Genomic DNA, 57671 nt, shown 5'->3' with positions numbered 1-57671 from the left:
CCTAGTTTATATAAGAAATCACTATGAAAGGGGGACAAAGCTCCAACAAACAGAATACGACAACGGGAGGTTGATAAAGCCTTTTCAGTAGGCCGTTTATCCGACAAATAATCAAATATGCCAAGCACCTCCATGTTAGCCTTTACACCATTATCTTGTAACCATTTTTTCATGCGTTCACTATGAACAATGATGCCGTCAGAATGATTTAACCTTGAAACTTCATGCGATACAGTTAAACGTTGACGCCGAAAGCTATCTAAATCATGAATTAGAGTAACTATCCTACAATGACGCAAATGTGCTATACGACAAACAAATGTATAGTATTTCTTCAATGGATATTGCAATATCAACACATCATTTCGATGCAAACAAAAGCCACATTTCAAAACACTTAATAGTGTCATAAAAAAAGCCGCGACAATATTCGTATAACGTGTCTGCTTCACTCCAACATTCCGAAAACTTTGAGTTGCCATAACAGATTCAATATCTGTTTTAGCTTTATTAGCGGCATTATTAATCCCTTTATAGTTTCTTGATAGATAACAAATCATAATTCAATTCTTTAATTCTTTTTTAGCTAATTTCAATGCAGTCTCTACAGTATCATCCATGTCAAGATAGGCATACTGCGCCAAACGCCCTCCAAATAAAGTATTCAACGAGCCATTCATCAATTCTTCATATTTCTTTAAAAGATTCATGTTTTTCTCGTCATTCACCGGATAATAAGGTTCATCACCGGGAGTGAACACAGAAGGGTATTCGCGAGTAATGACTGTGTACGGCTGCTTACCAAACTCAAAATGTTTATGTTCAATAACACGTGTATAAGGAACTCCGCTTTCACAATAATTAACAACTGCATTACCCTGATAATTATCTATTTCCAAACGCTCATGTTCAAAACGAAGACTTCGGTATTCCAAGTGTCCGAAACAAAAATCGTAATACTCATCAATACATCCGGTAAACAATACTTTATCTGCAAGTAAATCCAATTCTCCACGAGCAGAAAAATAGTTCGTATCCAAACGTAATTCAGCCCCTTCGAGCAAACTTTCAACCAATTTATTATACCCACCCTTGGGAATACCCTGATATTCGTCGTTAAAATAATTATTATCGTAAACGAAACGGAAAGGAAGTCTTTTTATAATAAAAGCAGGAAGTTCCGTAGCAGGGCGTCCCCACTGTTTTTCTGTATATCCTTTGATTAATTTCTGATAAATATCTTTTCCACAAAGCGTCAAAGCCTGTTCTTCCAAGTTGGCAGGAGTTTGAATATGTGCATATTCGCTACGCTGTTCCTCAATCTTTGCCTTAGCCTCTTGCGGAGTATTAACTCCCCATAACTTATTAAAAGTATTCATGTTAAAAGGCAAATTATATAATGTGCCTTTGTAATTAGCTAATGGAGAGTTCGTATAGCGATTAAATGACACAAAATGATTTACATAATCCCATATTTCCTTATTATCCGTATGAAATATATGTGCGCCATATTGATGTACATGAATACCATCTACAACTTCACAATAGATATTTCCGCCAATATGATTACGTTTATCAACAACAAGACACCGCTTCCCGGCATCGACCGCCTGACGGGCAAACACTGCCCCGAACAACCCTGCACCAACTACCAAATAATCATACTCTTTCATTAGCATTCAAAATCATTATAAATTAATCTATGATTCCTTCAATTTTCGCAATCACCTGCTCAGGCTTTATCTCCCTCAAACAAGCATAATCTCCCCGCCAACAAGGCTTCTGTCCATATACCGAGCAGGGACGGCATGACAAATCAAGTTGCACGGTATTAACCGGCAGTTGTTTCCATCCCATAAATCCTGCATAGGGATGAGTGGCGCCCCATATGGAGACAACTGGAATATTTACTAAAGATGCCAAATGCATATTAGCGGAATCCATTGAAAGCATCACATCCAAATGACTCATCAGATTCAATTCCGTACGCATATTCAGCTTACCTATCATGGAAACGACAGAAGGATATTTCGCAATCCATGCATCAAAAATTTCCTGTTCGTTTTTTCCACCACCAAACAGAAAGACCTTTACCCCAGGATTAGCCGCGAAATGGGCAACAACCTGTTCCTGTAATTCTAACGGATAAATTTTACCAGCATGTTTAGCAAAAGGAGCGATACCGATCCATTTCTGATTTTCTTTCGGACCGGTAACGGGTTCTATTTCCGCAAAATTTCCTCTCCCCTCTCCATAGATAGAAGAGAAGTTCAACAAAACCGGAAGACCGAGTTTTTCCAGCACATCAGCATAGCGGCGGAAAGAACTTTTTTGGCTTTCCATTACTTTATGACGCCGACGAACCAACTTCCTCTTACCCTCACGTCCTTTACAAATGTAGGCTACCGGTATGTTGGCAAACCGGAAGCGCAAGCACAAATATTTGGCACGAAGCACATGATGAAAATCCGCAACGTAGTCAAAGTTCATTGCTTTCAGTTCCGAATAAAGACTATTCAGTCCCCACAAGCCTTTATGTTTACCCGTTAAATCGGCTCCGATGAAATTTACATTGTCGGGCAGTTCCTGAAAAAGGGGCTGCCATACAGCACGACTTAACACAGTAATCTCGTGTTGAGGATATTGTACAGCAAGCGAATGTATGACCGGTATTGTCATTGCAACATCACCTAAAGCTGAAAAACGGATAATGAGAATACGCGCCATTCGTTATTTTTTTGCATAAAGCACCGGATTTAATGCCGGGTCGTTATACATCTTCATCTGTTTATATACTTTCATATACTTTCTACCAGCTTCAATATCAGCCAATAACTGGTCGATAGCAGAAGAAAGGTCTTTCTGCTGCTCCAACAGAATATTCAGTTTAACTTGGCACTGCGCACGGTGTTCCTCGGTAGTATCCGTACGCTTTACTTCTTGTTGCATGTGATAAATTTTCAATGCAAGAATAGAAAGACGATCGATTGCCCAAGCAGGACTCTCCGTATTGATGGTTGCATCAGAAAGCGGCTCAACAGCTTTGTATTTGTCCAAAAAGTAACTATCTATCAATTCAACCAAATCGGTACGGTCCTGATTGGATTTATCAATTCTCCTTTTTAAAGCCAATGCTTCTACAGGATCAATCTGGGGATCACGGATAATATCTTCAAAATGCCATTGAACGGCATCAATCCAATTCTTCAGGTACAAATAATACTCTATTGACTTCAACTCGTAAGGATTGTTCATCTGAGCATCCACACTATCCGTTATATGGTAATCATTGGTTGATTTCCAAAAAATCTCGTTGCAAAGGTTACTAAATGTCATAATCTTAACTAGCTTATAGGTATATAATAGGGCAAATCTATGTAATATTTTTCAGACAAGCAACCGTTTCTTACTTTTTTATTTGTTACCTTTGTGGGTATTAAAGATGAATTGTATATGAAAATTATTATAGATAATAAAATACCATCTATAAAAGAGGCGGTTCAGGGAATAGCCGATGAGGTAATCTATGCTCCGGGAAAGGATTTCACGCCGGAACTGGTACGGGATGCTGATGCACTTATTGTCCGTACCCGCACGCATTGTAATCGCAAATTATTGGAAGGTAGCCGGGTGAAGTTTATTGCTACGGCAACCATTGGTTTCGACCATATCGATACGGAGTATTGCAAGCAGGCAGGTATCGAATGGACGAATGCACCGGGATGCAATGCGGCTTCTGTCGCCCAATATATACAATCATCGCTTCTTGTATGGAAGTCTATCAGAAATAGGAAGTTGGATGAATTGACTATAGGAATCATAGGAGTAGGCAATGTAGGAAGCAAGGTGGCCAAAGTCGCACAGGACTTCGGCATGCGCGTTCTATTGAACGACCTACCACGGGAAGAGAAAGAAGGAAACAAATCTTTCACCTCTTTAAATAAAATAGCGGAAGAATGTGACATCATCACCTTTCACGTACCTTTATATAAGGAAGGGAAATATAAAACATTTCATTTGGCGGACGAGAACTTCTTTCATTCGCTAAAACGGAAACCTCTCATCATTAATACTTCCCGGGGAGAAGTTATCGAAACGGATGCCCTTTTAAATGCTTTAAACAGTCAGGCTATTTCGGATGCCATTATTGATGTATGGGAGCACGAACCGGAAATCAATCGAGAACTGCTGGAGAAAGTTATCATTGGTACCCCTCATATTGCCGGCTACTCCGCTGACGGGAAAGCCAACGCAACACGTATGTCACTGGACGCTATTTGCAACTTCTTTCATATAGATGGAAATTATGAAATCAAAGCACCGGCACCCGCTTCTCCTGTTATCCACGCAAAAAGTCACGAAGACGCACTCCTTCAAATGTATAATCCAGCCGAAGACAGCGACCGATTGAAAAGCCAACCGGAACTATTTGAGACTTTACGCGGAGATTATCCGTTAAGAAGAGAGGAGAAAGCATATACTATTAAATATAAGGAATAAGCAACACCTTATTCCTTATGCCTTTATTACCTTATTTTTATTTCCCGCTCAACAGCTTTTCTATAACTAAAGGAAAGTGTTCATACTCCAAAGCATGTACTTTCTTGGCGACATCATCAGGAGAGTCAGTCGGAAATACGGGACAAGTTGCCTGGAAGATTGTGTTCCCTTCATCATAATGCTCATTAATATAATGTATAGTGATACCGCTTTCTTTTTCACCGGCAGCTACTACTGCTTCATGAACACGATCACCATACATTCCTTTTCCGCCGTATTTAGGCAAAAGAGCCGGATGTATATTTATTATTTTATCGGGATAAGCATGCAAAAGCAGATCGGGCACACGAACCAGGAAGCCTGCCAGCACGATAAAATCAATGCGGGCCTCCTGCAAAACAGCCAGAATTTCGTCTCCGGCTATCCAATCTTCCTTTGGGAATACGTTACAGGGCACTCCAAGACGATGCGCACGCTCCAAGACATAGGCATCACTCTTATTAGAAAGTACCAACGAAACCTGAACGGAATCGTTTTTTTGGAAATACCGGATAATATTCTCGGCATTAGAGCCGGAACCGGAAGCGAAAATTGCGATGTTTTTCTTCATAACTCTCATATTCGATGCACAAAACAGTGAAAAATGTGCAAAAGTTTGCATTTATTTAGTCAAATATTTGCGCAAAACGATAAATATTCATTCCTTTGCACCGCAAATTTAAAGAAATAAAACTAATTATTAATTAAAAACTTAAAGTTATGTCTGAAATTGCATCAAGAGTAAAAGCGATTATCGTTGATAAATTAGGCGTTGAAGAATCAGAAGTTACAACCGAAGCAAGCTTCACTAACGACCTGGGAGCAGATTCTCTTGACACTGTAGAACTTATCATGGAATTCGAAAAAGAATTCGGTATCTCTATTCCTGATGACCAAGCAGAAAAGATTGGTACTGTAGGTGATGCTGTATCTTATATCGAAGAACACGCTAAGTAATTCGATTTCATCAATATGGAATTAAAAAGAGTGGTAGTAACAGGTCTTGGCGCCATTACTCCCGTTGGCAACAACGTTCCTGAATTTTGGGAAAACATTGTGAACGGGGTTAGTGGAGCAGGACCTATTACTCATTTTGATGCGTCGCAATTCAAGACCCAATTCGCATGCGAAGTGAAAGACTTCGATGCTACAAAATACATCGACCGCAAGGAAGCAAGAAAGATGGACCTGTACACTCAGTATGCCATCGCTGTTGCCAAAGAAGCGGTAGAAGATTCAGGGCTTGACACAGAAAAAGAAGACTTGAACAAAATCGGTGTTATTTTTGGCGCCGGTATTGGTGGTATACATACATTTGAAGAGGAAGTGGGCAACTACTATACTCGTCAGGAAATGGGCCCGAAGTTTAATCCGTTCTTCATTCCAAAGATGATTTCGGATATTGCTGCCGGACAGATTTCTATCATGTATGGCTTCCACGGTCCTAATTATGCGACTTGTTCGGCATGTGCTACTTCGACCAATGCCATTGCAGACGCTTTCAACCTGATTCGTTTAGGGAAAGCAAATGTAATCGTATCCGGTGGTTCGGAAGCAGCTATCTTCCCTGCAGGTGTGGGTGGCTTCAATGCTATGCACGCTCTGTCAACCCGCAATGACGAAGCTTCCAAAGCTTCACGTCCGTTCAGCGCAAGCCGTGACGGTTTCGTAATGGGTGAAGGCGGCGGTTGCCTGATTCTGGAAGAACTGGAACATGCTAAAGCACGTGGTGCAAAAATCTATGCAGAAGTTGCCGGTGTAGGTATGTCTGCGGATGCACATCACTTGACAGCTTCTCATCCGGAAGGTCTTGGAGCTAAACTGGTGATGAAAAATGCACTGGAAGATGCGGAAATGGATCCGAAAGAAGTAGATTATATCAATGTACACGGTACGTCTACTCCGGTGGGTGATATTTCAGAAGCAAAAGCGATCAAGGAAGTATTCGGCGATCATGCGTTCGAGTTGAATATCAGTTCAACCAAATCAATGACAGGTCATTTGCTGGGTGCTGCCGGTGCGGTAGAATCTATTGCAAGTATCCTTGCCATCAAGAACGGTATCGTTCCTCCGACTATCAACCATGAAGAAGGTGACAACGACGAGAACATCGACTATAACCTTAATTTCACGTTCAACAAAGCACAGAAACGCGAAGTTAATGTTGCCTTGTCCAATACATTCGGATTCGGCGGTCACAATGCGTGCGCTATCTTCAAGAAATACGTTGAGTAATATCGTGTTACGTAACCAAATAGATAAGATAAGGCTCTTGTTCCGCAAGGACAGAGAGTCTTATCTTTGTTTTTATCAGATACTCGGATTCTATCCGCGTAATATCCAGCTTTACGAGCAGGCTCTTCTGCACAAGTCAACTTCGCTCCGTTCGGAAAAAGGACGCCCTTTAAATAACGAACGCTTGGAGTTCTTGGGTGACGCCATCCTTGACGCCATCGTAGGAGATATTGTCTACAAGCGCTTTGAAGGGAAACGGGAAGGTTTTCTGACTAATACGCGTTCCAAGATCGTACAACGGGAGACTTTGAATAAGCTGGCCGTCGAGATTGGGTTGGACAAGCTCATAAAGTATTCTACCCGCTCTTCTTCTCACAACAGTTATATGTACGGAAATGCTTTTGAAGCATTTATCGGAGCTATTTACCTGGATCAGGGATATGAACGTTGCAAGCAGTTTATGGAGCAACGCATCATCAACCGGTATATTGACCTGGACAAAATATCCCGCAAAGAGGTCAACTTCAAATCCAAGTTAATCGAATGGAGTCAGAAAAGTAAGATGGAGGTTTCTTTTGAATTGATAGAGCAGTTCCTCGATCAGGACAGTAACCCTGTATTTCAGACAGAAGTACGCATAGAAGGTCTTCCTGCCGGAACAGGTACAGGGTATTCCAAGAAAGAGTCTCAACAAAATGCTGCCCAAATGGCCATCAAGAAAGTGAAAGATCCGACATTCATTACAACCATTAACGAGACTAAGGAACAGCAAACAGCAATAACTGATGAGCCTGAGACTGAACCGGATACAGCCCCCGAAATGGAAATTGAAAATATGTCAGAAGAGAACCAATCTGTCAACGGCGAAGTTGCTATAGCGGAAGTGTCCTCGGAATCTAACCAAAGCAAATTCCCATACGACGACCCTGAATCACCAGATCGTGTTCTTCTGTAACTAGTTTTAGTTTTCCGGCCACTTCTTCAAGGGGGATAGATGAAATGTCGTCTCCTCTTAGAGCTACCATTCGTCCGAATTCTCCATTTGCAATCAATTCTGTTGCGTGACCGCCCATACGGGTAGAAAGATTACGGTCGAAAGGAGTAGGCGAACCACCACGCTGAATATACCCCAATACAGTTTCACGAGTCTCTATTCCGGTTTCATATTCAATTTCCTGTGCAATATATTCTGCCGCACGTTTACGACCATCTGTCTGAATTCCTTCGGCTACTACTACAATGGAATAAGGTTTGCCTTTTTTCAGCCTATCCAGAATTGTATTGCCAATGTTCTTTATATTATAAGGGATTTCAGGGACAAGGATAACATCTCCCCCACCTGCCATACCGGAATACAAAGCAATCCATCCGGCTTTATGTCCCATCACTTCAATCACCATCACCCTTTTATGAGAGCTGGCAGTGGAATGCAGGCGGTCGATAGCGTCCGTGGCAATGCTTACCGCCGAATCAAATCCGAAAGAGATATCTGTTCCCCAGATGTCATTGTCAATGGTTTTCGGGACTGATACTATATTTATTCCCATTGCGGCAAATTTGGCCGCGGTCTTTTGTGTTCCATTTCCCCCGATGCAGACTACGCAATCCAAACCCATTTCCTGGATATTCTGAAGGATCAGTGCCGGCTTGTCAACATCCGAAATTACCCCCCCTTTTTTAAATGGCTTTTCGCGGGAAGTTCCCAGCATCGTTCCTCCAAGATTCAGCAGGCCGGACAGAGATTTATCTGTAAAGGGCTCGACATCCTTCGTCAGCAAACCTTGAAAGCCGCTGTGAATACCTATCACTTCCATCCCATAATAATTGATGGCTGTCTTGCACACGCCACGAATGGTGGCATTAATACCGGGGCAGTCCCCGCCTGAGGTTAAGATTCCAATTCTCATTGTCGCATTTTTTAGTCAAAAACTCGGGGATTCTATTAAACTCGTCAATTTTAACGATTATTTCCGTCGTAAAGATAGAAAAAAAAGATAAATAAGTTACTTTTGCACGACTAAACATTATTATGTTAAAGCAGAAATGAATATTACAAAAATTATTAGTAAGACTTTTGATTCCCGTTTAAAACAAATAGATCTATATGCTAATCAGGCTAGTGAGATTCAACACCGTGTATTGGATCGCTTGGTGCAGCAGGCTGCCCGGACTGAATGGGGTAAAAAGTACGACTATGCCTCTATCCGCAGCTATGAAGATTTCAGAAAACGCCTGCCCATCCAAACATACGAAGAGATAAAGCCTTACGTAGAGCGTTTACGGGCAGGAGAACAGAACCTGCTTTGGCCGTCGGAAATACGTTGGTTTGCCAAATCATCCGGTACGACTAATGATAAGAGCAAGTTTCTTCCTGTCAGCAAGGAAGCATTGGAGGATATTCATTACAGAGGGGGGAAAGATGCTGCGGCCCTTTATTTCCGTATCAATCCGGATAGTCATTTCTTTTCCGGAAAGGGGTTGATTATGGGTGGTAGCCACAGTCCGAATCTTAATTCTAATCACAGTCTGGTTGGGGACTTGTCGGCTATTTTAATTCAAAATGTAAATCCGCTTATTAATTTCATTCGTGTGCCAAGCAAGAAGATTGCATTGATGAACGAATGGGAAACTAAAATAGAAGCAATCGCTAACAGTACTATTCCGGTGAATGTAACGAGCTTGTCCGGTGTGCCGTCTTGGACGCTGGTGCTTATCAAACGGATTCTTGAGAAAACCGGAAAACATACATTGGAGGAAGTATGGCCTAATCTGGAAGTGTTCTTCCATGGTGGGGTGGCTTTCACTCCTTACCGCGAACAGTATAAGCAGGTGATTCAGTCGCCTAAAATGCATTATGTAGAGACTTATAATGCTTCTGAAGGGTATTTCGGTACACAGAATGATCTTTCTGATCCTGCTATGTTGTTGATGATTGACTACGGAATCTTCTACGAATTTATTCCACTGGAAGAAGTGGACAAGGAAAATCCGCGGGCATATTGCCTTGAAGAGGTGGAACTGAACAAGAATTATGCAATGGTGATTTCTACTTCCTGCGGTTTGTGGAGGTACATGATTGGTGATACGGTGAAGTTTACGAGCAAGAATCCCTATAAGTTTGTTATCACGGGAAGAACAAAGCATTTCATCAATGCCTTCGGTGAGGAATTAATTGTTGATAATGCGGAAAAGGGACTGGCCAAGGCTTGCGCAGAAACGGGAGCACAGGTTTGTGAGTATTCTGCGGCACCGGTCTTTATGGATGAGAACGCAAAATGCCGTCACCAATGGCTGATAGAGTTTGCCAAGATGCCGGATTCTGTTGAGAAGTTTGCAGCAATACTGGACGCTACTCTGAAAGAGGTCAATTCTGACTATGAGGCAAAACGGTGGAAAGACATTGCGCTGCAACCATTGGAGGTAATTGTTGCTCGCCAAGGGTTGTTCCATGATTGGATGGCGCAAAAAGGAAAATTAGGTGGGCAGCACAAAGTTCCCAGGTTAAGTAATACGAGGGAGTATATTGAGGGGATGTTGCCGTTGAATCGGTAATATTCTTTTTCTTTCGTCTTGATACGAAAGAAAAAGAACCAAAAAGAAAGAATCAAGGCTGCGTTTTTTCAGCTACTCCGGTGATTTCTCCAGCTAAAGGGCAGAAACTCGCTACGCTCAAACAGTCTGCCCTTCTTAACGCTGAAGAAAACACCTGCGCTTGACGCTGAAAAAACGAGGCCGGGAAACCATGCGGGGTGTTCGCTGCGGACACTGAGATGATTATCGGGATTCAATTATAATTCCGCCACCTAGTAGTAAACCGTCTTTATAGAATGCGGCGGCTTGCCCAGGCGCAATGGCGGTTAAGGGTTCATGAAGTTGTACATGGAGCTGGTTGTCAGGCGTAATAGTAATCGTGCAGTGGTTTTCTTGTTTGCGGTATCGTATCTTCACGATAATATCAGAATGTCCCAAGATACGTTCGCGGTTCACGATGTTCCAGTCTTTCAACCACATTTCTGTTTTTTCTAAGGCAGAGAGGGAGGATAATACCACTTCATTCTTTTCAGTGTTTATCTCCTTTACGAAAACAGGGCGGTTCAGATGAATGCCTAGTCCACGTCTCTGACCAATGGTGTAGAAGGGATATCCTTCATGCCAGGCTATAAAATCCCCCTTTTCATCGACAAATCTTCCTCGTCTGACTATTTCGGACCACGGCTGACCATTTCTGACCAGTGTCTGACCATTTCTGACTAACCAGTTTTTCAGGAAGCTTCGGTAGTCCATCGGGCAGAAACAAACTCCTATACTATCCTTTTTGGTAGCAACTTTTTGGAAGCCACGTTCGGCAGCCCAGGCACGGGCTTCAACTTTCGTAATCTCTCCCATTGGCAGAAGAATTCTGCTAAGTATATCTTGCTTCAAGCCCCATAGAAAAAAGGATTGGTCTTTGTCCGGGTCAACGGCGTGCGTAATATAGTAAGTATCCGCCAGCTTTATTTTTTGGGCATAATGACCGGTAGCGATGTAAAAAATGCCCATTTCATCAGCAATTTTGGCAAGCAAAGGCCACTTTAGATAGTTATTGCACAACGTACAAGGCACCGGAGTATGGCCTGCCATATACTCATGCACAAAATATTCGATGATTTGCTCGTTGAATATCTCACGGGCGTCATATGTTATATGCCGGATACCGAGACGTTTTGCCAAATTACGGGCATCTTCCAGATATTCGGTCGAGTCGTTCAGTTCATAAAAACGGAAAGTGACTCCGGTTACTTCATAACCGGCTTCCAGCAGTCGCATGGCGGCAACAGAGCTATCCGTTCCACCACTCATACCTAACAATACTCGTTTGTTTTCTTCTATCATGCTGCAAAATTAAGGATTTTCCCGTATCTTTGTCAGTTAAAGCCTAAAGAGAATGAAAGAGAAAATAACTAATGGACAAGTCATCATCGTTTTTACAGAACATCCGGTATTCGGCATATTGCTGATTCCTTACATAGCGGAAAGACTGAGCGACGACACGTTGCAATTAGTGGAACAGGCTTTTCATGCTTCTCCCGAAGCTATGGAACGGATGAGTGAGGCGGAAAGACAGGCCATTGATATTGCCTCTCATTATACAGAGAAATATCTGATGAGCAATTACTCCCGTGAAAAGACCGTTTCGCGTTTTCTACATAAGTTATCTGAGGATCCCGAACGGATCAAAAATAATATTCGCCCGTTTATTGAGAAGAAGTTGCAGGAGATGCTGATGTTGATACGTGAAAGTGGACTACCTTTTTACCAAAAACAGGCTGGTAGTAAGGTTCTATATGCTCATCATGCTTATCGGGTGCATGTTGATGATGTTGAGATTCGTGTAATCTTCCATGCCGACAGCAAAACATTTCGTTATCAGTTACAATGTTACGATAGAGGACAGCCATTCTCTTTGACCGAACTGAAGCCCGTTACCGTACTGACTTCCTCGCCCGCAATTCTGCTATTGGGTATGGAGTTATATTTCTTTCCGCACATTGAGAGTACGAGAGTCTTGCCTTTTACAAAGAAAAAATCAATTAGTGTGAATGCTTCCCAAATTGAGAAGTATATAGATAACATTGTGATTCCAATTGCACGCTATCATGAGATTGAAACTCACGGGCTGAATATTATTGAAGAGGAATGTAGCTGCGAGGCATTGTTATCTCTTGACACAATTCACAACGAGCAGGTGCTACAACTTAGTTTTCGTTATGGAGACCAGGTATTTACACCGGATAGTGCCACTGAAATGAAGAAAATCGTTTATCGGAAAGAGTCCGGTGGTGTTTTCTTCTTCCGGCGCAACGTTATCGAAGAAGAGAAAGCAATTCAACTTTTAATGCAGGCCGGATTACAACTATTTGATACTTCTTTCAAGCTATCGCCCGAAGCTACGGAAAAAACGATTGGGGAATGGATTAACAATCACCGGGAAATGTTACAGCTTTCATTTCAACTTATCAGCAGTATGGGAAATATGCCTTATTGCCTGGATGAGATACGTATCGAACAAAGCTGTGACGATGAAGTCGATTGGTTTGAATTGCATATCACGGTGGTTATAGGCACATTACGTATTCCTTTTTCCCGTTTTCGCAAACATATCCTGGAAGAAAAAAGAGAATATCAGTTGCCTGACGGCCGTATGATTCTCCTGCCTGAAGAATGGTTCAGCAAATATGTGAATCTATTGGAAATGGGGATACAGACGGAAAAAGGAATCCGTGTGAGACGTACGCTCTTAGGTGCTGTACAGACAGCTTTAGGAGAAAATGCGCTCAAACAGTTTCCGTCTCAAAAGCATATACACAACATTGCCGTGCCTAAAGCGCTCAAGGCAACATTGCGTCCTTACCAACAGAAAGGGTTCTCATGGATGGTACATCTGCACAAATTAGGGTTTGGCGCATGCCTGGCAGATGATATGGGACTTGGAAAAACACTGCAAACCCTTACCTTACTGCAATACATATATAAGCCGTATGGACCTAAGCAGGCTGCTACCCTGATTGTCGTCCCTACATCGCTACTTCACAACTGGCGACGGGAAACCAAACGCTTCACCGTACTTTCAATGGCAGAATACAATAATACTGTATCCATACCCAAAGAACACCCGGAGAAATTCTTCGATCAGTTTCATTTGGTTATTACTACGTATGGGATGATGCGGAACAATATCAATATACTCTCTTCCTACAATTTCGAATACATCGTACTCGACGAGAGCCAAAATATCAAGAATAGTGATTCACTCACTTTCCGTTCGGCTACCCAGTTGCGAAGTAATCACCGGCTTGTGCTGACTGGTACTCCGATCGAGAACTCCCTCAAAGACTTATGGGCACAATTCCACTTCATACAACCGGACTTACTGGGTACGGAGAGTGACTTCCAAAGACAATTCATGATTCCGCTCCGACAGGGAAACACCCGTGTAGAGACACAGTTGCAACAACTGACTGCCCCGTTTATCCTTCGCAGAAGCAAGAAAGAAGTCGCTCCGGAACTTCCCGCGCTTACTGAGGAAACGATTTACTGCGACATGACTGAAGAACAAAACACCTTGTATGAGCAAGAGAAGAATAGTCTGCGCAACACTTTGCTTCAACATCCACAAAGTACGGACAGATTTCATTCGTTCAGTGTACTGAACGGGATTCTGCGTTTACGCCAACTGGCTTGTCATCCGCAGCTTATCTTACCTGACTTCATCGGACTGTCCGGAAAAACGACACAGATAATCGAAACATTCGATACGCTGCGAAGCGAGGGGCATAAGGTTTTAATCTTCTCGTCATTCGTCAAGCACCTGGAAGTTCTAGCCGAAGCTTTTCGTGAACGAGGTTGGAAATATGCCCTGTTGACAGGAGCGACAAACAACCGTCCTTCCGAAATCGCCCATTTCACCGAACAAAAGGACGTACAAGCTTTTCTTATTTCCCTGAAAGCTGGTGGCGTGGGACTCAATCTCACTCAGGCGGATTATGTATTTATCATTGATCCCTGGTGGAATCCTGCTGCCGAGTCGCAAGCTATCGCCCGTGCCCATCGTATCGGCCAGGATAAGCAAGTGATTGCTTATCGTTTCATTACCCAAAACAGCATAGAGGAAAAGATTCTCTATCTGCAGGACGAAAAACGGAAACTGGCGGAAACGTTCGTCACAGAAAGCGAAGTATTGCCGACATTGAGCAATGAACAGTGGGTGGACCTGCTAAAATAACAGCTTACTTCCCCTGAAATCTTGCTAAAATACTTTTTTACTCTATCTTTGCACACAAAATGACACTGCATGAAATACAAACTTATCGTGCTCGACCTTGACGGCACACTTACCAACTCTAAAAAAGTAATCACTCCCCGCAACAGGGAAACACTGATACGTGTACAAGAACAAGGTATCCGCCTGGTACTGGCTTCCGGACGACCGACTTATGGTATTGTACCGCTGGCCAACGAATTGCGCATGAATGAATTCGGCGGATTCATCCTGTCCTACAACGGCGGGGAAATCATCAATTGGGAAACACAGGAAATGATTTACGAGAATGTACTTCCGAATGATGTAGTTCCTGTACTTTATGAGTGTGCGCGCACTCACCATCTAAGCATATTAACTTACGACGGAGCAGAGATTGTAACCGAGAACTCCCAAGACCTGTATGTACAAAAAGAAGCTTTCCTGAATAAAATGGCAGTCCGGGAAACAAACGACTTCTTGACGGACATCACGCTTCCCGTAGCCAAATGCCTGATTGTGGGAGATGCCGACAAGCTCATCCCCCTGGAAGCCGAACTCTCTCTCCGGTTGCAAGGACGTATTAATGTATTCCGCTCTGAGCCCTATTTTCTCGAACTAGTCCCGCAGGGAATTGACAAAGCTCTGTCTCTTGCCGTTTTATTAAAGGAGACAGGAGTAGAACGCGAAGAAGTCATAGCAATAGGCGATGGTTACAACGATTTGTCGATGATAAAATTTGCCGGACTAGGCATTGCCATGGGAAATGCACAAGAACCGGTGAAGAAAGCGGCGGATTATATCACTCTAAGCAATGAAGAAGACGGCGTAGCCGAAGCAATCAATAAATTTCTGCCTGCGGAACTTTAGTTTCAACCCGCTTTGAAACTTTTTGTTTCCCGGTGTGAAACGAAGTGTTTCTCGGTGAGAAACCAACCGTTTCACACCGAGAAACACTTCGTTCCAATAAGAGAAAATAAATTGAAACTAGAAATGAACCTATTAAAGATAGGGCGCATATTCAGATTTTATACTAACTTTGCGGTTCCAATAGAACAAATATAAAATGTTATGGAACATCAACTTACCATTTACAACACGTTAGATAGAAAGAAAGAGTTATTCGTACCGCTCCACGCACCTCATGTAGGTATGTATGTGTGCGGACCGACTGTTTACGGTGATGCTCATTTGGGACATGCCCGTCCGTCCATTACATTCGACGTACTCTTCCGCTATCTCACCCATCTAGGATATAAAGTACGTTATGTACGCAATATTACCGACGTAGGTCATTTGGAACATGATGCCGACGAAGGAGAAGATAAAATCGCCAAGAAAGCCCGCCTGGAAGAACTGGAACCGATGGAAGTAGTTCAGTATTACCTGAACCGCTACCACAAAGCAATGGAAGCACTCAACGTGCTTTCCCCCAGCATCGAGCCGCATGCTTCGGGCCATATCATCGAACAAATCCAACTGGTACAGAAGATTCTGGATGCCGGATACGCTTACGAAAGCGAAGGTTCCGTCTACTTCGATGTTGCCAAATACAATAAAGACTATCACTACGGAAAATTGTCCGGACGCAATCTGGATGACGTATTGAATACCACCCGCGACCTCGACGGACAAAGCGAAAAGCACAATCCTGCCGACTTTGCCCTCTGGAAAAAGGCACAACCGGAACATATCATGCGCTGGCCGTCTCCCTGGAGTGACGGTTTCCCCGGATGGCATGCCGAATGTACCGCTATGGGACGTAAGTATCTCGGCGAGCATTTCGACATTCACGGTGGTGGAATGGACTTGATTTTCCCGCACCACGAATGTGAAATCGCACAGTCGGTAGCTTCGCAAGGCGACGATATGGTTCACTACTGGATGCACAACAATATGATTACCATCAACGGAACGAAGATGGGCAAATCACTTGGCAATTTCATTACGCTGGACGAGTTCTTCAACGGTACTCATAAGTTATTGGCACAAGCCTATACTCCGATGACTATCCGTTTCTTCATCCTGCAAGCACATTACCGCAGTACGGTCGATTTCAGCAATGAAGCGCTGCAAGCATCGGAAAAGGGCTTGCAACGCCTGATGGAAGCCATTGACGCATTGGAAAAGATAACTCCTTCAGTAGCAACTTCAGAAGGTATCAATGTAAAAGAACTGCGTGCCAAATGCTACGAGGCAATGAATGATGACCTGAATACTCCTATTGTCATCGCACAACTTTTTGAAGGTGCCCGTATCATTAACAATATCATCGCCGGAAATGCTACTATTTCCGCTGAAGACTTGAAAGAGCTGAAAGAAACATTCCACCTGTTCAGTTTCGACATCATGGGACTGAAAGAGGAAAAAGGTTCTTCCGACGGACGCGAAGAAGCTTACGGCAAAGTAGTAGATATGTTGCTGGAACAACGTATGAAAGCAAAAGCCAATAAAGACTGGGCTACTTCCGATGAAATCCGTAATACATTGACTGCGCTCGGATTCGAGGTAAAAGATACAAAGGACGGTTTCGAGTGGAGATTGAATAAATAGAATGAGAAACAACGCACCTCACAGTACAAACTAAAAATAAAGAAGACCGGCTCACCACGAACCGGTCTTCTCTTTTTTCATAGAAACATACAGTAAACTAATACCCTTTTTAATAAGTTCTCTTTTATATTCACTAATCACTTTTTATGCATGAGTATTTCAACAGGTTGCCCATGTTGGCAGGTTACCGTTAATACAGTATTCTCTCCCTGTTGCTCCAACTGAACATTATCCATCGGAGTCGTCAATGTCCAGTGTCCCTTCAGGCGTATCTCCTTACGGATAGGACGGCTCGGTTCCTTCGTTGTATAAGCCTTCTCTTTGATATTCAGATTAGGGTCACATACACTCAGACGGATACCTTTATCCGATTCCCTCATATACATTACCATCGTTTCCGCAGGAATAGCGGAAATCAGTTTGTCACCGTCGGGTTGGTAAGTTTCAAAAGCGGCGTATGCCGTAATACCCGTTTTTTTATCATAAACCACATGGGCTGTCTGATTGCGTTGCAAGACCTCATATGCCGGAGTTTTACGCACTTCATCCAAATCAGTAGCAGAGGGTTGTATCAACACCATATATTCATACGTTCCATCCTTCGGAGCTTTGCCATGCTCAATCCAGGCCGAGGAGAACTTTCCCTTAGTCACCGCACGGGTCTTTTCATGGCGTGATTCCTGTTCCGCAACCTGCGAGCGAACGGTTCCGTCTACGACATGATAATAATTATCATAGCCGTCATGCAACCAATAGCTATCCTCTCCTACTTTAGAATCCATTCCATTGTATTTGGTCTGGAAAAGGGTCGTTTCCGTCGGATAATCCGCGTTACTGTTTGTTATGCCTGTTCCCAGGCAAATCATCCGGTTATCAAAGCAGAATACAGATTTACGGGCAACAAAATCAGGGGTAAAGTTCTCCAGATTACGCTCCATTAACTTCATGGCAAACATACCATTCTGACCTTCCAAAGAACTGCTGCCTGAGAAGTTTTCTTTAGAATGAGCCATTGTAGTACCTTTCAACGGACTGTCCAGCAACTCGAAGGGCAAATGAATGGTCGTTGTGCCCGGCAAGCGGTTCCAATCCCATCCTTCCTGTACAAAACCGCTGCCGGCACGGGAAACAGGATTTCCCTTGCCCATAATCTGTACCGAGCCATAACTTTGGTAACGCCCGTAACGGTTATCTTTAGTATAGATTTCAGCTCCCCAGACATCCGTAGTATATCCCTTCAACGTCACCATCCAATCCGCACGGCGGAAAATACCTGCCGAACCATAATTATAAACAAAGAATCCTTCCGGAGCCTGCGCAGGCTTGATACCTTCTTTCTTAAAGAAACGCGCATTCGGAGTATCCCTGTCACGCACCAATCGCAGATAATCTGCCGCCAGACCGTAGTCGAACAAGTTTCCCTGACCGGATAAGTCACCAGCCAAAGCTATATTGGCAAATGCTTCCACATCATCACTTCCCATTTTTCCACCGAAAGGATGCCGTCCGCTGATACCAATCCCCCATTCATAAAGGTTGCAGTAATTGCGCATGGCGATGAATGCGGATTTTATATGTTGACGGGCTTCTTCTGTCAGTTCAAACCCCGTATTGTTTGTAAAAGCAATGAACTGCCCTATCACAGCCAATACTCCAGTCGTATAAGCCGGATAGAAACCACCATGATGGAAAGTAGTGCCATCAATCTTAATGCCACCAATTGTTCCCGGTGAATAGTGCAAAGAAGAAGAAACCCAACGAGACAGACCACCCAAAGCCTGCGCCTGTTCTCTTGGGTCTGTGAACATCATGGCAGAAATAAATCTCGCCATTAAGAGGGTATGCCAGGTATCCAGCATCTCATCCCGCTCCAAAGGACACGGTTGACGGGTTTCCTGCAAAGCAGACCAGAAACGTAACGTAGACAGGTAAGCATCCCGATGAGGATGTTTATAAATTTCCTCCCGCATCAACCACGCTGTTGTGTATATCTTACGTACCTGATAGCCGTAGTGATGATTGGTTCCCATACCGCTGCCAAAGGCAAAGCCTTGGTCAATAGCATAGTCGAACACCGTGAAATAGTTTTTCTTTGACGTCTCATCCCGATTACAATAAACGTCGTACGCAAAGCCGGAAAGCATTGTTTCAATATCATTCCATGACATTTCTCCTATCTTCTTGTTCTGTTCGTCGGGAGTGACTATAGGAGTTCCTGTAAACCCTGTGCCTGCTGCTGACGGACGGATATCCGCCTTTTCAAAAGTCTTGTAGGCAGCGTCAACTTGCTTTTTGGGGGCTTTCTTCACTTCCAGAAAATCTGTCAGGCGTTGCTCGATGGTTTTCAGTTCTTTCTCCTGTCGGGCAGTCAGTTTGGACGCTATCGGAGCGTCATACGACAATTGTTCCCACTTCCACACCAGGCACCAATGCCAGAGGTCACGGTTAGCCAACCCATTATTGGCAGGCAACTGCTGGTCCGGCGTTGTACGAAGATTCATTTTCTTTTCCGGAAAAATCAAACGATCAAGAAAGATACGTCCTTTCCGTTTGGGAGCAACCAGCCTGTAAGCAACTATATCCTTATCTTTCTTGTCGCCTTTCATATACTCGAAAGAAATCCAGCAAGCCCGCCATCCGGCTGCTTGCAGACGATAAGAGAACCAATAAGACACCTCTCCCGCCTTATTCAGAAATTCAAAGCGGATAGAGTCCTGTTGCGGCTTCTCGTTGTATATCCACAAGGTTATGCCATACTGCCTCTCCTGCTTTCCTTCCAATGATAAGGGAGTGACCTGTACATCCAACGTTGAACCGGATTGAAAACTCCACTCCAAACTACTCTTGCCTTCCTTATAAAAAAGAGAAGAGACTCTCAGTTCCCCTTTCCCGGAAGTCTTAAACGTTTCGGGCACTTCACTGTCCTCAAATCCTATGAGTTGCGCGAAAGCCGAAGAAGCTGTTGCAAACAGAAACAGCAGTATAAAATAAATATCTTTCTTCATTGTATCATTATTAAGTAATCAAGCCGTAACCAGCTACTGATTAATAAGGAATTCTGTCCGACAGAATCTTTTCCGCGTACCAAGGGTCGTTAATTTCCTTCAGCATAGTTCCCATTTCACGATAGAGTTGCTCCACGACTTCCTTATTTTCTTCCAAAGGCAGGTTGTGCAACTGATAAGGATCATTCAAGTCATCAAACAGAAGGCTCTTCTTTAGCTGCTTCGTATGGCGGTCGATATATAGAGCCAATGTATATTTTGCAGTCTTGATACCTCTCGAAGAAGGGAAGTAAGTCTGCACCAATCCGTTTTCATCCTTTTTACCGTCCAGATTCTGGATATACAGCGCACCCGTCGGGCGGACAATTTCCGCCTTTTCATCGAAGAAAAGAGGAGCGAAGTTACGACCTTGCACTTCTGCCGGAATAGAATCACCCAATCCGCACAAGCCTAACACAGTAGGCATAATATCCGGTGATGAAAGCAGCAAGTCATCTACTCCCGGTTGGATCTTGCCCGGGAAACGCACGATAAACGGAATATTCATTGATTCTGAGTAAGGCGAGTTCTTCGGGTCTTCGGTACGCTGGCTGCACATCGTTTCGCCATGATCGGAAGCAAAGATAACAACTGTATTCTTATCCAGTCCCATATCCTTCAACGTCTCCAAGATCTGACCGAAAGCACGGTCAACTCCTGTCACAGAAGCAAAATAGTAACGGGCAGATTCTGCCTTTTTCATCTCCAGGTCTACGTTCGGACGAATCAGCAAGCTATCCAAAGGTTTATCCTTGTAAAGATTGAAATCCTGCTCTTCACAGTCGTCCAAAGAACGATACGGGCTATGAGGCGGGTTCATACCTACCATTATAAAGAAAGGTTTCTTTGTATCGCGCACGTTACCTTCATTTTTCAAATATGAAACTACCTTGCCCGATTCATGCAAAGGTGACCATTCTTTCGGGTCGTGTCTCTTGCCGTCCGTATCCCAATAGTGAGGATTCTTATGCTCATCAAACGTACCGTAAGAATACCAGTAGTTAAATCCGTGACGACGCTCTTTCGGAGTATAGGCATCCCATGCCGGACGTTTGGATTCTACATATTGTCCCGGGTGTTCCGGGTCGTTCGGGGTCGGAAAATCGGCATGAAGTTTTCCGAAATAAGCACAGTCATAACCAGCTTTACTGAACACATCACCGATACATTCGGCATCCTCGCGCAAAGAACTGATGGGACGCGTAGAATTACAGTTCAAAGGCACGCCGCTCCGGTTGGGATACATGCCGGTCAATAACATTCCACGATGAGGACTACTCAGCGGGCAGTTGCTCTGTGCAGAAGACAACACCATGGATTCGCGGGCAAATGCATCCAGATTGGGGGTATGAACAGGATCGCCCTGAAAATTTACTTTATCCCGGAATCCGTCCTGACTCCAGAATCCCATTGCCTGGTTACGGTATTGGTCGGGAAATACATAGATAATATTCGGATGTTCAGCTTGTTCCGCAACTTGCTTCGGGGCTTTGCAACCCTGTGCTGCAAACAAAGTCAGACCACCTACCAGAAGGTTTATAGGTTTGTTCATGATAATGAAAGTTAACGATAAACGGGTTATAATAAAGATGATAAACAAATGAACGGTGAACGATGGACAAGCTATATACAGAAGCCTATGTTCATCATTTACCGTTCACTGTACATATCAATGAGATTTATTTCTTTTCGAGATCTCTTTTGCGCATCAGCGCTTCCAGGAAGTAATAGTCGGCATAGTTCAGAGGAACATCAATTTCCTGACCGTGAGGAATACTGCCCACCGAGTGCATCAGGATAAAATTGCCGTTAGTACCCACCTCCGCACGATAAGCGGGCGAACCCAGACTTACCATAATCTTATCAGCAGTTTCCTTGTACTGGTTGCCCGGCAGATAACCATCCAATTCGTAGAGGGCAGAAGCTGTACAAGCAGCAGCGGAAGCGTCACGAGGTTCATTCGGAATATTCGGTGCATCATAATCCCAGTAAGGTACGAGGTCTTCCGGCAGATTCTTGTTGTTAAAGATAAAATTATATACCTTTTGAGCCTGGTCGAGATATTTCTTGTCTTTCGTATAGCGATAGCAAGTAGTATATCCGTAAAGAGCCCAAGCTTGTCCGCGAGCCCAAGCCGATTCATCAGCATATCCCTGTGCAGTTTGTCTCTTGCGCACTTCACCGGTTTCGGGATCGTAGTCTACTACATGATAACAACTGTTATCCGGACGGAAATGGTGTGCCATAGTTGTATCTGCATGTTTCACTGCAATATTATAGAAAGTAGAATCACCGGACAGAGCTGTTGCTTCAAACAAAAGTTCAAGGTTCATCATATTATCAATAATCACCGGACACTTCCATCCACGTGTTCCCTGCCAACCTTTATCGGCATCCCATGACTGTATAACACCGGCATTCGGACGGAAACGTGTAGAGAGTGATTTGGCTGCTTCGACAATCACATCCTTATATTCTTTCTTGTCGGCCAGACGGTATCCGTTCAGATAGCTGCAACCAATCATAAATCCTACGTCATGATGCCATTTCAGGTATTTCACAGAATCAAGAGCTTCCGTATATTTTTCAGCCAACGGCAACCATTTCTTATCTCCGGTCAGGTTATAAGTCAGCCACATGCTACCAGGGTAAAAACCAGAGCACCAATCTTCAATAGGTATATAAGATATACTACCGTCTTCGTTAATGGTTCTCGGATTCAGAACCTTGCCGGATTTCTCGATAATATCCGTTTGAATCGTGTTCTGTGCCACTGCGTTGTCGATGTTGTCCTGAATAAAGTCTACTTCAACTTTTTTTTGTCCACCGCAACTCGTAAAGATCAAAAGGGAAAGTCCTAATGCGCTAAGAATTGTTTTCATAATACAGGGATTATTTGTTAAGTGATTAATTTTCTTGATTGCAAAAATAGTGCATTTCAAGAGAATACACCGACCTAAATAATCCAAATGAGGGACAATTTTGGTACATTTCCCCCAAAAACGGGGAAATGTATGGAATTCCGCCTTATATTCAGAAACAAAATCCCGAATTATTCCAGCAGGCTATCGAACTGGTCAAAAGATGTAGTACGACACGCCAAATGTTTAGCCAAAACTTGCTTCAAGTCTTTTACCTTTTCCGGATATTCTTTTGCTAGATTTCTTTTTTCGCCGATATCTTTTTTAAGCAAATAGAGTTGTTCCTCAGGGCTATTTCCTAGCTCTGTATTCGTAAGTTTCTCATATGCTTTCTTTTTACTAGGAGAAATATATTTCCATGTTCCGTCTGATATAGCCAGACTACCGGCATGTTCTATCACATAGTCACGCCCTTTTTTATCTTTCCCGTACCACGTCTGCAACTGTTCACGGCTATCTTTCTTTTGTTCTTCAGTAAGAGGAACAGACAAGAATTCAGCCATTGTTGCCAAGAAATCGATCTGTGAGACCAAAGCTTTTGAAATTCCCTTTTTCACCTTACCCGGATAACTCACAATAAACGGAATACGTGTCCCAGCCTCAAAACTACTGTATTTACCACCCCGAAAAGGTCCCCACGGACGATGCTTGCCTAATAAATCCACAGCCCGGTCCTGATAACCATCATCCACGACAGGACCGTTATCACTCGTCAAAACGATCAGAGTGTTCTCACGTATTCCCAATCTTTCCAACGTTTCAACAACTTGTCCTACCGTCCAGTCAAATTCAACAAGCACGTCTCCCCTGGGCCCCATCCCGCTTTTACCGACAAAACGAGGATGCGGAACACGGGGTACATGCGCATCATTTGTTGCCAAGTATAAGAAAAAAGGGGTATCTTTATGTTGTTCTATAAAATCCAGTCCGTGAGTTACAATACTGTCATTTATATTTTCATCTTTCCATAATGCTTTCTTTCCTCCTTTCATATATCCAATCCGCGAGATGCCATTTACTATAGCCTGGTCATGCCCATGATTCGGACTTGGCTTCATAACCGTTAACAGTTCCGGATGCGTCTTCCCCAACGGTTCACCCGGAAAAGGTTCTTTATAACTCACAAATATCGGGTCATCGGATTCCAGTCCAACAACACGCCCATTCTCCACCCATACACAAGGGACACGGTCACCTGTCGCTGCCATAATATAGGAGTAATCGAAGCCAATATCTTTCAGTCCCGGTGATATCAAACCATTCCAGTTCTGCTGGCCGGTTTTATCCCCCATCCCCAAATGCCATTTACCTATCGCAGCGGTAGCATAGCCGGCGTCTTTAAATAAGTCGGCTACTGTATATTGCTCCGGTCGAATTATCATTCCGGCATCCCCCGGAGCTATACCAGTATCCGTACGCCTCCATGAATAATGCCCGGTAAGAAAAGAGTAACGTGACGGAGTACTAGTGGCTGCCACAGCATGCGCATCCGTAAAGCGCACTCCACCCTTTGCCAATCTTTCCACATTCGGGGTCTGAATTGTTTTCTCACCATAACAACTCAAATCACCATACCCGATATCATCAGCCATAATCACAATTACATTAGGCTTTTGTGTCTGTTGGGCACACAAAGCAACCGGCAAACCGGCACAGGTAAGTCCTGCTAAAATATTTATAGTTCTCATATCTCCAAACTCAAGAAATTATCGACTCATTTTATTGTATCTCAGCAATGCTTCCAGATAGTAATAATCCGCATATATTAATGGAACATCTATCTCATTACCATGTGGAATACTCCCCACACTATGCATCAACAGGAAATTGCAATTTGTCCCGGGTTCAGCTAAATAATGAGGAGAAGAAAGAGACTTCAATATCTTGTCTGCTTCCGACACATATTTTTCCGCATCCGGCACATAACCAGCCAGTTCCAAAAACGCAGATGCTGCAATAGCAGCGGCAGAAACATCTCTGGGGACTACTTCAAACATCTTCGGATCATAATTCCAGTCAGGTGTATAGCCTTCCTGCCCTGCATTAAAATCCCAGTAAGGAATGCCATCCTCCGGCAAATTGGGATGCTCCAGCCAGAAACCGGCAGTTTTCACAGCCATATTAAGAAAATCCGCCCGTTTAGTCTCCCTGTAAGCCATTGTATATCCGTAAATGGCCCATGCTTGCCCGCGCGCCCACGCCGAGTTATCAGAGAATCCCTGACAAGTAGCCTGATGAAGAACCTGCCCTGTATTCTCGTCATAGTCCACCACATGATAATTGCTATAATCCTTGCGAAACTGATTTTTGGCTGTTGTCTCCGCATGTCTATTGGCTATCTGTGCATATATAGAGTCCCCCGTCACTTTAGTCGCGAAATACAATAGTTCCAGATTCATCATATTGTCAATAATCACAGGGAAAAACCACTCATCTTTCCCATTCCATGATTTTCTGTAATTCCATGACTTTATACAGCCTGTCTTATCGTTAAACCTCGTACACAGCGACCGGGCAGATTCCACCAGGATATCCTTATATTCTTCATCTCCAGTCAAACGATAAGCATTTCCGAAACTACAATACATAAGGAATCCAATGTCATGATGGCTCTTCAGCTTCTTCAATGGTTCCAAAGCCTCAGTCCATTTAACAGCAGCTTCTTTCCATTCATCCTTATGCGTATATTCATACATATACCACAAACATCCCGGATAAAATCCTTCCGTCCAATCCTTCTTTCTGGTAACTTTCAGTTTACCATCCTTACCAATAGTACGAGGATAGGCAGTAGGTTCTGGTATCGCTTTCAATTGGGCAGATAGATGCCGGGCTGCTACAGAATAAACTCTATCTACCCAATTCGTCTCTTTACTTTCTCTTCCACACGCCATTAGCAAGCATGCAGCAAGCAACAACAATCCTTTTATCTTCATTTACGATTCTATACCTTAAAAACAATTACCATCCGGTATTCTGCTTCAAATTCTCATTCCTGAATATTTCTTCATTAGAAATCGGATAAAAATACATATTATCCGTGACCACGCGAGTGGCAATCTGCTGTTTCGTATAAGTTACAGCCCCCCCCTGCTTCTTTACAGACACACCATAGATATCTTTTGTAATATCCAACTCTTTCCACCTGCGAACATCCCAAAAGCGATGTCCCTCAAAAGCCAGTTCTACCCTGCGTTCATTCTTCAGCCGCTTCAAAAACTCATCAGGAGAAATAGCAGACGGAAACTCCGGCATATCAACCGAGGCCCTTGCCCGCACCAGATTTACCGCTTCCAAAGCACTCATCGGCAATAAATCACCTTCTTTATGCGTAGGATCACCAAAAGCATTCGCCATTGCTTCCGCATAATTCAGCAGAACTTCACCATAACGGAACAACACCCAGCAATGATGCGCCTTACTAACCGGAGTCCCCGATTCAAAGCTAATATCCTTATTCACGTATTTCTTCAAATAATATCCGGTGAGTGTAGCGTTATTTATAGGTAAAGCATTAGCTCCTCCTTCCCAAACCTCCAATGGAGATTCCGGCCATGCCATTCCGTTATAAGCGATTGTCAGCGCCAGTCGCGGATCACGATTTGCATAAGGATTTTTACGCATTTCTTCATTGCTCCAATCAAATGCACTGCCATCTTCCATTTCATAAGCACCTACCAGATTCTCCGTCGGACAGGTTGATGTCTTTCCTCCCTTTACTCCCATCGGGAAATTAGCTTCCTCAAAACTTCCGGTTTCTCCCACCGGACGCACCAGAATATTCTCAGCTTCCGCACTGTTGGTTGCAGAAAATAAAGCAGCGTAATCTCCTAACTTATACTTCAAAGTTGAAGCCTGCCCAATGATTTCATAAGCTGCCATAGCTGCTTTTTTCCATTTTTCTTCATCATGTGCAGCATATAAAGGACTTGCCTTATAAAGTAATACACGAGCTTTCAACGCCAAGGCAGCTCCACGGGTGATACGTCCTTCTTCCTTATCTGCAAAACCACTATAATCTATCGGTAATTCTTTCGCGATATCCGCACATTCACTTACTATATAATCTGTTACATCATCAAATGATGAGGGTTCTACTGAATTTGCCTCGTCCACTGCCAGTACCTTAGTCACTAAAGGAATATTCCGATAACGCTTTGCCAGTTCAAAATAGAAGAAAGCGCGCAGGAAGCGCACCTCATACTGATAATTCTCGAAATTCTGCATCCATTTATCATATTGGTCCGAATATTTCCATTCTTCGAATGTCTGTCCTTCCGATTCTGCCAGAAACAGATTCGCTGCACGGATACCTTCATAATATTTGGACCATACTTCGTCCACTGTACGATTAGCCGACCAGGTGCCGTCTACAAAACGTTGTATATTGGAAGTGCCATATACATGTACGGCATCATCAGTCGCAGCCTCATGCATCGCCCCGTCAATGTTACAGAATCCATGCGGCAAGAAACTATATATATGAGTCACCATTTTCTTTGTCCGGTTATAACTCGTAAAGACATCTTCTTTCTGATAATCCGAAGACTCATCACAATTCATAAAATCACAGCCCGTCAGCAGACACACCGACAATCCGAGTATTATATGTTTTAGTTTCATTTCTATCATAGTCTAAATATTATTAAAAACTTAAATTCACTCCGAAAGAGAGTTGAGCCATTGTCGGATGATTTGCTCCTACAGATTCAGGATCCATAATGTTAATCTTATCCCACGAGAACAAGTCGTGTCCACGTGCAAAGACTTTCAAGCCAGACAATATATTGACTTTTTTCAGCAACTTCTCAGGCACTTGATAGTATATTTCCAAAGTTCTCAATTTCAAAAATGAAGCATCTGCCAGCCATAAAGAATTCGTATTATAGTTATTGGTTGAACCGGCAGAAGTCAAACGCGGATATTTGGCGCCAGGATTATTTTTAGTCCAGCGATTCTCATAATAATGAGTTGAAACTGTATTATTGCTGACCAACGGGCGGTAAACACTCTTCACATCCAACAAAGTAGTATAATGACCGGCTCCCTGAAATAAGGCATAAACGCCAAAACCTTTATATTCAACTCCCAAATCAAATGAATAATAAATTTCCGGACAGCTTGAATTATATCCTAGAGGAACCTGGTCATAACTGTCAATTCTATTATCTCCATTCTGATCTTTAAACATCAAGTCACCCGGACGCACTTCACCCAAGTACTGTTTTACCTCGCGATTATCAATCTCCTCTTGAGACTGGTAAATCCCGATAACCTCATAGCCGAATTTCTGCCCCAAGGAGCGTCCGGTACGTTTCAAATAATCATAAGGACGATATTGCTCACTCATCTCAACAATCTTATTCCTGGCATAAGAAAAAGTACCTCCCGCCTGATAACTTAAATCACCGATTTTATCAGACCATCGCGCAGCCAATTCCATCCCACGATTATCAACGACTCCGCTATTCATCTGAGGCACGTCGATGCCCAGCACCGTGGAAGTTCCTCCGGTAGCATCAACCAATATATCCGTACGATGATCATAAAACAAATCTGCTGTCACAGACAAACGATTCCAAGCCATGAAGTCAACTCCCAGATTTGCTTTATGCGATTTTTCATAAGTCAATCCGGGCACACCTAATCTAGCCTCTCTCATTCCGTCCTGAGATACCGGATTCGGAGATTTAAAAAAGTAACTGTTTCCACCGCCATAACTTCCCCTATAAAGATTCGCCCCATAATCCGCACGTCCCGAAATACCATAAGAAGCTCTCAATTTCAGCAGATTCAACCAATCTTTCTTTAGAAAACTTTCCTCTGATAAGAGCCAGCCCGCCCCAATCGACGGAAAAATCCCCCATCGGTCATCCGGATCCAAGATACTGGAAGCAGAAGCAGAAAAAGCAACATCCAGTAAATAGCGTTGATTGTAAACATAATGCCCCTGAGCTACGATATCCATAAACGCAGTAGTTTCATTACGTGCTTTCACCTTATTCTTATCCATAGCATACAATAAAGTAGCAGATAACTTATGCTTACCATTCATCCAATCATGCAAGTAATTCATACGTGCTTCAAAGTTGAAATGATTGGAGACAGTTCCTACACTACTGCTATATGACAGATTACCCTCATTCCGAAGATTCTTATAATTCGTCACCCCTGTTTCCCAGTCCATGGTTGCTTGTTCATATCCAAAGTTCTTGGACTCTCCTCCCCAATAGGTCCCATAATTGTCCAATGCCACCTTCACGTTCATAGATAACCCTTTTGTGATAAAATCAAGCTGCTGTTTTAAATCTATGTCTGCAAACATGACACGGCCTTGCGGACGAGAATAACCTGTCCCTGCAATAAGACCTATCGGATTATTTGCATATTGTGTCGTACCGCCAAAGACGTCATTCTTCGTTTTTACCGGAAAAGCTGCCGCCGGAACTTGATAGAGTGCGCCAAAAATATCAGCCGCCGTTTTAGACGGTCTGTTCTGCTCGTTGAAGTTTCCAAAAAGGTTTAACTTCACCTGAGTAGATTCGCTTAACTTAATATCCAGATTAGTACGGATATTCAGACGAGAATATTTGAATTGCGTAGAATAACCATCATTCCAGTCAGTAGGTTTCAATATTCCTCTATCGTCAATATAGTTCAACTGTGTATAATATTGGATATGCTTTCCTCCACCTCTGGCAGAGAAAGTGATATGATCACCATAACTTCTGTTGCGCAATGCTTCATCAACCCAATCGACATTGGGATATGCGTCAGGATAACTCTGGTCTTTAAAAGCCTGGAGTTCCGCATCCGAATAGCGAGGTCCCATCCCATCATTTTGCAATCCTTCGTTCAATGCCTGTGCATACGTATAGGCATCCACAAAATTCGGCAGACGCTGAGGAATCCCCATCTTGAACTGATAAGAAAAATCAATCTGAGGTTTGGACTGTGTACCGCGTTTGGTAGTAACCAGAATAACGCCATTAGCTCCTTTTATACCATATAAAGCAGTAGACGCAGCATCTTTCAATACAGTGACCGACTCTATTTCATCAGAACTGATATGATTAATAGAACGTTCAAACCCGTCGACCAGGATTAGCGGTGTCTTCGAATTGGTAGTCCCCATTCCACGAACCAGAAGAGAAGCATTATCTTCCCATGCATATCCCGCCTTTTGCAACACTTGCAAACCCGGGATAAGACCATATAATAAATTGGACGGATTTATGCTTGAACGATGCGAAAGCTGTTCTTCAGTCGCCACCGCAGTAGCTGTTGTCGATTCTTTCAGGTCATATGCAATTCCACGTCCATATTCTATCTTTGTTTTTCCTTCGTTCCCTGCCTGCGCCGTCTCATCGGCCTGTTGCGCAAATAGAGTTGTAGAAGAAGCAAGTAAGCCTAATAATAAAAAACTGACTTTATTTTTCATAAGTACGTTGTTCTTAAATAAAATTTATATGCTATTTTATTATTACCAACCGGGATTCTGTTGCAATCCATAGTTTTTGTTAATCTCATCTGACGGAAAAGCACTCAAATACCATTTAGATGAAAATCCACCCGGTTTTTGCCATGCGCGTTGTTCCAATTCCCAGACTTTAAACTTATACTCTCCTGTATTTTTATTCTTGTAAATATTCAGGCCGTGTAACGGTTTTGTGAAATCAGCTTCACGCTTCCAACGGATCAAATCAAAGAAACGAACCTCTTCCCAACAAAACTCACAGGCACGTTCACGCAAAATGGCCTCAAGTAAATCTTTCCCGGAGATGTTTTTCAAATCACCCATGCCGACACGATTGCGAACCTTGTTTACATAGTATAAAGCATCTCTTCCTAAAGCATCAGTAATACCCAACTGATTCAATGCTTCAGCATGTGACAAGTAGATTTCCGCTAGTCGTAGATGTGACCAATGAAATACTCTGTTTTTAAACTCGCCTTTTCTATCCAAACCAAACTTACGTGCACAGATTCCATTCGTAATACTACCGCCCGTAACGTTATTTTTATTCCAGTCTTTACCATCCGGCCAGTTTTTTGCATCCTGCGGATCCTTTTGATACACCTGCGCCTTACCACCCTGAAAAGCATCCCCGTCCAGAATGATCGTTTCCGACAACCGGGGATCTCTGTTGATAAACGGATTCTTGCTATGTTCCGGATTATTCCAGTCAAAATCAGAGCCATCAGCCATCTGGAACATGTCAAAAAGTTCTTTGGTAGGATTAAAACCACCCCAACGAATCGCCTGGTCCAAAGAAGCCAGATTATTTGTTGTATAATACCCCCTACGTGAAGATATTAAAGATTCTGTTGTGCCACGTGTGTAATAAGCGTCTTGAAACGCCTGTCGGTAAGTACCGGTACGTGTATCCTCCTTTTGTACCAAACGATAAAAGCTCTCCCGCTCCATCATTTGGAAAAAAGCTTCACCGGCCTTAACTACATCCCGCCAACGTTCCTCACTGTAACCTCCAAACCATGTCATCAACTTATCCGAAGCTTCACCTGCATAATAAGGCGTTTCTGAGTTAAACAACGGACTTGCAGCGAAAAGCAATAACCGTACTTTAAGCCCCATCGCCGAAGCCTTGGTCAGACGTCCGTCCCAGTTATTACGTTCATCCGCAGGTAGCGCCCATGGAAATTCCGCACAGCCGATAGCATCATCCAATAATCCCACAATAAAATCAAGCGTCTGTTGCAGAGTGGCTCTTTCGGGGAACTTCAGTTCATCAGCCTGCAAGCTATGAGTTAATATCGGCAAAGCGCCATAATGCCTGAACATATCTGAATAGAAGACGGCAACCAGCGTTTTCGCTTCCGCTTTCATTCGCGACTTTTCCTCCTGGCTCATATCAGGCACCCTATCCACATTCTCATAAAACAGCCATGCATGACGAATACCTTCCCAAGCTCCATATTCATAAAAGCGGTATTTGGTAGCCTTCGTCTTTACATCTCCCTTATTTTCGCAACTTGCATCATATACGCCCGGATAATAAATGCCTTTTTCACCGGAATTCGCAGCATAGGTATGCGCCAAATCTGTCAACCCTTCCATATTACCTACACGCATCGCCGTGACATATTTAGGTGTCTGAAGTCCATACGGCAATTTATTATAGCTATACCATAAAACTCTCCGGGCATATTCCGCAGTAGAAAACACTGTGTCGATAGTCACATCATTGCTGGGCGGTTTTTGCAGGAATTTATCTCCGAAAGCCAAATCTTCACATGCCGTCAGCCATGTCACACAGACTATAATTAATAGATATATCTTTTTCATAAACATCTTTTTAATGAATTGTTAGAAACTAAGTTTCAATCCCATATTGATTACCGCAACAATAGGATACATCGGTGTTCCGGTAGAAGTCGTCTCAGGGTCACAAACCTTCAATCCGTCGAAAGTCAATAAGTTATAACCTGAAGCAAAAACTCTCAATTGGCTTATATGCATCTTTTTCAAAACACTTTTGGGCAATGAATAACCGATTTCTACATTTTTCAGACGCAGATAAGAAGCGTCACGCAACCACAAATCTGAGTTTTTATAATTGTTGGCCTTGCTTGTGAACGAGATTGCCGGCGCCAGGGCGGCATCCCCCTTTTCGGGGGTCCAAGCCTCATCAATCATATACTTCATCAGTGATTTGCTGTTCAATGGTCCGAAAGGTTCGCGATAGCTTCCGGATAGAAAACGCGAGGTTTTCGCAGCACCGGCCCAAGTCATGCTAAAATCAAAACCTTTATATGAAAAGCCCAAGTTGATACCGCCAGTCAGCAACGGATAAACAGGATAGCCGATTGCCGTTACATCCTTATCATCTATAACCTTATCTCCATTCAGGTCTTTATACTTCACATCTCCCGGTTTCGGAGCAAAACCGGCTCCATGATCGGGAATGGTATTCCCTTTCTCTGCCAAATAATTAGCAGCTTCCTCTTCTGTAAAGAAGCCGTCATATTTTAAACCGAAATTCTGTCCTACCGGTCGCCCTGTACGCTGCATATATTCGTATGGATAACGCATTTCATCCATATAAACAATCGTATTCTTGGCATACGACAAGTTAAAACCTATGTTATAATGAAAATCCTTATTCAAGCGATCACTCCATTTCACGCTTATTTCGTAACCTTTATTGTCTACCTTGCCGATATTTGCCGTAGGCAAGACAACTGCCAGATAACCGGGAGTAACCTTACGGCTGGTCAGAATATCACTGCGGTGTTCTACAAAGTAATCAAAGGTAGTTTTCAAACGGTCATTAAAAAAGTAAAGGTCCAACCCATAATTTTGCTTAGTCGCAGTTTCCCAAGTTACATTCGGATTTCCTTTCTTTGCTTCAGAAGCCCCGGACACCTTTTGAGAAGTGTTAATTCCAAAACTGTAACTACCGTCACTCAATTTATAAGCATCCGGCAGATAAAGGAAACGGGAGTCATCACTCGTACGGTCATTACCGACAACACCCAGCGAGGCACGGAATTTCATATAGCTCACATATGGCTTCAAAGGCTTCATAAACTTTTCTTCCGAAAGAATCCAACCCAACGAACCTGCTGGGAAAACTCCGAAGCGTTTTCCTTCCGCAAAGTTTTCCGAACCATTATATCCCACACTGAAATCAAATAAATAACGGGTATTGTAATCATAAGTTGCTCTCCCTACAAATCCGATATAAGCACGAGGGATGCCCGGCCAGTTTCCTTTCGGATAGTATTTCATCGATTGATTATACATGGCCAAAGCCGTTACATGGTGTAATCCGAAATCACGTTTATAATTCAGGGCGGCTTCTATATACCAGTCTCTTGACTTACCGAACTCCTCATCATACGCCAATGTCGTCTTTTCATCCATCTTCTTTAAAACAACATTATTGTCTTCATTTATGATAGCTTGATATCTGTCACCAGTTCCTTTACGGATTTTGGTCTGAGTAATACCACTATTATATGATCCCTTCACATGCGCCTTCAACCCTTTCGTCAGAACATCCAGTTTTTGTTCCAGCGCAAAGTCAAAATTCATCGTATTTCCGCTTGAAGTGGTATATCCTTTCCCATAAAAGTTCTTCATGGCATCAATAACGCCACTCCCCACATTAGAAAATGTACGTTCGTCCACCTGTATGTATTTACCATCCACTACTCCGACACCTGCAAAAGGAACCGCTTCATAAATATCACGGAAGAGATATTCAATAGTCTTCGAGCTACCGTTATCATAGTTCGGCATCGACTTATCATTCAGACGTCCCCCAAGGTTTATCTTCATAGTAGTGGTTTTGGTCACATCAATATCCAAGTTTACACGATAGTTATAGCGGTTATAGCTGAAATTACCATCATATCCCGCAGCATTAGAAAATGTATTGAATAAACCGTCTTGAGTAAACACACCTAACGATGCAAAATAACGGACTACATCAGAACCACCGGATATAGTAAAGTTATGCTGGGTCTGCAGGGCTGTATTCTTTATCAACATATTAGCCCAGTCCGTATCCGGATACGCCAAGGGATTACTGCGCGTACGAAACGCTTCAATAATTTCGGGTTTAAACACCAAGGACTCCTCCGGCACTCCGTCGGCTATCTGTGCCTGGTTATAAGTCGACGCATACTCGTAACTATTGGCGAATTCCGGGATACGCATCGGCATCTGCAGGGCATAAGAAGTAGAAAAACTAATTTGAGCTTTACCCTGTTGCCCGCGCTTGGTGGTAACTAAAATAACACCATTCGCACCACGTACTCCAAATACTGCTGTAGCAGAAGCATCCTTCAGGACTGTGATGTCATCTATTTCATTAGGATCCAATTGAGAGAACGAACGTTCTACTCCATCCACTAATATCAAAGGACTGGAAAGCCCTTCCGTCAAAGAACCGACCCCACGTACATATAGCGTGGCATCATCCGCTCCCGGTTGCCCGGTCGACTGCACACTGGACAATCCTGTAATCTTCCCGGCTAACGCATTAGTAATGCTACCGGACGGAGTTTTTAGAATATCACTTGTACCAATGGAAGAAATAGCTCCTGTAATTGTCACCTTTTTGGTTGCACCATAGGCAATCACCTGTACCTCTTCCAGTTCCGTCGCATTTTCACTTAAAGAGACATCAAGTTTAGACTCTCCCTTGTAGACAATTTCTTTGTCAGCGTAACCGATAAATGATACAACAATTGTAGCTCCCACCGGAACAGCCAATTTAAATTCTCCATTTAAATTAGTAGCCACTCCTGTCTGGGTTCCTTTTACAAACACAGTAGCACCAATGATGGGTCCCATATCATCGGACACCACACCTGACACCACCTTTTTCTCCCTTGTCTGCTGCATAGCGGTTGTTGAGCGGGAATCATTGTCATTTCCCAACGCCTCACCAAAATGCACGACCAATAAAACCAATGTTAATAACCAGATTTTGTTTCTCATACCAAAAGAGTTAACTTTAGATTTTAATTGAATTTCTTAGAATATCCACTAAACTTTTAATGAACGATGCAAACTTATACAAGAACAGACATCACTCCTGCCCCTACAAGTAGTAAATAAACGCATGAATTGTACTTCGGACAGAATGTGTCACCTTTAGGACTTTTCGTGTCCGGTTCGCATCGTTCCAATCGCAGTATAATTTTAATCAGATAGTCTATAAACCTCACAGGCTGCCTGCAAAAATCCTCCGGTACCATATACCAGATTAGACTTCTTCTCTATCTTCTTTGGAGCCTGCCCCACAGGTTGTACCCAGCAAAGTTTACCTTCCGTATCCACTGACGCTACAAGTGCCTGCCATCCTTTAGTAACTGCCGGCAAGAACTTATCTTTGGATAAATATCCCTGATTGATACCATAAGCTAATGCATAAACCATCAATCCGGTGCCACTTGTCTCAGGATCAGCATATGTCTGAGTATCCAGCATGCTTGCTCTCCAAAAACCATCTTCACATTGAAGTTCTGCGATTCTTTCACTCATTTCACAGAATAACTTCACATAGAAAGGACGGTACTTCTTATCATTCTCCGGCAAAGTTTTCAGTAGTTCGACCAAACCTCCCATAATCCAACCATTTCCTCGTCCCCAAAAGACTTTCCGGCCATTTGCCTCTTTCATATCAAAGTACTTCGCATCACGATAGAACAATCTTTCCTCTTTGTCATACAGATGCTCATAAGTAGCTTTGAATTCCTTATCCGCAAACTGCATAAATGCCTTGTTGCCGGTTATCGCATATAACCGTGAGTAAACCGGTGGAGCCATATACAAAGCATCACACCACCACCAACGGTCACTTTTGCCTTTTGTGATGTCTATATTCTTATCCGGTTGGTGGCTTATCACCCACTCTGCACGAGCCTGCGTAGGAATCAACATATCTTTTTGCCCGTACTTTACATACATGTCCAGATAAGCCTGTCCCACACAAATATCATCAGCATTATACATCCTGTTCCCCAATTGCCAATATTCCTTCTCAAAAATGGTTTTCAGGTATTTAAAATACTTCTTATCTCCACTCAATTCAGCCCAGTCAAACATTCCGTTATACAATACCCCGTTTCTCCATCCACGAGCCACTCCACTCTTAAACGGATTGCCCAGATAATCCCGAAGTTGCCAGTCGGCTACCTTTGAAGCAACTTCCTTTATCGCATCTTTTTTCAAGGAACTGTCATAACCTTTTGCTTTCTGATTCACACGAATTGCAGAATCATAACTTCTGAATCCGGGATATTTATAGTTATACATCCACAGCACATTCGGTTGTCCCTCCGCATAATTACGAACGACGAAAGGACGTACATTATCCCGTTCCGAGTCTTTAGTAACCGCCTCCGTCTGCCATTTATTCTTTCCTTTTCCGGTAAAAGTCCATCTTTCTATCTCAAACACATTATTAACCGGACGGGATGTGTATACAATAGAAGGATTGTTATGATCCAAATAAACTCCGCCTGAGTAGTTATTTTCCCTCTCTATTTTTCCCTTATTGTTATAATCATTCCTCTGAAACCATAGGCCGGCCTTGGTAATCAAAGTATTTTCCCATTTCTTCCCAGTCCATCGGGCATACCAATACGAATGTTCACCATCAATCTCGCTAAACCGGGCATACACCAATACGGGATTCTCGTCTTTATCATAAGCGACGTCCCATATCCAGGCTTTATCAAAAGTTTTAGTCGCATCATACACTAAGTCTGTCATATGCGGACATACTGCCTGCTGCATGCTTTCTGAAATAACACGCCCGTCAGCTCCACATAATTTTCCATCTTTATACATCATAAAGTAGATAGAGTTAGTTGCCCTGTCACGAGGGTGAGCATCTGTGAAAGCAAAGAATATCTTATTCTTATGATTAGTTGTCACTTTCATATAAGGACGTCCCTCCGGTCCATAATCGGGGTCATTCACAACAATTGTCTGAGGGTCAGACCACTCTTTGAAATCATCAGTTGAAACAAAAGTCGGTTTAAAATTCCTTCCGCGGAAGAAGAGATAAGTACGGTTATTCTCATCGGACAACATAGCCGGATTTGAATAACAAACCCCCAATTTTCCTTCCATCTTCGGATTAATAGACTGTACCTCACCCCATGAAGAAATGTCGGCAGGCTTTTCAGTTATCGCGTAATAAATAGGAGAATTCTTTGTGCCTCCATGAGCGGAGAAGAAGATTACCACACGATGATCCGGAAGTTCCATTACCGACGGATTGGCGTGATCATCATAATTCAACTTATCATACAGCTTGTATTGTTTCCTGCCCTGAGTAGTCGGGTCATAACTGAAAGCCCATATACTCCCTTCCTTATCCACAAACCCTCCAATCATCTTATTATTTACGTAAATAGCTCTGGGATCCGAGAACCAGCACCAAGCACCATCATTGGTAATAAAAGCATAATCTTCTGCATAGGGCGGTGTGTCCCAATTATATTGCTGAGCCACTACCTCAGTAAAAGGAATACACCCAAACAACAAAGCCACAGCTTTACACAGCATTTTTCTTAACATACTATTCTGATTTAAAATTCAAATTGTGTTTTACCATTTCTCATTACTGTCATTCCGACTTCATGGTGCAAATAAAACACTAAATTTCAGACATGTCCGGAAACTCTTATCCGAATAGAGCCCTTACCTATCCAGCATACAATAAATGCCGGTTTTCGGACTATACCAGCACCCTTTCAAACCAAAATATATTGAATTTACTTTTATCAGATACCACATAACTCTATTCTTTTGTCGGTTCCCTCCGATAATTCTGAGGAGAAACTCCATAGAAACTTTTAAAACAACGGCTAAAATATCGAGGAGACGTGAACCCCAACTTATACGAAATCTCTGAAACATTATACTGAGGTTCTTCCTGCAGCATACGTAAAGCTTCCTCCAATTTCAACTTCAGCGTAAACTCGTTGGGAGTAAGCCCAAGCACTTCTTTTAAACGGGAAAACATTTTGCTCCGTCCCATACCCAATCTGGCAGCAAGAACATTCATATCAAAATCAGGATTATCAAAATTCTGCCTGATAATCTCGACTGCATTATCCAACAGTTTCTGATCCAAGATATTCAATACGCGAATATCCTGCGTTTCGGTTGTTTCCAGCCGACTTAATGATTTCAGTCTTTGCTGTCTATTCTTCAGCAAACCGGCACAGCGGGCCAGCAGCAACTTAATATCAAAAGGTTTGGTCACATAATCATCCGCGCCAAACACATATCCCTCTATTTCATAGTCCACCGAAGACTGGGCCGTAAGCAGGACAACCGGAATATATGCCAGTTCCAGGCAATTCTTTATTTTATAACACATTTCCTTTCCCGACATAACCGGCATCATTACATCGCTAACCACAATATCCGGATGCAGTTGTTGTGCCATCTCAAATCCCATCTGTCCATTTGTAGCTTTATAAACTTTATAAGACAGAGAGAAAATATTTTCCAACATATCCAATACATCCTCGTCGTCCTCCACAATTAATATACAAGGCTTTCCACCGGATTCTCCATCTTCATCATCCTTCTTACTTTCCGTTACCTCAATAGGATCTAAACTCTTATCAGCCAATACTTCTTCATTAGCTATCATTTCTTTCCACTCCGGCAGGACAGGTATTACCACTTTCTCATGCTCCAGTTCTTCCCGTGTAAAATGATTATTCCCCATAAGCAACTGTATCTTAAAGATACTTCCCTCACCCAAAGCACTTTCCACCTTAATTTCTCCCTTATGGGACTCTACAATTCCTTTCGTAAGCGCCAGTCCGATACCGCTACCCAAAAGTCCTTCGGGCGAAGACTCATCCACCTGATAGAAACGTTCAAATATCTTTATCAAAGCCTCTTGAGGAATACCACAACCTGTATCCTGAACAGCTAATTCAATCATCCGTTGTTGTTTTTTTATCGAGACTTTTATACTTTTCCCATCCGGGGTATATTTGAACGCATTTGATAATAAATTAAATATTACTTTTTGCATTTGCACAGGATCAAACCACATATCAATCTTTTCCGCCGCATGCTCAAATGTATAGGTTATATGTCTCTTTCGGGCAAGTTCCGCAAATGAACAATAAATATCTTCCACGAATTCAACCACGTCCAAACAATCTACTTTTAATTTCATAAACCCCTGTTCGTGTTTCCTGAAGTCCAATAACTCTGTAATCAAGTACCGCAGATTCATTGCATTTCTATGTACACGCTGTAATCGCCTGCAAATAGAAGGAGAAAGTTTCTCCAACTGCAACAAAATATCTATCTGACCAATAATCAAAGTTAAAGGGGTGCGGAACTCATGAGAAATGTTTGTAAAGAAACGAAGTTTCATCTTATTTACCTCTTCTATCCGTTCTTTTTCGTCTTTCTCTTTAGCCAAAGAAACAGCTAGTGCTTTACGGGTCGTCCGTACTCTCCAGAAACCGTAAATAATACTCGCCACTACTATGAAATACAATAAAAAAGCCCAAACCGTAGTGAACCAAGGACAATGTATGGTAATGCCAAGTGCTATTTCACTGTATCTTTCGTTATTCTGTTTGTTTCCCAATTCACGCACTCTCAGAACATACTCACCGGGAGCAAGATTCGTATATCCCACACGCATCTGACTGGCAGATACCCATTCCTCATCAAAACCATCCAGTTTGTACTGATACCTGATATTCTTCTCCAATTCTACAGAACTGGAGTTAAAGAAGTCTATTGCCAGATTATTCTGCTTGAATGACAAATCCAAATGATTAGTAAAAGGTAAAGATTGCGTTAATATGCCAGTCTTGTCTTCCGGATATACCTTCATATTGTTTATATAAAGATCAGAGAAATAGAATTCCGCGGATTTCTTACTTTCCAAATATAAATCATCTTCTCTAAAAGAAATCATTCCATCCACACCACCTACATAAATCAACTCGTCATCAGTCACATATACTCCACAGCCATCTGCCACTGCAGAGATTCCACCTTTAAGCCCCAATTCTATGGAATATACCCCATTTTCAATAGGAGAATAGATGGATATACCTTCGTCATTAGTTATCAGTATATTATTTAAAGGAGTCTCTACGAGATTATAACAGAAGTCACTCAACAGATTATTCTGTTTCGTTGTATAATGGTTCCATGTCTTTTCATCATAATTATAAGAAAATACCCCATTTCCCAAGGTTGATACATATATCGTATTATCCGAAGTCTCCAGAATTCTGGTTATTCTAGCTTTGCGGTTGGAAGAGGTGCCCAATTGTACACGTTCCAACTGGTCCCACTTGTCGACAGGCATTCTATATAGCGAGAAGTTAGTAGCCAACCAAATATATCCATGTGAATCTATCTCAAACGTAAGAAAATGTTTTTGCTTGTTGATTAACTGGAACTTACCCGTACTCAGGTTCAGACGCCAAAAGCCGTTACGGGCGGATACATAGAGCCAGTCATCTTTAATTAAAGAATAGAAAATGATCTTGCCTGGTCCATAACCGGTTTTCTCAGATTCAGTCAGGTAGTTATAGAAACGCTTGCTCTGTTTGTCATATCGGCTTATCCCCCCTGTATATGTGCCTATATAAATGTGGTCACGCTTTTCATCATATGCAATTGTCTTCACATTATCATGCAAAATCGAATTCTTATCCGCGGCTGTATAATAGGTAAAAGTCCCGTTTTTTCTATTCAGTTTATTCAATCCTCCACCGTCCGTACATACCCAAAGATCATGTTCTTTGTCTTCAACCATCTGTCCGACAATAGGAAAATCAAGGCATTTATTGTTCGCATGATTATATGTATAATAGTGAAATACATCCTTTGCCCGGTTAAAATAATTAATTCCGCCATAATAAGTTCCGACCCAGATAGTCCCCTGCCTATCCTTGCAAAGAGAAAACACTGATTTATGTGACAAAGAGCCCGAATTATAATCAGGTAGATAAACAGAATAGGTATCATTATGCGGATTATAAGATTGTAAGCCCTCGAATGTACCAAACCAGATATTTTGCATATCGTCTTCTACAAAACTACGTATCTGTTTACTAACGACGTGAGTTGGCGAATTAATTTCTTTCCGCAAGATCCCATCTTCACCGATTCTATACAAGCCTTCCATACGCGATGCAATCCACAGTTCATTCCGACTACTTGGAAACAGCTTAAATATCTCAATACCAGGTAATACACACTCTATATTATTCTCTTTCATCTTATACAATCCCTTGGCAGTCCCCAACCAAATTTCATCTTTCATTTCTGCTATACACAAAACTGTTGGAGTATTTAACTTTTGCAACAATTGTAAAGAGTCTGTCTGAGCATTATATCTGAACAGAGAGTCACGTATAGTACACCATACTTCACCTCGAATCACATTCAAAGCATCAATTTCAAAAGGGTATTCCTTAAACCTCTCTTTATGGATATCATATTTTATTAAGGCACCATTATTACGCATAAATATATCTCCGTGTGAATCACCTACAATTTGATTAACGCTTCCATTTATAAATTCTTTCTTAGGAAGTTGATTGTCGATGACATCATAAGATTTGTATTTACGGATTTGTTTGCCATCATATACATTGACACCTTCATTTGTTCCAAACCACATACGCCCCAAAGTATCCTGATAGATTGCCAATACCGAAGGATTGGATAATCCGTCTTTCATATTTAACTTCTTGAAATATTGTCCATAAGCATAAGGACACAATAATAGTATTAATGCGAAAAACAAAAGGAATTTACGTCGATTCATTGTATTATCTCTAAAGGATTTTATATATAAGTCGCGATTTGGCATGTAAGCAATGATTAGACAAAAATACCTAAAAGAAGTTGGAATACAACATCTGCGGCTTTTATTTTTCAGCTCCAACATGCCAATTATATCCGTTTTTATGGCATTTTTTGTCCACGCCACAATCTATCGGATAAAATAATGTAAGACTTGTCTGATTATTTTATAATATCACATTATTAGACCGTATAGCAAAAAACAACTATATTTGCCGCACGTTTATTAAGAATAATAAGAATTTTCAAACATACAAATATGATGAGCCCACAAGAGTTTTTTAAGAATGACGTATTCGCCGAAAACGCAGGCATAGTTCTGCTGGAAGTTAGAAAAGGATACAGCAAAGCCAAGTTGGAAATAAAACCCGAACATCTGAATGCAGGAGCCCGTACACAGGGCGGAGCCATCTTTACGTTGGCAGACCTTGCACTGGCTGCGGCTGCCAACTCACATGGCACACTTGCTTTCTCGCTTTCGTCTACCATCACCTTCGTACGTGCCAGCGGACCGGGCGATACTCTTTATGCCGAAGCACGCGAACGTTATATCGGTCGGAGTACAGGTTGTTATCAAGTAGACATCACTAATCAGGATGGGGATTTGATTGCTACTTTTGAATCCAGCGTATTCAGGAAAGATCAGAAAGTTCCTTTTGAGGTAGAAGAATAAAGAGAAGTTAAAGCAGATTGTGAAGCTATATATTTAGATAATGATTTCGCGGATTACCCGGTTTTTATTTAATTAAAACCGGGTAATCCGCGAAATCATTATCTAATATTCTCTACTTATTTTACGATAGAAGTCATCGGATGCCGATTTCCCCGAACATCATTCAGGAACGCCTTTGCCGAACCAAAATTCAGGAACAAATCCAGACGAACCGGAAGATGGTTCAAGTCATCCGTCACAAAGAAAGTAATGACTTCTTTTTCTTTTCCTTTCTTATCATATTCGACCAATGAGAAAATCAGGCAACGATAAGTAACCCCATTTTCGGCTTTTACATTTTCCTTTCCGCGATAGATAAGCGTCTGCTCTTCCACCTTACGTCCCGTAGCCATCGGGAACTTGATCTTCTCTCCTACTTTATAATCAGCAGGGTCATAAGAACGTGCCTGTGCCAGGATACTCAGCATATCGTAAATACAGCGGCTGTCACTTTCTTCCGATTCATCAAACGCTCCATCACGGTATGTACGCTTCTGGTTGACAAAGCAGAGCCCGTCTTTATATGAGAACCAAGCCTCATCTACTGTGTAACGTTTTCCTTCCTCGGCACCTTTACGGAAATAACGCGGCTCCAGTTTTTCACCAATCACACAAGTCAGCGTATCACGCATCTTGAAAAAGAAATCCGCCCGTTTACTGCCCAAAGCGAGCAGGTTCATCCGGTAAGCAGGTTCCGAGTGGTAAGTAGTCGCATTGGTCGTCAGACTGGCAAGTCCGGCTTTCACCCAGACAAACTTCCAGTTGAAGTACAAGTCGTACATCACGTGTTCGCCGGTTTGAAACGCCTCGTTCTTCGCCTCACATTGGGCATTGGCGGGAAGAGCGAAAATTCCCATCAGTAATACCACGGTTCCGATAATCAAGCTGCGACGAAAGCTAACGGCGCCTGTTCTGATTATTTCTATCTTTTTTCTTCTTGTCTTCATCTGGTTTTTGTTTTTTAAGCTCATCCGGTTTCTGTTTATCCACAGGGGTCGCATGAATATCCCATGGTTGTGTCACGTCCCACAACGCTTTGTACTCTAATATTGTCGGATAATAGAAGACCGCTTCCGGTTGCAAACCCTTCGCAAAGTCTCCCGTGTCCCATTCTCCGTTTCCATTTGTGTCATTAATCAGTCTGGCTGCATATTTTCCCGGATTCAGGAAGTAGAAATCAACCATTCCATCCTTCTCCACTCTCCGCTTACGGACCACCTTATCTTGCGCATCAAGCAATTCGACGAATGCCAAAGAATCAGCTCCTGTCACGTTGAAATGAAGTGTGAAATATTCATCCTCACTACGTACCTTAAATCCTTGTTTTATCTTGTCGGTAAACAATCCGTATATACCGTGGAAAGCCGTAGAGTCCACCTCAAACTCATATTCAAAAGTCGGTTCCCAATCATAATACAGATTAAACTTCTTCTGATTCAGAGAATCCCGTCCAAACTCGAACGGTATATCCTGCCAAAGCGTATCCACCTTTTGCCGCAGATGAATGGCCGCACTGTCAAAGCTGGCAATAGGCTCTTCAAAATTCAAAGATATATATCCATATACATCCATTGACGAAGGCGCGCTAACATTCACCGGCAAGAATTTCGTCGGTTCCGGCTCTTCCTCTTCATCTTTCTTTTTCTTCTTTTTCTTCTTCTCCTTTTCCGGCTCGTCTTTCTTATATTTCTGCTTCGAGACCAGGTTCAGCGTATCCGTACGGGGTACTAGCTGGTTCAAGGTATCTGTATAAAGATAAGTCAGGCTCATGGCAAGCGTATCCTGCTTGAAGAGCAAAGAATCCTTTACCCAATAATGAATCGTATCGTTCCGCTGATTCTTCTCGATGATAAAAGCATCCTTTTCGTCGAAGTTTAATCCTTTCAGTACAGGCAAAGTGTCTGCCTTACCCGCAAAATAGAAAGTAAACTTATGCGGAACAAGTCTTTCGGACTTGATAAGATATTGCGAATAGTTCAGTTCCTTGAAAGCCCGGAGAATTACATCGTCCGGCAGATAATGCATATACTTCTTCTCAACAATCGTATCATAAGTCAGTGAGTCCACCCAGGCAGTATCCATACGGATACGTTCTTCCATGCGGGGGATAATCAGAGAATCATGGAAAGCAATCATCTCGCTCTTCTGATTGAAAGTAAAGTTCTGGTCGGCATCCATCAGTCCGTAAATACGGTATTTGCCGGGAGCTATACCACGAATAGAAAAACGTCCGCGACTGTCCGTACGCGCCACACGGTCAAAGGGCAGTTTGTTGAAAGCCGAATCGTTCAGATTGGAATGCAGTCCGACCAAGATACCTTTGATTGGTTCCAAATTAGAGGCATCAAGTATCGTTCCAGATACTTCCATGGTGTCAATCTGGGCACCGGTAGAAAAGGTAAACGCAAAGTTACCCAACGGATTACCTTCATTATTATCGACGATGGCATCCGAGAAGTCAATGGTATAAGTAGTGTTCGGTTTCAAAGAATCAAGCAGGTTCACTTGTATTCTCTTTCCGGAAGCCTTGATTTCGGGTTGCTGTATTTGAGGTGGGGAAACGACTACTTTCTCGGTCGCTTTCTCCAACTTTATAAACTCGTCAAATAACAAAGAAACTTTCGTCCTTTCATTATTTATTGCACCGGCAGCAGGAGTACTGCCAATGAAGCGGGGTGGAGTCTCATCATAAGGTCCCCCGTCCGGTCGCCCGATGCTGGCACAGGAGTATAACATGGCTACCAGCGTTACTACCGGGAGCGCCTTGCGGACTATTTGGTTTATCTTTTGATTCTCAAATTGTAACATGCTGCAAAAATAAGTGTTCTTATCCAATAAACACCATACTTTCTAGCTAATTTATTAAAAAACGAAAGAGTAGCTTAGAGTAATAAACAATCTTCATGAGAGTTTTATTTCTTTTTCCCATTATTATATTTTAGGCATGACAAGATTATCTTTGAAATATATTTAACATACATATTTCTACGATAGAAGATTCAAAAGTAAAAGAGACGAACAATTACCTTTATTTAAGTTTAAGACTTTACCAGTCGATTCGTTTCTCACCGAGAAACAAAGTGTTTCTCGGTGTCGAACAGGTTGTTTCTCGGTGAGAAACGGGTCGTTGGTTTTAAAGAAAAAAAGCAAGGGGGTAATCATTTATGTTACAGGACTTTACGAAATTGATTCCCTCACTTGGAACCTTTAAGGGTTTTATTGACAACTTTCAGTCAGTTGTTTTGTACTTAACACTTCCTTTATTATAATAATATTTACATTCAGACATAGAGTATAGCACTTGTTCGAAAATCCGTTTCATTCCTTTCCATACAGTTATGTGCAAAGTAGACTATTCAATAACGAATATGAGCATACATTACGACCTCTACGAAACACCTGATATCCAACAAACAGGCGAACAGCAACCACTCCATTCCCGCGTGTTTTCAAAAGGACGCAGTGAAGAAGAATGCCTGACTATAATCAATGAACATCTCAAAAAATACCCGTGCCTGATTCGTTACGGAGCTGAGAAACAGGTGGTGTATGCCAAAGCGATGGAAATCTAATTATCCATCTTACTTTGAAAGAATCATCCATCTACCGGCTTTAGTAGAACCTTCACGTTTTATAATCCCGGCTTCTCTAAGTTGTCGCACAGCTTTTTCTACGCCACTAAGCGATAAAGATAGAGTTTGTGCAATTTCAGGCATTGTTATCATGGGACTCTCACTCATCAGACGAATTATTTCTCCCTTACTTTTGTTTATTTGTCCCTTACCTTTATCCCTTACTTCTCGACTCTGCACCTTACTTTTATCATCATTTACCTTACTTTCATCAACTTCTCCCTTACTTTTCTCCTTACTTATTTCGTCACGACGAATGATGGTAGTAAACTGATTACCTACCTCATCGTTGATAAATTCAATGTGAGTTTCTTCTTTCAGAGCACGGATGATACCGGTACCAAACCCTCGGTAGAGCATGGTGCGAGTACAGAAAATAGCAATGAGAGTGTTATGTTAGACAGTATTTCCCAACTTTATATCCTCTATTGTAAGACCATCAGGTAATGCCCCCGGACTGATAATTTCGATGCGATTATCGAAAATGAGCAGACGGATAGGAGACTGTTTTATATATTCGCGGTGACAAAGAGCATTCTGAAGAATCTCTTCCAAAGCAATCTTCGATATTTCAAGCTGCCCTAAACTGTTAAACGATTGTCCTGCTTGTACATGATGCAGATTCATATCGAGAACCCGGATGGCGGCGACAGCGGTGAGACTCCGGATCCCGCAGCATAAAATCTGATATACCTGAGAGCTAACGGCTAGCTTTATTGAACGTGAGATACTGTTTCTACTTCCAACCAGAACAGCATCTCACGTCTTTTTTATTTCCATAAGCATAGATTAATACCGACAACATGCTTAATTTATTAAAAACTAGCCTTAATTGAATGATTTTTTGCCCTTCACTCATTAAAATAATCCTTATCTTTGGCTCCCGAAATTCAAACCTAATACAAAAAACCCATGAAGAAACAACTACTCTCCTGCTGCTTGGCTGCATTGGGACTGACAGCGATTCAAGCGCAAAGCTTCAATGAGTGGAAAGATCCGGAAGTGAATTCCGCAAACCGCTCTGCTATGCACACTAATTACTTTGCTTACGCATCGGCTGATGAAGCTAAGGCCGGTATCAAAGAAAATTCCACGAATTTCATGACTCTGAACGGTCTTTGGAAATTCAACTGGGTGAGACATGCCGAAGCGCGTCCGACCGACTTTTACCAGACTAATTTCAATGACAAAGGCTGGGACGACCTTCAAGTTCCCGGTGTATGGGAACTGAACGGCTATGGCGATCCTATCTATGTAAATGTAGGATATGCCTGGAGAAGCCAGTTCAAAAACAACCCGCCGTACGTTCCGACAGAGAACAACCATGTAGGCTCTTACCGAAAAGAAATCACCGTTCCTGCCGACTGGAAAGGGAAAGAGATTTTTGCCCATTTCGGTTCGGTCACTTCCAATATGTACCTTTGGGTGAACGGACGCTATGTAGGATATAGCGAAGACAGCAAACTGGAAGCTGAATTCAACCTGACCAACTATCTGAAACCGGGTAAGAATGTGATTGCTTTTCAAGTATTCCGCTGGTGCGACGGCAGTTACCTGGAAGACCAGGACTTCTTTCGCTACTCCGGTGTAGGACGCGACTGCTATCTCTACGCACGCGACAAGAAATATATTCAGGACATTCGTGTAACGCCCGATTTGGACAGTCAATATAAAGATGCTACGCTGAATATCGCTGTTGACCTGAAAGGAAGCGGCACAGTGGCTTTAAACCTGACAGATGCCCAAGGCAACAGTGTAGCTACCGCCGACCTGAAAGGTTCGGGCAAGCTGAACACTACACTGAATATCTCCAACCCTGCCAAATGGACGGCTGAAACACCTAATCTTTATACACTGACTGCTACCCTGAAAAACGGCAATAGCACGGTAGAGGTAATTCCCGTAAAGGTTGGTTTCCGCAAAATCGAACTGAAAGGCGGACAGATACTCGTTAACGGCCAACCGGTACTCTTCAAGGGAGCCGACCGCCACGAAATGGACCCGGACGGCGGCTATGTAGTTTCTCTCGAACGTATGCTACAAGACATCAAAGTAATGAAAGAGCTTAATATCAACGCCGTACGTACCTGCCACTACCCGGACGACAACCGTTGGTATGACCTTTGCGACCAATACGGACTCTATGTAGTAGCCGAAGCCAACGTGGAATCTCACGGTATGGGATATGGTGACCAGACACTGGCAAAGAATCCGAGTTATGCCAAAGCCCACATGGAACGCAACCAACGTAATGTACAACGCAGCTACAACCACCCGTCCATCATCTTCTGGTCATTGGGTAATGAAGCCGGCATGGGACCGAACTTTGAAAAATGCTACACCTGGATTAAGAACGAAGACAAAACACGCGCCGTACAATACGAACAAGCACGCACCAGCGAATTTACAGACATCTATTGCCCGATGTATCTAGGCTACGAAGACTGTATCAAATACTGCGAAGGCGATATTCAGAAACCGTTGATTCAGTGCGAATACGCACACGCTATGGGTAACTCGCAAGGCGGATTCAAAGAATACTGGGACATCATCCGCAAGTATCCGAAATACCAAGGCGGATTTATCTGGGACTTTGTAGACCAGTCCTGCCACTGGAAGAACAAAGACGGAGTAGATATTTACGGCTACGGCGGCGACTTCAACAAATATGACGGTTCGGACAACAACTTCAACGACAACGGCTTAATCAGCCCGGACCGCGTACCTAATCCGCATGCTTACGAAGTAGCTTATTTCTATCAGGACATCTGGACTACTCCTGCCGACCTCGCTAAAGGTGAAATCAACATCTTCAACGAAAACTTCTTCCGCGACTTGTCTTCATATTATATGGAATGGCAATTACTGGCAAACGGAGAAGTGGTGCAGACCGGTATTGTATCCGACCTGAAAGCAGCACCTCAACAAACTGTCAAAGTGCAGCTTCCGATTGACACGAAGAATATCTGCCCTTGCAAGGAAGTGCTGCTCAACGTCAGCTATAAACTGAAAGCCGCAGAAACATTATTGCCGGCAGGAACTACGGTCGCTTACGACCAGTTAAGTATCCGCGACTACAAAGCACCGGAACTCAAACTGGAAAACGTACAGGCCACCAACCTTGCAATCACCGTGCCCAGCATCTTGGATAACGACCGTTACTACCTGATTGTCAAAGGTGAAAACTTCTCTATGGATTTCAACAAGCAAAACGGCTACCTCTGCCGCTACGACGTGAACGGCATGCAGATGATGGAAGATGGCAGCGAACTGACTCCCAATTTCTGGCGCGCGCCGACCGATAATGATTTCGGAGCAGGCTTGCAACGCAGATATGCAGTTTGGAAAAACCCGGAATTGAAACTTACATCTCTGAAGCACGCTATCGAAAACGACCAAGCTGTGGTTCGTGCAGAATATGACATGAAATCGGTAGGCGGCAAGTTATTCCTCACTTATACTATCAATAATAAGGGAGCAGTGAAGGTTACTCAGAAAATGGAAGCCGACAAGAGCAAGAAGGTTTCTGAAATGTTCCGCTTCGGTATGCAGCTTCGTATGCCTCTTGCTTTCAACGAAGTGGAATATTACGGACGCGGTCCGGGAGAGAACTATTCCGACCGTAACCACGGCGCCATGATAGGCAAATACCGCCAGACGGTAGAAGAACAATTCTATCCGTATATCCGTCCGCAGGAAACCGGAACGAAGACTGATATTCGCTGGTGGAGACTGCTGAACATCGGTGGCAACGGCTTGCAGTTCGTTTCTGAAGCTCCGTTCTCCGCTTCTGCTCTGAACTATACCATCGAATCATTGGATGACGGCGACGCCAAAGACCAACGCCACTCACCGGAAGTTGAAAAAGCAAACTTTACAAACTTCTGCATTGACAAGGTACAGACAGGATTGGCATGCGTCAATAGTTGGGGAGCTATACCATTAGAAAAGTATCGTCTTCCTTATCAGGATTATGAATTCAGTTTCATCATGTCGCCTGTATCTCATAAACTGAAGTAAAAAACATCGTTAAAAAACACGGTATCAGAGTACAAGAATACCGAAAATAAAGTACTTTTGCAGCCGGAAACTAATTCTATTGAATCAGTTTCCGGCTTTTTTCCTTAAATCCCCCCTCTATACAAGAGAATGACACACGTGCAACAAAACGCATAATTTTAAAAAACAGATAAATTGAGAAGTATGAAAAGTAGAATTGTTTTATTTGCATTTTGCTTAGCCCTTCTGTCCAGTTGCGGCAATAAGGGAAATGACACGGGAAAAGTCCCGGAATATGCAGTACAGGAGTTACAAAAGTCAACTGCAAATCTAACGACAGCTTATCCGGCTACCATTAAAGGCAAACAAGACGTAGAAATCCGTCCGCAAGTGTCGGGCTTCATCACCAAACTGTGCGTAGACGAAGGAGCAAGTGTCCGTAAAGGACAGGTTCTGTTCATCGTTGACCCCACACAATATGAAGCGGCAGTACGCACAGCCAAAGCAGCAGTTGCAACAGCAGAAGCAGCAGTACGCACCCAACAGATTACGGTGGACAACAAACGTGAACTGAACAAAAAGAACATCATCAGTGACTATGACCTGTCGATGGCTGAAAATACATTGGCACAGTCTCAGGCACAACTGGCACAAGCCCAGGCGCAGTTGACTACCGCTCAGCAAAACCTCTCTTTCACACAAGTGAAGAGCCCTTCTGACGGTGTTATCAACAATATCCCTTACCGTCTGGGAGCATTGGTCAGCCCTTCTATCGCTACTCCGATGACTACCGTTTCTGAAATTGAAGAAGTATATGTATATTTCTCCATGACGGAAAAGGAACTGTTAGCCATGACAAAGTCAGGAAGCACTATCAAAGAAGAAATCAGCAAAATACCGGCCATTAAATTACAGTTGATTGACGGTACCGAATACAACATTGAAGGTAAAGTAGACGCTATCACGGGAGTTATCGACCAGAGCACCGGTTCTGTAAGCATGCGCGCTATCTTCCCGAACAAGGAACACATCCTGCGCAGTGGCGGTACGGCAAACGTGCTGATTCCTTACACGATGGATAATGTTATCAGCATCCCGCAGTCTGCAACTCAAGAAATTCAAGACAAGAAGTTCGTTTACGTCCTGCAACCGGACAATACGGTGAAATATACGGAAATCGGCATCTTTAATCTGGATAACGGAAAAGAATATCTCGTTACTTCCGGTTTGAACGCAGGAGACAAAATCGTTATCGAAGGCGTACAGACTTTGAAAGACGGTCAGACTATACAGCCTATCACATCAGTTCAAAAAGAAGCGAACTATCAACAGCATTTGAAAGACCAACGCGAAGGAAATTTAGCTACTGCTTTCAATTAATAACTTAGATAACCGTATGAAATTAGATAATTTTATTAACCGTCCGGTACTATCAACCGTTATTTCTATCTTGATAGTCATCCTGGGTGCTATCGGATTGGCAACACTGCCTATCACCCAGTATCCGGACATCGCACCCCCTACTGTGTCGGTAAGGGCCACTTATACGGGTGCCAGCGCGTCAACCGTATTGAACTCCGTGATTGCTCCGCTCGAGGAACAGATCAACGGTGTGGAAAACATGATGTATATGACCTCTAATGCGTCTAATACGGGGGCAGGTGATATATCCATCTACTTTAAACAGGGAACAGACCCGGACATGGCTGCCGTCAACGTGCAGAACCGTGTGTCTATGGCACAGGGATTGCTTCCTGCCGAAGTAACCAAAGTCGGCGTGACAACACAGAAACGCCAGACTTCCATGCTGGTGGTATTCTCCCTTTACGACGAAACCGATACATACACGGAAGCATTTATCGAGAACTACGCTAAAATCAACCTGATTCCGCAAGTTCAGCGTGTGCCGGGTGTGGGTGATGCCTCCGTGATGGGACAGGACTACTCCATGCGTATCTGGCTGCGTCCGGACGTAATGGCACAATACAAACTGGTTCCGGGTGACGTATCCGCAGCATTGGCAGAACAGAACGTAGAAGCTGCTCCGGGACAATTCGGTGAACGCAGTAACCAGACTTTCCAATATACCATCCGCTACAAAGGACGTCTGCAACAGCCGGAAGAGTTCGAGAATATCGTCATCAAGTCTTTGCCCGACGGTGAAGTGCTCCGCCTGAACGATATTGCTGAAATCCAGTTAGACCGTCTGGGATACAATTTTACCAACCGTGTAAACGGGCATAAGGCTGTAACCTGTATCGTTTATCAGATGGCGGGAACGAACGCTACACAGACCATCAGTGACATTCAAGCATTACTGGATGAAGCATCCAAGACATTGCCTTCCGGCTTGAAGATAAACGTTTCCATGAATGCCAACGACTTCTTGTTCGCTTCTATCCATGAAGTGTTGAAAACATTGATTGAGGCATTTATCCTGGTATTTATCGTAGTATATATCTTCTTGCAGGACTTACGTTCTACATTGATTCCGACTATTGCCATTCCGGTAGCCCTTATCGGTACATTCTTCATCCTGTCTCTGGTAGGATTCAGTTTGAACTTGCTGACGTTATGTGCCCTTGTGCTTGCCATTGCGATTGTGGTCGATGACGCCATCGTAGTCGTCGAGGGTGTACATGCCAAGCTTGACCAAGGTTACACTTCCGCCCGTCTGGCTTCCATCGATGCGATGAACGAGTTGGGTGGTGCTATCGTATCTATTACATTGGTCATGATGGCTGTGTTCGTTCCGGTAAGTTTCATGGGTGGAACGGCAGGAACATTCTACCGCCAGTTCGGTATGACAATGGCTATCGCTATCGGTCTGTCCGCCTTGAACGCCTTGACATTAAGTCCCGCCTTGTGTGCCGTTCTTCTGAAACCGCACAAGCAGGAAGGGGAAGATTCCGAAGAGGTTCCGCCTCTGAAGGATCGTATGAAAACAGCTTATAAGGCTGCTCATACAACGATGATAAACAGATATACCGAAGCTATCGGAAAGATGTTGCATCCGGGAATCACGCTTACATTCATACTTGTTGCCATTCTCGGTATGATTTTCGGACTTTTCAATATCAATCCGGTAATTACTGCCATCTTCATACTTCTCAGTATTCTGGCACTTATCGGAATGAGCACGAATAAATTCAAGAACAGGTTCAACGATACTTATGAATCTATCCTGAAACGGTATAAGAAGCGTGTATTGTTCTTCATACAGAAGAAGTGGTTGTCCATGGGGCTGGTCGTTGCTTCCATCGTATTGCTTATGTTCTTCATGAACACCACTCCGACAGGTATGGTGCCGAATGAAGATACCGGTACGCTGATGGGAGCCGTAACTTTGCCGCCGGGTACATCACAAGACCACTCGGAAGAGATTCTCGCACGTGTAGACAGCCTGATTGCCGCTGACCCTGCCGTGGCTTCACGCACATTGATTTCCGGTTTCAGTTTCATCGGTGGACAGGGACCGTCCTACGGTTCTTTCATCATCAAGCTGAAAGACTGGGACGAACGTTCGATGATACAGAACTCCGATGTTGTAGTAGGTTCCTTATATATGCGTGCACAAAAAATCATCAAGGAAGCACAGGTATTGTTCTTTGCTCCGCCGATGATTCCGGGTTATTCGGCATCTACGGATATCGAGGTGAACATGCAGGATAAGACGGGTGGCGACCTGAACAAGTTCTTCGACGTAGTCAACGACTATACGGCTGCACTGGAAGCCCGTCCTGAAATCAACTCGGCAAAGACAACGTTCAACCCGAACTTCCCGCAATACATGATTGACATTGACGCGGCGGCTTGTAAGAAAGCAGGCATCAGCCCGAGTGACATCCTTACTACCATGCAGGGATATTACGGTGGTCTGTATGCATCCAACTTCAACCGTTTCGGTAAGATGTACCGTGTAATGATTCAGGCAGACCCGTTATCACGTAAGAATATGGAATCCCTGAAAAATATCAAGGTGCGCAACAGCGCCGGTGAGATGGCTCCTATCTCCCAATTTATCGCTATTGACAAGGTATATGGGCCGGATATCATCAGCCGTTTCAACCTTTACACTTCCATGAAAGTGATGGTAGCTCCTGCCAGTGGTTATACATCCGGACAGGCATTGACTGCGTTGGCGGAAGTAGCCGGCCAGAATCTTCCGGCAGGTTATACCTACGAACTGGGAGGTATGGCACGTGAAGAGGCACAAAGCAGCGGAAGCGCTACCGGATTGATTTTCATCCTCTGTTTCGTATTCGTTTACCTGTTGCTGAGTGCACAGTATGAAAGTTACATACTTCCGTTGGCGGTATTGCTGTCCGTTCCGTTCGGTCTGCTGGGCAGCTTCCTGTTCGTGAACGGAGTAAGTGCCATCGGTAATATCTCGATGTTGAAGATGATTCTCGGCACGATGTCCAACAATATCTACATGCAGATTGCGTTAATCATGTTGATGGGTCTGTTGGCAAAGAACGCCATCCTGATTGTAGAGTTCGCCCTCGAGCGTCGTAAGATGGGTATGAGCATTACATGGGCAGCCGTACTGGGTGCCGGTGCCCGTCTCCGTCCTATCCTGATGACATCTTTGGCGATGGTAGTCGGACTGCTTCCGTTGATGTTTGCCTTCGGTGTAGGTGCTCATGGTAACCGCACGTTGGGTACAGCTTCTATCGGTGGTATGTTAATCGGTATGATTTGTCAGATTTTCATCGTTCCTGCGCTGTTCGTAATCTTCCAGTACTTGCAAGAGAAGGTGAAACCGATGGAATGGGAAGATATTGACAATACGGATGCCGTAACTGAGATTGAACAATACGCTAAATAATGAAATTCGATATGAAGAAACAGATTCTATATATGTTGTGCGCAACTGCTCTCCTGAGCAGTTGCCACATCTATAAGTCATATGACAGACCCGAAGATATTACCACTTCCGGACTGTATCGTGATCCGGTAGCGGAGAATGATACACTGGTGTCGGATACTGCCAACTTCGGTAATCTGCCGTGGAGAGAAGTCTTCACCGACCCGCAGTTACAGTCTCTCATCGAAACGGGACTGAAACAAAACACTGACCTGCAAAGTGCGATACTGTCTATCAAAGCAGCACAGGCTCCGTTACTGGCAGCCAAACTGGCTTATGTCCCTGCGTTGGCTCTGTCTCCGCAAGGTACTATCAGCAGTTTTGACCACAGCAAGGCCAGCAAGACCTATTCACTTCCGGTGACAGCCAGTTGGGAAATCAGCCTGTTCGGTGGCTTGTTGAATGCCAAACGAGGTGCAGAGGTTGCCGTCAAGCAAGCCAAAGCCTACAAACAAGCAGTACAGACACAGATTATAGCCAACGTAGCTAATATGTACTATACGTTATTAATGCTCGACCGCCAACTGGAAATTACCAAAGAGACAGCCGACGTATTAAAACGTAACGCTGAAACGATGGAAGCGATGAAAGATGCTGCCATGTATAACATTAATTCGGCAGGCGTCGAACAGAGCAAGGCTGCCTACGCACAGGTGATGGCTTCCATTCCGGATATTGAACAAAGCATCCGCGAAGTAGAGAACTCACTGTCTACGCTTCTCGGCCAAGCTCCTCAGAGCATCAAGCGCGGTGTGATTGAAAAGCAAATCCTTCCATCAGAATTTTCTGTCGGAGTACCTTTGCAATTATTATCCAATCGTCCGGACGTGAAGGCTGCTGAAATGTCATTGGCTTCTTCTTATTATAACACGAACTCTGCACGTTCCGCTTTCTATCCGCAGATTACGCTGAGCGGTTCTGCCGGCTGGACAAACAGCGCAGGGTCTGCCATCATTAACCCAGGCAAGTTCTTAGCGACTGCCATCGGCTCGCTGACCCAACCGCTTTTCTATCACGGTGCCAACATCGCGAAGCTGAAAATGGCGAAAGCACAGGAAGAGCAGGCCAAACTTGCCTTCCAACAAACACTGTTGAATGCCGGAAGTGAGGTCAGCAATGCGCTAAGTTTATACCAAAAAAACAGTGAAAAGGTACAATCCCGCCAAATGCAGGTAGAATCTGCCAAAAAAGCTTCGGAAGATACAAAAGAATTGTTTAACTTAGGGACTTCAACCTACTTGGAAGTACTGTCTGCACAACAGTCTTACCTGAGCGCACAGATTTCTCAGGTTTCCGATTGCTTTGACCAGATGCAGGCCGTAGTAAGCCTTTACCAGGCTCTGGGTGGTGGAAGAGAAGAATAACTTTAAACATATACTATTATGATTAGTCCGTTAGCTTACGTAGACCCCGAAGCAAAATTAGGCAAGAATGTAACTGTCCTGCCGTTTGCCTACATCGAAAAGAATGTGGAAATCGGAGATGACTGTGTCATCATGTCTTATGCCAGTATCCTGCAAGGTACGAAAATGGGAAAAGGAAACAAGATACATCAGAATGCTGTCTTGGGAGCGGAACCGCAAGATTTCCACTATACGGGAGAAGAGAGCAGCCTGATTATCGGTGACAACAATGATATTCGTGAAAATGTAGTTATCAGCCGCGCTACCTTTGCCGGAAACGCTACTAAAATCGGAAACGGAAACTACCTGATGGATAAAGTGCATCTTTGCCATGACGTGCAAATCAGCAACAACTGTGTGGTAGGCATCGGCAGTACCATCGCAGGAGAATGTACGTTGGACGATTGCGTTATCCTGAGCGGCAATGTCACCCTGCATCAATATTGCCACATCGGCAGTTGGACGCTTGTACAAAGCGGATGCCGTATATCCAAGGATGTACCGCCGTATGTTATCATGTCCGGCAATCCGGTAGCATATCACGGAGTGAACGCCGTAGTCCTGTCACAACATCGCAACACGTCGGAAAGAATCCTACGCCACATCGCCAATGCTTACCGTTTGATTTA

36 protein-coding genes and 1 pseudogene (2 of these 37 only partly in view) are annotated in these 57671 nt (G+C 43.3%); 15 read left to right on the top strand and 22 right to left on the bottom strand.

The window, feature by feature from the left end:
* The 4 genes in view from BacF7301_RS06230 to BacF7301_RS06215 are tightly spaced (at most 22 nt apart) and all read right to left on the bottom strand, a layout consistent with a single transcriptional unit that may run on beyond the window.
* Window positions 1-560, bottom strand: the 5' portion of a protein-coding gene (locus BacF7301_RS06230; RefSeq protein WP_167961221.1) for a glycosyltransferase. 472 nt of this gene lie to the left of the window's left edge; 560 of the gene's 1032 nt are visible here — the first part of the coding sequence; it begins with the start codon at window positions 558-560; the stop codon falls past the left edge of the window.
* 3 nt (window positions 561-563) lie between these two features.
* Window positions 564-1673, bottom strand: a complete 1110-nt coding sequence (gene glf / locus BacF7301_RS06225) for a UDP-galactopyranose mutase (RefSeq protein WP_167967126.1) — start codon at window positions 1671-1673, stop codon at window positions 564-566.
* Between the two features lie 22 nt (window positions 1674-1695).
* Window positions 1696-2727, bottom strand: a complete 1032-nt coding sequence (locus BacF7301_RS06220; protein WP_167961219.1) for a glycosyltransferase family 9 protein — start codon at window positions 2725-2727, stop codon at window positions 1696-1698.
* A 3-nt stretch (window positions 2728-2730) separates the two neighbouring features.
* Window positions 2731-3336, bottom strand: a complete 606-nt coding sequence (locus BacF7301_RS06215; RefSeq protein ID WP_167961217.1) for a DUF4254 domain-containing protein — start codon at window positions 3334-3336, stop codon at window positions 2731-2733.
* A gap of 117 nt (window positions 3337-3453) precedes the next feature.
* Between BacF7301_RS06215 and pdxB the strand changes: the two genes are divergently transcribed.
* Entirely contained in the window at window positions 3454-4500 is a 1047-nt protein-coding gene (pdxB, locus tag BacF7301_RS06210; RefSeq protein ID WP_167961215.1) for a 4-phosphoerythronate dehydrogenase PdxB, read from the top strand.
* A 37-nt stretch (window positions 4501-4537) separates the two neighbouring features.
* Here the strand turns inward: pdxB and purN are convergent, their stop codons facing one another.
* On the bottom strand, window positions 4538-5161 hold the full coding sequence (gene purN / locus BacF7301_RS06205; protein ID WP_167961214.1) for a phosphoribosylglycinamide formyltransferase: 624 nt from the start codon (window positions 5159-5161) through the stop codon (window positions 4538-4540).
* A 98-nt stretch (window positions 5162-5259) separates the two neighbouring features.
* Here purN and BacF7301_RS06200 point away from each other — a divergent pair, with 98 nt between their 5' ends.
* From BacF7301_RS06200 to rnc, 3 genes are read left to right on the top strand one after another with little or no spacing between them, the layout of a single operon-like run.
* Window positions 5260-5496: an acyl carrier protein gene (locus BacF7301_RS06200; protein WP_002558672.1), complete on the top strand. Its 237-nt coding sequence runs from the start codon at window positions 5260-5262 to the stop codon at window positions 5494-5496.
* Between the two features lie 15 nt (window positions 5497-5511).
* The gene (gene fabF / locus BacF7301_RS06195) at window positions 5512-6774 is read left to right on the top strand and encodes a beta-ketoacyl-ACP synthase II (RefSeq protein WP_167961212.1); all 1263 of its coding nucleotides are present in this window, start codon (window positions 5512-5514) and stop codon (window positions 6772-6774) included.
* Entirely contained in the window at window positions 6740-7729 is a 990-nt protein-coding gene (rnc, locus tag BacF7301_RS06190) for a ribonuclease III (RefSeq protein ID WP_167961210.1), read from the top strand. Before fabF ends, rnc begins: the two co-directional genes overlap by 35 nt.
* Here rnc and BacF7301_RS06185 read toward each other — a convergent pair.
* Complete coding sequence (locus BacF7301_RS06185; protein ID WP_167961187.1) at window positions 7671-8681, bottom strand: ATP-dependent 6-phosphofructokinase; 1011 nt, start codon at window positions 8679-8681, stop codon at window positions 7671-7673. The two genes, rnc and BacF7301_RS06185, sit on opposite strands and share 59 nt — an antisense overlap.
* Window positions 8682-8817: 136 nt before the next feature.
* Between BacF7301_RS06185 and BacF7301_RS06180 the strand changes: the two genes are divergently transcribed.
* Window positions 8818-10326 (top strand): GH3 auxin-responsive promoter family protein, encoded by a 1509-nt coding sequence (locus BacF7301_RS06180; RefSeq protein ID WP_167961185.1) that lies wholly within the window; start codon window positions 8818-8820, stop codon window positions 10324-10326.
* A gap of 222 nt (window positions 10327-10548) precedes the next feature.
* Here BacF7301_RS06180 and mnmA read toward each other — a convergent pair whose 3' ends face one another.
* Complete coding sequence (gene mnmA / locus BacF7301_RS06175; RefSeq protein ID WP_167961183.1) at window positions 10549-11646, bottom strand: tRNA 2-thiouridine(34) synthase MnmA; 1098 nt, start codon at window positions 11644-11646, stop codon at window positions 10549-10551.
* Window positions 11647-11698: 52 nt separating this feature from the next.
* Between mnmA and BacF7301_RS06170 the strand changes: the two genes are divergently transcribed.
* From BacF7301_RS06170 to cysS, 3 genes are all read left to right on the top strand, one after another.
* Window positions 11699-14536, top strand: a complete 2838-nt coding sequence (locus tag BacF7301_RS06170; protein ID WP_167961181.1) for a DEAD/DEAH box helicase — start codon at window positions 11699-11701, stop codon at window positions 14534-14536.
* 69 nt (window positions 14537-14605) lie between these two features.
* Window positions 14606-15421, top strand: coding sequence for a Cof-type HAD-IIB family hydrolase (locus BacF7301_RS06165; protein WP_167961179.1), 816 nt, complete (start codon window positions 14606-14608; stop codon window positions 15419-15421).
* Between the two features lie 201 nt (window positions 15422-15622).
* Entirely contained in the window at window positions 15623-17104 is a 1482-nt protein-coding gene (gene cysS / locus BacF7301_RS06160) for a cysteine--tRNA ligase (RefSeq protein WP_167961177.1), read from the top strand.
* 137 nt (window positions 17105-17241) lie between these two features.
* Here the strand turns inward: cysS and BacF7301_RS06155 are convergent, their stop codons facing one another.
* The 11 genes from BacF7301_RS06155 to BacF7301_RS06105 all read right to left on the bottom strand — a co-directional run bounded on the left by BacF7301_RS06155 (window position 17242) and on the right by BacF7301_RS06105 (window position 42388).
* A complete protein-coding gene (locus tag BacF7301_RS06155) occupies window positions 17242-20109 on the bottom strand; it encodes a chondroitinase family polysaccharide lyase (protein WP_167961175.1) in 2868 nt (955 codons plus the stop codon).
* Window positions 20110-20149: 40 nt separating this feature from the next.
* Entirely contained in the window at window positions 20150-21700 is a 1551-nt protein-coding gene (locus tag BacF7301_RS06150; RefSeq protein WP_167961173.1) for a sulfatase family protein, read from the bottom strand.
* A gap of 127 nt (window positions 21701-21827) precedes the next feature.
* Complete coding sequence (locus BacF7301_RS06145; protein WP_167961171.1) at window positions 21828-23030, bottom strand: glycoside hydrolase family 88 protein; 1203 nt, start codon at window positions 23028-23030, stop codon at window positions 21828-21830.
* 170 nt (window positions 23031-23200) lie between these two features.
* The gene (locus tag BacF7301_RS06140) at window positions 23201-24757 is read right to left on the bottom strand and encodes a sulfatase family protein (protein ID WP_167961169.1); all 1557 of its coding nucleotides are present in this window, start codon (window positions 24755-24757) and stop codon (window positions 23201-23203) included.
* Between the two features lie 18 nt (window positions 24758-24775).
* Entirely contained in the window at window positions 24776-26005 is a 1230-nt protein-coding gene (locus BacF7301_RS06135) for a glycoside hydrolase family 88 protein (protein ID WP_167961167.1), read from the bottom strand.
* Between the two features lie 25 nt (window positions 26006-26030).
* Window positions 26031-27692, bottom strand: coding sequence for a RagB/SusD family nutrient uptake outer membrane protein (locus tag BacF7301_RS06130; protein ID WP_369805654.1), 1662 nt, complete (start codon window positions 27690-27692; stop codon window positions 26031-26033).
* 22 nt (window positions 27693-27714) lie between these two features.
* A complete protein-coding gene (locus BacF7301_RS06125; protein WP_167961163.1) occupies window positions 27715-30510 on the bottom strand; it encodes a SusC/RagA family TonB-linked outer membrane protein in 2796 nt (931 codons plus the stop codon).
* Window positions 30511-30552: 42 nt separating this feature from the next.
* Entirely contained in the window at window positions 30553-32376 is a 1824-nt protein-coding gene (locus BacF7301_RS06120; RefSeq protein ID WP_245208388.1) for a RagB/SusD family nutrient uptake outer membrane protein, read from the bottom strand.
* 21 nt (window positions 32377-32397) lie between these two features.
* On the bottom strand, window positions 32398-35541 hold the full coding sequence (locus BacF7301_RS06115; RefSeq protein ID WP_167961159.1) for a SusC/RagA family TonB-linked outer membrane protein: 3144 nt from the start codon (window positions 35539-35541) through the stop codon (window positions 32398-32400).
* Window positions 35542-35745: 204 nt separating this feature from the next.
* Window positions 35746-38133 carry a glycoside hydrolase family 88 protein gene (locus BacF7301_RS06110; RefSeq protein WP_167961157.1) on the bottom strand — a complete coding sequence of 796 codons (2388 nt, stop codon included), beginning with the start codon at window positions 38131-38133 and terminating at the stop codon, window positions 35746-35748.
* Window positions 38134-38356: 223 nt separating this feature from the next.
* Window positions 38357-42388, bottom strand: a complete 4032-nt coding sequence (locus BacF7301_RS06105) for a two-component regulator propeller domain-containing protein (RefSeq protein WP_245208386.1) — start codon at window positions 42386-42388, stop codon at window positions 38357-38359.
* A gap of 300 nt (window positions 42389-42688) precedes the next feature.
* Between BacF7301_RS06105 and BacF7301_RS06100 the strand changes: the two genes are divergently transcribed.
* Window positions 42689-43099 carry a PaaI family thioesterase gene (locus BacF7301_RS06100; RefSeq protein WP_167967124.1) on the top strand — a complete coding sequence of 137 codons (411 nt, stop codon included), beginning with the start codon at window positions 42689-42691 and terminating at the stop codon, window positions 43097-43099.
* A 116-nt stretch (window positions 43100-43215) separates the two neighbouring features.
* Here BacF7301_RS06100 and BacF7301_RS06095 read toward each other — a convergent pair whose 3' ends face one another.
* Window positions 43216-44085 carry a DUF3108 domain-containing protein gene (locus BacF7301_RS06095; RefSeq protein ID WP_167961155.1) on the bottom strand — a complete coding sequence of 290 codons (870 nt, stop codon included), beginning with the start codon at window positions 44083-44085 and terminating at the stop codon, window positions 43216-43218.
* Window positions 44036-45946: an Ig-like domain-containing protein gene (locus BacF7301_RS06090; RefSeq protein ID WP_167961153.1), complete on the bottom strand. Its 1911-nt coding sequence runs from the start codon at window positions 45944-45946 to the stop codon at window positions 44036-44038. The genes BacF7301_RS06095 and BacF7301_RS06090 overlap by 50 nt, the downstream gene beginning before the upstream one ends.
* A 560-nt stretch (window positions 45947-46506) precedes the next feature.
* Between BacF7301_RS06090 and BacF7301_RS26095 the strand changes: the two are divergent.
* Window positions 46507-46596 (top strand): annotated as a pseudogene (locus BacF7301_RS26095) (HU family DNA-binding protein); the annotation flags it as partial.
* A gap of 123 nt (window positions 46597-46719) precedes the next feature.
* Here BacF7301_RS26095 and BacF7301_RS25900 read toward each other — a convergent pair.
* Window positions 46720-47130: a winged helix-turn-helix transcriptional regulator gene (locus BacF7301_RS25900; RefSeq protein ID WP_245208385.1), complete on the bottom strand. Its 411-nt coding sequence runs from the start codon at window positions 47128-47130 to the stop codon at window positions 46720-46722.
* Window positions 47131-47166: 36 nt separating this feature from the next.
* Window positions 47167-47397 carry an ATP-binding protein gene (locus BacF7301_RS25895; protein ID WP_245208383.1) on the bottom strand — a complete coding sequence of 77 codons (231 nt, stop codon included), beginning with the start codon at window positions 47395-47397 and terminating at the stop codon, window positions 47167-47169.
* A 285-nt stretch (window positions 47398-47682) separates the two neighbouring features.
* Here BacF7301_RS25895 and lacZ point away from each other — a divergent pair, with 285 nt between their 5' ends.
* From lacZ to lpxA, 5 genes are all read left to right on the top strand, one after another.
* The gene (gene lacZ, locus BacF7301_RS06075) at window positions 47683-50790 is read left to right on the top strand and encodes a beta-galactosidase, LacZ type (protein ID WP_167961151.1); all 3108 of its coding nucleotides are present in this window, start codon (window positions 47683-47685) and stop codon (window positions 50788-50790) included.
* Window positions 50791-50973: 183 nt separating this feature from the next.
* Window positions 50974-52149 carry an efflux RND transporter periplasmic adaptor subunit gene (locus tag BacF7301_RS06070; protein ID WP_167961149.1) on the top strand — a complete coding sequence of 392 codons (1176 nt, stop codon included), beginning with the start codon at window positions 50974-50976 and terminating at the stop codon, window positions 52147-52149.
* A 16-nt stretch (window positions 52150-52165) separates the two neighbouring features.
* On the top strand, window positions 52166-55600 hold the full coding sequence (locus tag BacF7301_RS06065) for an efflux RND transporter permease subunit (RefSeq protein ID WP_167961147.1): 3435 nt from the start codon (window positions 52166-52168) through the stop codon (window positions 55598-55600).
* A gap of 11 nt (window positions 55601-55611) precedes the next feature.
* The gene (locus tag BacF7301_RS06060) at window positions 55612-57003 is read left to right on the top strand and encodes a TolC family protein (protein ID WP_167961145.1); all 1392 of its coding nucleotides are present in this window, start codon (window positions 55612-55614) and stop codon (window positions 57001-57003) included.
* 18 nt (window positions 57004-57021) lie between these two features.
* Window positions 57022-57671: the 5' portion of an acyl-ACP--UDP-N-acetylglucosamine O-acyltransferase gene (gene lpxA / locus BacF7301_RS06055; RefSeq protein WP_167961143.1), read on the top strand. 121 nt of this gene lie beyond the right edge of the window; only the first 650 of its 771 coding nucleotides appear in the window; its start codon is at window positions 57022-57024; its stop codon lies off the right edge, out of view.

It is taken from the genome of Bacteroides faecium (genome assembly GCF_012113595.1).
GTDB classification, from domain to species: domain Bacteria; phylum Bacteroidota; class Bacteroidia; order Bacteroidales; family Bacteroidaceae; genus Bacteroides; species Bacteroides faecium.
The sequence above is the reverse complement of the archived record's forward strand: the minus strand, read 5'-3'. Positions and strand labels throughout refer to the sequence as shown.

Coding starts and splice junctions, on each gene's coding strand:
- glf (WP_167967126.1), bottom strand. CDS start 1,673: ATGAAAGAGTATGATTATTTGGTAGTTGGTGCAGGGTTGTTCGGGGCA.
- BacF7301_RS06220 (WP_167961219.1), bottom strand. CDS start 2,727: ATGGCGCGTATTCTCATTATCCGTTTTTCAGCTTTAGGTGATGTTGCA.
- BacF7301_RS06215 (WP_167961217.1), bottom strand. CDS start 3,336: ATGACATTTAGTAACCTTTGCAACGAGATTTTTTGGAAATCAACCAAT.
- pdxB (WP_167961215.1), top strand. CDS start 3,454: ATGAAAATTATTATAGATAATAAAATACCATCTATAAAAGAGGCGGTT.
- purN (WP_167961214.1), bottom strand. CDS start 5,161: ATGCAAACTTTTGCACATTTTTCACTGTTTTGTGCATCGAATATGAGA.
- BacF7301_RS06200 (WP_002558672.1), top strand. CDS start 5,260: ATGTCTGAAATTGCATCAAGAGTAAAAGCGATTATCGTTGATAAATTA.
- fabF (WP_167961212.1), top strand. CDS start 5,512: ATGGAATTAAAAAGAGTGGTAGTAACAGGTCTTGGCGCCATTACTCCC.
- rnc (WP_167961210.1), top strand. CDS start 6,740: ATGCGTGCGCTATCTTCAAGAAATACGTTGAGTAATATCGTGTTACGT.
- BacF7301_RS06185 (WP_167961187.1), bottom strand. CDS start 8,681: ATGAGAATTGGAATCTTAACCTCAGGCGGGGACTGCCCCGGTATTAAT.
- BacF7301_RS06180 (WP_167961185.1), top strand. CDS start 8,818: ATGAATATTACAAAAATTATTAGTAAGACTTTTGATTCCCGTTTAAAA.
- mnmA (WP_167961183.1), bottom strand. CDS start 11,646: ATGATAGAAGAAAACAAACGAGTATTGTTAGGTATGAGTGGTGGAACG.
- BacF7301_RS06170 (WP_167961181.1), top strand. CDS start 11,699: ATGAAAGAGAAAATAACTAATGGACAAGTCATCATCGTTTTTACAGAA.
- BacF7301_RS06165 (WP_167961179.1), top strand. CDS start 14,606: ATGAAATACAAACTTATCGTGCTCGACCTTGACGGCACACTTACCAAC.
- cysS (WP_167961177.1), top strand. CDS start 15,623: ATGGAACATCAACTTACCATTTACAACACGTTAGATAGAAAGAAAGAG.
- BacF7301_RS06155 (WP_167961175.1), bottom strand. CDS start 20,109: ATGAAGAAAGATATTTATTTTATACTGCTGTTTCTGTTTGCAACAGCT.
- BacF7301_RS06150 (WP_167961173.1), bottom strand. CDS start 21,700: ATGAACAAACCTATAAACCTTCTGGTAGGTGGTCTGACTTTGTTTGCA.
- BacF7301_RS06145 (WP_167961171.1), bottom strand. CDS start 23,030: ATGAAAACAATTCTTAGCGCATTAGGACTTTCCCTTTTGATCTTTACG.
- BacF7301_RS06140 (WP_167961169.1), bottom strand. CDS start 24,757: ATGAGAACTATAAATATTTTAGCAGGACTTACCTGTGCCGGTTTGCCG.
- BacF7301_RS06135 (WP_167961167.1), bottom strand. CDS start 26,005: ATGAAGATAAAAGGATTGTTGTTGCTTGCTGCATGCTTGCTAATGGCG.
- BacF7301_RS06130 (WP_369805654.1), bottom strand. CDS start 27,692: ATGAAACTAAAACATATAATACTCGGATTGTCGGTGTGTCTGCTGACG.
- BacF7301_RS06125 (WP_167961163.1), bottom strand. CDS start 30,510: ATGAAAAATAAAGTCAGTTTTTTATTATTAGGCTTACTTGCTTCTTCT.
- BacF7301_RS06120 (WP_245208388.1), bottom strand. CDS start 32,376: ATGAAAAAGATATATCTATTAATTATAGTCTGTGTGACATGGCTGACG.
- BacF7301_RS06115 (WP_167961159.1), bottom strand. CDS start 35,541: ATGAGAAACAAAATCTGGTTATTAACATTGGTTTTATTGGTCGTGCAT.
- BacF7301_RS06110 (WP_167961157.1), bottom strand. CDS start 38,133: ATGTTAAGAAAAATGCTGTGTAAAGCTGTGGCTTTGTTGTTTGGGTGT.
- BacF7301_RS06105 (WP_245208386.1), bottom strand. CDS start 42,388: ATGAATCGACGTAAATTCCTTTTGTTTTTCGCATTAATACTATTATTG.
- BacF7301_RS06100 (WP_167967124.1), top strand. CDS start 42,689: ATGAGCCCACAAGAGTTTTTTAAGAATGACGTATTCGCCGAAAACGCA.
- BacF7301_RS06095 (WP_167961155.1), bottom strand. CDS start 44,085: ATGAAGACAAGAAGAAAAAAGATAGAAATAATCAGAACAGGCGCCGTT.
- BacF7301_RS06090 (WP_167961153.1), bottom strand. CDS start 45,946: ATGTTACAATTTGAGAATCAAAAGATAAACCAAATAGTCCGCAAGGCG.
- BacF7301_RS25900 (WP_245208385.1), bottom strand. CDS start 47,130: ATGCTCTACCGAGGGTTTGGTACCGGTATCATCCGTGCTCTGAAAGAA.
- BacF7301_RS25895 (WP_245208383.1), bottom strand. CDS start 47,397: ATGAATCTGCATCATGTACAAGCAGGACAATCGTTTAACAGTTTAGGG.
- lacZ (WP_167961151.1), top strand. CDS start 47,683: ATGAAGAAACAACTACTCTCCTGCTGCTTGGCTGCATTGGGACTGACA.
- BacF7301_RS06070 (WP_167961149.1), top strand. CDS start 50,974: ATGAAAAGTAGAATTGTTTTATTTGCATTTTGCTTAGCCCTTCTGTCC.
- BacF7301_RS06065 (WP_167961147.1), top strand. CDS start 52,166: ATGAAATTAGATAATTTTATTAACCGTCCGGTACTATCAACCGTTATT.
- BacF7301_RS06060 (WP_167961145.1), top strand. CDS start 55,612: ATGAAGAAACAGATTCTATATATGTTGTGCGCAACTGCTCTCCTGAGC.